At 71.9% G+C, this 53,504-nt stretch carries 59 protein-coding genes and 1 other RNA gene (1 of these 60 running past the window's edge); 29 read left to right on the forward strand and 31 right to left on the reverse strand.

Going from position 1 to position 53,504, the window contains the following annotated elements; translation table 11 throughout:
- Nucleotides 1-264: 264 nt before the first annotated feature.
- The 3 genes from D0Z08_RS23005 to D0Z08_RS23015 are packed head-to-tail and all read left to right on the forward strand — an operon-like array spanning nt 265 to nt 1,670.
- A complete protein-coding gene (locus D0Z08_RS23005; protein ID WP_118927625.1) occupies nt 265-876 on the forward strand; it encodes a hypothetical protein in 612 nt (203 codons plus the stop codon).
- A complete protein-coding gene (locus tag D0Z08_RS23010) occupies nt 873-1,334 on the forward strand; it encodes an SDR family NAD(P)-dependent oxidoreductase (protein WP_182481446.1) in 462 nt (153 codons plus the stop codon). Before D0Z08_RS23005 ends, D0Z08_RS23010 begins: the two co-directional genes overlap by 4 nt.
- A gap of 33 nt (nt 1,335-1,367) precedes the next feature.
- Nucleotides 1,368-1,670 (forward strand): hypothetical protein, encoded by a 303-nt coding sequence (locus D0Z08_RS23015; RefSeq protein WP_118927627.1) that lies wholly within the window; start codon nt 1,368-1,370, stop codon nt 1,668-1,670.
- A gap of 103 nt (nt 1,671-1,773) precedes the next feature.
- On the opposite strand, the gene D0Z08_RS23020 is transcribed toward D0Z08_RS23015, so the two are convergent.
- Genes D0Z08_RS23020 through D0Z08_RS23030 form a run of 3 tightly spaced genes read right to left on the reverse strand, consistent with a single transcriptional unit; the run spans nt 1,774 to nt 5,876 of the window.
- A complete protein-coding gene (locus tag D0Z08_RS23020; protein ID WP_220454311.1) occupies nt 1,774-3,390 on the reverse strand; it encodes a pyruvate, phosphate dikinase in 1,617 nt (538 codons plus the stop codon).
- Between the two features lie 31 nt (nt 3,391-3,421).
- The gene (locus D0Z08_RS23025) at nt 3,422-4,177 is read right to left on the reverse strand and encodes a glucose 1-dehydrogenase (protein ID WP_118927724.1); all 756 of its coding nucleotides are present in this window, start codon (nt 4,175-4,177) and stop codon (nt 3,422-3,424) included.
- Nucleotides 4,178-4,205: 28 nt separating this feature from the next.
- Complete coding sequence (locus D0Z08_RS23030) at nt 4,206-5,876, reverse strand: FAD-dependent oxidoreductase (RefSeq protein ID WP_118927628.1); 1,671 nt, start codon at nt 5,874-5,876, stop codon at nt 4,206-4,208.
- Between the two features lie 152 nt (nt 5,877-6,028).
- Between D0Z08_RS23030 and D0Z08_RS23035 the strand changes: the two genes are divergently transcribed.
- From D0Z08_RS23035 to D0Z08_RS23060, 6 genes are read left to right on the forward strand one after another with little or no spacing between them, the layout of a single operon-like run.
- Nucleotides 6,029-7,213: a hypothetical protein gene (locus tag D0Z08_RS23035; RefSeq protein ID WP_118927629.1), complete on the forward strand. Its 1,185-nt coding sequence runs from the start codon at nt 6,029-6,031 to the stop codon at nt 7,211-7,213.
- Nucleotides 7,210-8,013, forward strand: coding sequence for an SDR family oxidoreductase (locus D0Z08_RS23040; protein WP_220454312.1), 804 nt, complete (start codon nt 7,210-7,212; stop codon nt 8,011-8,013). Before D0Z08_RS23035 ends, D0Z08_RS23040 begins: the two co-directional genes overlap by 4 nt.
- A 21-nt stretch (nt 8,014-8,034) precedes the next feature.
- Complete coding sequence (locus D0Z08_RS23045; RefSeq protein ID WP_118927631.1) at nt 8,035-9,123, forward strand: sulfotransferase family protein; 1,089 nt, start codon at nt 8,035-8,037, stop codon at nt 9,121-9,123.
- Nucleotides 9,124-9,172: 49 nt separating this feature from the next.
- Entirely contained in the window at nt 9,173-10,441 is a 1,269-nt protein-coding gene (locus D0Z08_RS23050) for an ABC transporter substrate-binding protein (protein WP_182481447.1), read from the forward strand.
- Entirely contained in the window at nt 10,438-11,130 is a 693-nt protein-coding gene (locus D0Z08_RS23055; RefSeq protein WP_118927633.1) for an ABC transporter ATP-binding protein, read from the forward strand. The genes D0Z08_RS23050 and D0Z08_RS23055 overlap by 4 nt, the downstream gene beginning before the upstream one ends.
- Nucleotides 11,127-13,835: a branched-chain amino acid ABC transporter permease/ATP-binding protein gene (locus D0Z08_RS23060; RefSeq protein ID WP_118927634.1), complete on the forward strand. Its 2,709-nt coding sequence runs from the start codon at nt 11,127-11,129 to the stop codon at nt 13,833-13,835. Before D0Z08_RS23055 ends, D0Z08_RS23060 begins: the two co-directional genes overlap by 4 nt.
- 126 nt (nt 13,836-13,961) lie before the next feature.
- On the opposite strand, the gene D0Z08_RS23065 is transcribed toward D0Z08_RS23060, so the two are convergent.
- A complete protein-coding gene (locus D0Z08_RS23065; protein WP_118927635.1) occupies nt 13,962-14,822 on the reverse strand; it encodes an SDR family oxidoreductase in 861 nt (286 codons plus the stop codon).
- Between the two features lie 99 nt (nt 14,823-14,921).
- Here D0Z08_RS23065 and D0Z08_RS23070 point away from each other — a divergent pair, with 99 nt between their 5' ends.
- The gene (locus tag D0Z08_RS23070) at nt 14,922-15,287 is read left to right on the forward strand and encodes a winged helix-turn-helix transcriptional regulator (protein WP_245994329.1); all 366 of its coding nucleotides are present in this window, start codon (nt 14,922-14,924) and stop codon (nt 15,285-15,287) included.
- Nucleotides 15,288-15,296: 9 nt separating this feature from the next.
- On the opposite strand, the gene D0Z08_RS23075 is transcribed toward D0Z08_RS23070, so the two are convergent.
- The 3 genes from D0Z08_RS23075 to D0Z08_RS23085 are packed head-to-tail and all read right to left on the reverse strand — an operon-like array spanning nt 15,297 to nt 18,195.
- On the reverse strand, nt 15,297-16,169 hold the full coding sequence (locus D0Z08_RS23075) for a TIGR03619 family F420-dependent LLM class oxidoreductase (protein ID WP_118927636.1): 873 nt from the start codon (nt 16,167-16,169) through the stop codon (nt 15,297-15,299).
- The gene (locus D0Z08_RS23080; RefSeq protein ID WP_182481448.1) at nt 16,166-16,642 is read right to left on the reverse strand and encodes a nuclear transport factor 2 family protein; all 477 of its coding nucleotides are present in this window, start codon (nt 16,640-16,642) and stop codon (nt 16,166-16,168) included. The genes D0Z08_RS23075 and D0Z08_RS23080 overlap by 4 nt, the downstream gene beginning before the upstream one ends.
- A gap of 20 nt (nt 16,643-16,662) precedes the next feature.
- Nucleotides 16,663-18,195 (reverse strand): FAD-binding protein, encoded by a 1,533-nt coding sequence (locus D0Z08_RS23085; protein WP_118927638.1) that lies wholly within the window; start codon nt 18,193-18,195, stop codon nt 16,663-16,665.
- Nucleotides 18,196-18,330: 135 nt separating this feature from the next.
- Between D0Z08_RS23085 and D0Z08_RS33490 the strand changes: the two genes are divergently transcribed.
- Nucleotides 18,331-20,769, forward strand: coding sequence for a PEP-utilizing enzyme (locus D0Z08_RS33490; RefSeq protein WP_118927639.1), 2,439 nt, complete (start codon nt 18,331-18,333; stop codon nt 20,767-20,769).
- Between the two features lie 74 nt (nt 20,770-20,843).
- Here D0Z08_RS33490 and D0Z08_RS23095 read toward each other — a convergent pair whose 3' ends face one another.
- Both D0Z08_RS23095 and D0Z08_RS23100 read right to left on the reverse strand, forming a co-directional pair.
- Nucleotides 20,844-21,662 (reverse strand): SDR family NAD(P)-dependent oxidoreductase, encoded by an 819-nt coding sequence (locus D0Z08_RS23095; protein WP_118927640.1) that lies wholly within the window; start codon nt 21,660-21,662, stop codon nt 20,844-20,846.
- Nucleotides 21,663-21,676: 14 nt separating this feature from the next.
- The gene (locus tag D0Z08_RS23100; protein WP_118927641.1) at nt 21,677-22,426 is read right to left on the reverse strand and encodes a glucose 1-dehydrogenase; all 750 of its coding nucleotides are present in this window, start codon (nt 22,424-22,426) and stop codon (nt 21,677-21,679) included.
- 142 nt (nt 22,427-22,568) lie between these two features.
- On the opposite strand from D0Z08_RS23100, the gene D0Z08_RS23105 reads away from it, so the two are divergent.
- The 4 genes from D0Z08_RS23105 to D0Z08_RS23120 are packed head-to-tail and all read left to right on the forward strand — an operon-like array spanning nt 22,569 to nt 25,930.
- Nucleotides 22,569-23,768 (forward strand): 3-ketosteroid-9-alpha-monooxygenase, oxygenase component, encoded by a 1,200-nt coding sequence (locus tag D0Z08_RS23105; RefSeq protein WP_118927642.1) that lies wholly within the window; start codon nt 22,569-22,571, stop codon nt 23,766-23,768.
- A complete protein-coding gene (locus tag D0Z08_RS23110; protein ID WP_118927643.1) occupies nt 23,768-24,031 on the forward strand; it encodes a hypothetical protein in 264 nt (87 codons plus the stop codon). The genes D0Z08_RS23105 and D0Z08_RS23110 overlap by 1 nt, the downstream gene beginning before the upstream one ends.
- 31 nt (nt 24,032-24,062) lie before the next feature.
- Nucleotides 24,063-25,097 (forward strand): 5'/3'-nucleotidase SurE, encoded by a 1,035-nt coding sequence (surE, locus tag D0Z08_RS23115; RefSeq protein ID WP_118927644.1) that lies wholly within the window; start codon nt 24,063-24,065, stop codon nt 25,095-25,097.
- Entirely contained in the window at nt 25,094-25,930 is an 837-nt protein-coding gene (locus D0Z08_RS23120; RefSeq protein WP_245994331.1) for an enoyl-CoA hydratase, read from the forward strand. Before surE ends, D0Z08_RS23120 begins: the two co-directional genes overlap by 4 nt.
- A gap of 27 nt (nt 25,931-25,957) precedes the next feature.
- Here D0Z08_RS23120 and D0Z08_RS23125 read toward each other — a convergent pair whose 3' ends face one another.
- The 3 genes from D0Z08_RS23125 to D0Z08_RS23135 all read right to left on the reverse strand — a co-directional run bounded on the left by D0Z08_RS23125 (nt 25,958) and on the right by D0Z08_RS23135 (nt 27,383).
- Nucleotides 25,958-26,527, reverse strand: coding sequence for an HhH-GPD-type base excision DNA repair protein (locus D0Z08_RS23125; RefSeq protein ID WP_118927645.1), 570 nt, complete (start codon nt 26,525-26,527; stop codon nt 25,958-25,960).
- Between the two features lie 43 nt (nt 26,528-26,570).
- Nucleotides 26,571-27,008 (reverse strand): DUF309 domain-containing protein, encoded by a 438-nt coding sequence (locus D0Z08_RS23130; protein WP_118927727.1) that lies wholly within the window; start codon nt 27,006-27,008, stop codon nt 26,571-26,573.
- A 72-nt stretch (nt 27,009-27,080) separates the two neighbouring features.
- The gene (locus D0Z08_RS23135; protein ID WP_118927646.1) at nt 27,081-27,383 is read right to left on the reverse strand and encodes a hypothetical protein; all 303 of its coding nucleotides are present in this window, start codon (nt 27,381-27,383) and stop codon (nt 27,081-27,083) included.
- 188 nt (nt 27,384-27,571) lie between these two features.
- Here D0Z08_RS23135 and D0Z08_RS23140 point away from each other — a divergent pair, with 188 nt between their 5' ends.
- A complete protein-coding gene (locus tag D0Z08_RS23140; RefSeq protein WP_147381516.1) occupies nt 27,572-27,904 on the forward strand; it encodes a hypothetical protein in 333 nt (110 codons plus the stop codon).
- A 6-nt stretch (nt 27,905-27,910) separates the two neighbouring features.
- Here the strand turns inward: D0Z08_RS23140 and arfB are convergent, their stop codons facing one another.
- Nucleotides 27,911-28,312, reverse strand: coding sequence for an alternative ribosome rescue aminoacyl-tRNA hydrolase ArfB (gene arfB / locus D0Z08_RS23145; protein WP_425454071.1), 402 nt, complete (start codon nt 28,310-28,312; stop codon nt 27,911-27,913).
- Between the two features lie 87 nt (nt 28,313-28,399).
- Between arfB and D0Z08_RS23150 the strand changes: the two genes are divergently transcribed.
- From D0Z08_RS23150 to D0Z08_RS23160, 3 genes are all read left to right on the forward strand, one after another.
- Nucleotides 28,400-29,320 (forward strand): carbon-nitrogen hydrolase family protein, encoded by a 921-nt coding sequence (locus D0Z08_RS23150; protein WP_118927649.1) that lies wholly within the window; start codon nt 28,400-28,402, stop codon nt 29,318-29,320.
- A gap of 85 nt (nt 29,321-29,405) precedes the next feature.
- On the forward strand, nt 29,406-30,674 hold the full coding sequence (locus D0Z08_RS23155) for an NADH:flavin oxidoreductase/NADH oxidase family protein (RefSeq protein ID WP_118927650.1): 1,269 nt from the start codon (nt 29,406-29,408) through the stop codon (nt 30,672-30,674).
- 7 nt (nt 30,675-30,681) lie between these two features.
- Nucleotides 30,682-31,260, forward strand: coding sequence for a TetR/AcrR family transcriptional regulator (locus D0Z08_RS23160; protein WP_118927651.1), 579 nt, complete (start codon nt 30,682-30,684; stop codon nt 31,258-31,260).
- 15 nt (nt 31,261-31,275) lie between these two features.
- Here the strand turns inward: D0Z08_RS23160 and D0Z08_RS23165 are convergent, their stop codons facing one another.
- From D0Z08_RS23165 to D0Z08_RS23195, 7 genes are all read right to left on the reverse strand, one after another.
- A complete protein-coding gene (locus D0Z08_RS23165; RefSeq protein WP_118927652.1) occupies nt 31,276-32,298 on the reverse strand; it encodes a 1-aminocyclopropane-1-carboxylate deaminase in 1,023 nt (340 codons plus the stop codon).
- Nucleotides 32,299-32,333: 35 nt separating this feature from the next.
- A complete protein-coding gene (locus tag D0Z08_RS23170; RefSeq protein ID WP_118927653.1) occupies nt 32,334-33,008 on the reverse strand; it encodes a GntR family transcriptional regulator in 675 nt (224 codons plus the stop codon).
- 74 nt (nt 33,009-33,082) lie between these two features.
- A complete protein-coding gene (locus D0Z08_RS23175; RefSeq protein ID WP_118927654.1) occupies nt 33,083-34,594 on the reverse strand; it encodes a flavin-containing monooxygenase in 1,512 nt (503 codons plus the stop codon).
- Nucleotides 34,591-35,085, reverse strand: coding sequence for an NAD(P)/FAD-dependent oxidoreductase (locus tag D0Z08_RS23180; RefSeq protein WP_118927655.1), 495 nt, complete (start codon nt 35,083-35,085; stop codon nt 34,591-34,593). The genes D0Z08_RS23175 and D0Z08_RS23180 overlap by 4 nt, the downstream gene beginning before the upstream one ends.
- Entirely contained in the window at nt 35,082-36,011 is a 930-nt protein-coding gene (locus D0Z08_RS23185; protein WP_118927656.1) for a ferritin-like domain-containing protein, read from the reverse strand. The genes D0Z08_RS23180 and D0Z08_RS23185 overlap by 4 nt, the downstream gene beginning before the upstream one ends.
- Nucleotides 36,008-36,847, reverse strand: coding sequence for an SDR family NAD(P)-dependent oxidoreductase (locus D0Z08_RS23190; RefSeq protein WP_118927657.1), 840 nt, complete (start codon nt 36,845-36,847; stop codon nt 36,008-36,010). The genes D0Z08_RS23185 and D0Z08_RS23190 overlap by 4 nt, the downstream gene beginning before the upstream one ends.
- A complete protein-coding gene (locus D0Z08_RS23195; RefSeq protein ID WP_118927658.1) occupies nt 36,844-37,845 on the reverse strand; it encodes an alpha/beta hydrolase in 1,002 nt (333 codons plus the stop codon). The genes D0Z08_RS23190 and D0Z08_RS23195 overlap by 4 nt, the downstream gene beginning before the upstream one ends.
- 45 nt (nt 37,846-37,890) lie before the next feature.
- Here D0Z08_RS23195 and D0Z08_RS23200 point away from each other — a divergent pair, with 45 nt between their 5' ends.
- The gene (locus tag D0Z08_RS23200; protein WP_118927659.1) at nt 37,891-38,529 is read left to right on the forward strand and encodes a TetR/AcrR family transcriptional regulator; all 639 of its coding nucleotides are present in this window, start codon (nt 37,891-37,893) and stop codon (nt 38,527-38,529) included.
- Here D0Z08_RS23200 and D0Z08_RS23205 read toward each other — a convergent pair.
- From D0Z08_RS23205 to D0Z08_RS23215, 3 genes are all read right to left on the reverse strand, one after another.
- Nucleotides 38,519-39,145, reverse strand: a complete 627-nt coding sequence (locus D0Z08_RS23205; protein WP_118927660.1) for a TetR/AcrR family transcriptional regulator — start codon at nt 39,143-39,145, stop codon at nt 38,519-38,521. The genes D0Z08_RS23200 and D0Z08_RS23205 overlap by 11 nt on opposite strands.
- Before the next feature lie 245 nt (nt 39,146-39,390).
- Nucleotides 39,391-39,699 (reverse strand): hypothetical protein, encoded by a 309-nt coding sequence (locus D0Z08_RS23210; RefSeq protein ID WP_118927661.1) that lies wholly within the window; start codon nt 39,697-39,699, stop codon nt 39,391-39,393.
- A gap of 4 nt (nt 39,700-39,703) precedes the next feature.
- The gene (locus tag D0Z08_RS23215; RefSeq protein WP_182481449.1) at nt 39,704-39,886 is read right to left on the reverse strand and encodes a hypothetical protein; all 183 of its coding nucleotides are present in this window, start codon (nt 39,884-39,886) and stop codon (nt 39,704-39,706) included.
- 63 nt (nt 39,887-39,949) lie between these two features.
- On the opposite strand from D0Z08_RS23215, the gene D0Z08_RS23220 reads away from it, so the two are divergent.
- From D0Z08_RS23220 to D0Z08_RS23230, 3 genes are read left to right on the forward strand one after another with little or no spacing between them, the layout of a single operon-like run.
- Nucleotides 39,950-41,488 (forward strand): circularly permuted type 2 ATP-grasp protein, encoded by a 1,539-nt coding sequence (locus D0Z08_RS23220; RefSeq protein ID WP_220454313.1) that lies wholly within the window; start codon nt 39,950-39,952, stop codon nt 41,486-41,488.
- Nucleotides 41,485-42,447, forward strand: a complete 963-nt coding sequence (locus tag D0Z08_RS23225; protein WP_245994333.1) for an alpha-E domain-containing protein — start codon at nt 41,485-41,487, stop codon at nt 42,445-42,447. Before D0Z08_RS23220 ends, D0Z08_RS23225 begins: the two co-directional genes overlap by 4 nt.
- A gap of 2 nt (nt 42,448-42,449) precedes the next feature.
- Nucleotides 42,450-43,289 carry a transglutaminase family protein gene (locus D0Z08_RS23230; RefSeq protein ID WP_118927663.1) on the forward strand — a complete coding sequence of 280 codons (840 nt, stop codon included), beginning with the start codon at nt 42,450-42,452 and terminating at the stop codon, nt 43,287-43,289.
- A 5-nt stretch (nt 43,290-43,294) separates the two neighbouring features.
- Here D0Z08_RS23230 and D0Z08_RS23235 read toward each other — a convergent pair whose 3' ends face one another.
- Entirely contained in the window at nt 43,295-43,720 is a 426-nt protein-coding gene (locus tag D0Z08_RS23235; RefSeq protein ID WP_118927664.1) for a tetratricopeptide repeat protein, read from the reverse strand.
- Between the two features lie 73 nt (nt 43,721-43,793).
- Between D0Z08_RS23235 and rnpB the strand changes: the two genes are divergently transcribed.
- Both rnpB and D0Z08_RS23245 read left to right on the forward strand, forming a co-directional pair.
- An RNA gene (rnpB, locus tag D0Z08_RS23240) (RNase P RNA component class A) lies at nt 43,794-44,160 on the forward strand.
- Nucleotides 44,161-44,308: 148 nt separating this feature from the next.
- Nucleotides 44,309-44,773: a nucleotidyltransferase domain-containing protein gene (locus D0Z08_RS23245; protein WP_220454315.1), complete on the forward strand. Its 465-nt coding sequence runs from the start codon at nt 44,309-44,311 to the stop codon at nt 44,771-44,773.
- 119 nt (nt 44,774-44,892) lie between these two features.
- On the opposite strand, the gene D0Z08_RS23250 is transcribed toward D0Z08_RS23245, so the two are convergent.
- Entirely contained in the window at nt 44,893-45,207 is a 315-nt protein-coding gene (locus D0Z08_RS23250; RefSeq protein WP_118927666.1) for a type II toxin-antitoxin system PemK/MazF family toxin, read from the reverse strand.
- Entirely contained in the window at nt 45,197-45,430 is a 234-nt protein-coding gene (locus tag D0Z08_RS23255; protein WP_118927667.1) for a hypothetical protein, read from the reverse strand. The genes D0Z08_RS23250 and D0Z08_RS23255 overlap by 11 nt, the downstream gene beginning before the upstream one ends.
- A 133-nt stretch (nt 45,431-45,563) precedes the next feature.
- Between D0Z08_RS23255 and D0Z08_RS23260 the strand changes: the two genes are divergently transcribed.
- Nucleotides 45,564-46,610: a serine hydrolase domain-containing protein gene (locus D0Z08_RS23260; RefSeq protein WP_118927668.1), complete on the forward strand. Its 1,047-nt coding sequence runs from the start codon at nt 45,564-45,566 to the stop codon at nt 46,608-46,610.
- Here D0Z08_RS23260 and D0Z08_RS23265 read toward each other — a convergent pair.
- A complete protein-coding gene (locus D0Z08_RS23265; protein ID WP_118927669.1) occupies nt 46,607-47,128 on the reverse strand; it encodes a 2'-5' RNA ligase family protein in 522 nt (173 codons plus the stop codon). The two genes, D0Z08_RS23260 and D0Z08_RS23265, sit on opposite strands and share 4 nt — an antisense overlap.
- Nucleotides 47,129-47,224: 96 nt before the next feature.
- On the opposite strand from D0Z08_RS23265, the gene cobT reads away from it, so the two are divergent.
- Nucleotides 47,225-48,283, forward strand: coding sequence for a nicotinate-nucleotide--dimethylbenzimidazole phosphoribosyltransferase (gene cobT, locus D0Z08_RS23270; RefSeq protein ID WP_118927670.1), 1,059 nt, complete (start codon nt 47,225-47,227; stop codon nt 48,281-48,283).
- A 20-nt stretch (nt 48,284-48,303) separates the two neighbouring features.
- Nucleotides 48,304-49,050, forward strand: coding sequence for an adenosylcobinamide-GDP ribazoletransferase (locus D0Z08_RS23275; RefSeq protein WP_245994334.1), 747 nt, complete (start codon nt 48,304-48,306; stop codon nt 49,048-49,050).
- On the opposite strand, the gene D0Z08_RS23280 is transcribed toward D0Z08_RS23275, so the two are convergent.
- From D0Z08_RS23280 to D0Z08_RS23290, 3 genes are read right to left on the reverse strand one after another with little or no spacing between them, the layout of a single operon-like run.
- On the reverse strand, nt 49,047-49,406 hold the full coding sequence (locus tag D0Z08_RS23280; protein WP_118927731.1) for a VOC family protein: 360 nt from the start codon (nt 49,404-49,406) through the stop codon (nt 49,047-49,049). The two genes, D0Z08_RS23275 and D0Z08_RS23280, sit on opposite strands and share 4 nt — an antisense overlap.
- A gap of 36 nt (nt 49,407-49,442) precedes the next feature.
- Nucleotides 49,443-49,979: a bifunctional adenosylcobinamide kinase/adenosylcobinamide-phosphate guanylyltransferase gene (locus D0Z08_RS23285; protein ID WP_118927671.1), complete on the reverse strand. Its 537-nt coding sequence runs from the start codon at nt 49,977-49,979 to the stop codon at nt 49,443-49,445.
- A complete protein-coding gene (locus tag D0Z08_RS23290) occupies nt 49,972-51,408 on the reverse strand; it encodes an RNB domain-containing ribonuclease (RefSeq protein ID WP_118927672.1) in 1,437 nt (478 codons plus the stop codon). The genes D0Z08_RS23285 and D0Z08_RS23290 overlap by 8 nt, the downstream gene beginning before the upstream one ends.
- A gap of 115 nt (nt 51,409-51,523) precedes the next feature.
- Between D0Z08_RS23290 and yaaA the strand changes: the two genes are divergently transcribed.
- The gene (yaaA, locus tag D0Z08_RS23295; protein ID WP_118927673.1) at nt 51,524-52,303 is read left to right on the forward strand and encodes a peroxide stress protein YaaA; all 780 of its coding nucleotides are present in this window, start codon (nt 51,524-51,526) and stop codon (nt 52,301-52,303) included.
- Nucleotides 52,304-52,321: 18 nt separating this feature from the next.
- Here the strand turns inward: yaaA and D0Z08_RS23300 are convergent, their stop codons facing one another.
- Nucleotides 52,322-53,504, reverse strand: the 3' portion of a protein-coding gene (locus D0Z08_RS23300) for a bifunctional RNase H/acid phosphatase (RefSeq protein ID WP_118927674.1). Its footprint extends 35 nt past the window's final position; only the last 1,183 of its 1,218 coding nucleotides appear in the window; the start codon falls outside the window, past its right edge — the gene reads right to left on this strand; its stop codon occupies nt 52,322-52,324.

Genomic DNA, 53,504 nt, shown 5'->3' on the forward strand with positions numbered 1-53,504 from the left:
GGCCCGAGCCTGGCTCGGTGTGATCTGGCGCTGCTGGCAGAACGACACCGCCTACGACCCCGACCAACACGGCGCCCTCAGAGCACTCCTCGACGCCGCTGACGCGGCCTGACGTTGACACAGGGCTACTCATCGGACAACCCTGTCCCGCGCCCGACCCGAGCGCGTGCCGCCGTCCCGCTCAACGGGAGAGACCGCCATCACAGGACCTCGCCCGGTCCACTGTTGGGCCGACGACGTTTCGATTCGACGAGAGGTGCACCGATGTCGGACCTGGCCGTGCTGCGGACCGTGGAGCTGAAGGGACGGGTCCGCGACGAGGATCTCGCCCCGCCCTTGGGACTCGACCCGACGGAGGCCGGGCGCCGGCTCGCCGCTCTCGCTGCGCGCGGCCTCGTCACGCCGGTCGGCAAGGCACACCGCCTCTCCGAGGAGGGGCGCACCCAGCTCGCTGTCCTGCTCGAGGCGGACCGCGGCGGCGTCGACGGTGTCGCCCTCGAGCGTGCCTACGACGAGTTCTGCTCGTTCAACGCCGAGCTCAAGAGCGTGATCACCGGCTGGCAGGTGCGGGCCGACGGATCGCCGAACGACCACACCGACCCGGCGTACGACGCCGGCGTCCTGGCCCGTCTCGCCGACCTCCACCTCCGCGTGCTCCCCCTCCTCGATCGGCTCGGCGCGATCGCGGGCCGGCTGGCGCCGTACTCGGGACGCCTGCAGAACGCACAGGAGCGGATCGCCGCCGGTGACACCACCTGGGTGGCGCGCCCGATCATGGACAGCTATCACACGGTCTGGTTCGAGCTCCACGAGGACCTGATCCAGCTCTGCGGCCGCACCCGGCTCGCCGAGGCGGCCGAGGGACGGGCCCTGTGACGGCCGCGGCCGACCTCGCCGGCCGGCTCACCGTCGTCTCCGGCGCCGGTGGCGGGATCGGCGCCGGGCTGGCCCGCGAGGCAGTGAGCCGTGGGATGAAGGTGCTGGCGCTCGACGTCGACGCGGCGCGACTGGCCGCGCTGGCCGGGTCTCTCCCCCGCGACGCCGTCCGCACCGCCGTGGTCGACGTGGCCGATGCCGAGGCGGTGGCCGCCGCCGCGAGCGAGGCGACCGCCGCGTGGGGCCCCGCCGCGCTGATCTGCTGCAACGCCGGCATCGAGTTCGCCGGCCGGACCTGGGACATGACGCCCGACCAGTGGCGCCGGCTCCAGGGCATCAACGTCGACGGCGCCTTCCACCTGCTGCACGCCTTCCTGCCGGCCACCATCGCCGACGGCCGGCCCGGTCACGTGCTCGTCACGTCGTCGGTCGGCGGCCTCTCCAGCGGCGCCGGGTAGGCGGCCTACATCGTCAGCAAGTACGGCGTCCGCGTGCTCGCCGAGTGCCTCCGCGCCGACCTCGTCGAGGCCGGCCACGCTATCGGGGTCAGCGTGCTGCTGCCGGGCCCCGTGCGCACCAACATCTTCACCGACGCCGCCGCGACCGGCACCGCGGGCGAGGACCTGCGGAGCTCGCTGGCCGCCATGCTCGCTGAGCACGGAACTTCGCCCGACGAGGTGGCGGCGCTGGCCCTCGACGCCGTGGAGCGCGACCAGTTCTGGGTGCACCCGCACCCCGACCTGTCGTCGGCGTTCATCGAGGCCCAGCACCTGGAGCTCGTCGGCGGGCTGTGAGTCCGGCTGGTCGGCTCAGGCCGACCGCGCGGCCTCGACCGTCCTCGCGGTCGCGGTTCGACAGGCCCGCTACCCCGGTCGTGAGAGTGCTCCCTCGGCGTTGTTACTGGTCACGGCACCGTGGGAGCGCACCACGCTCCGTGGGAGAGCACCTGTCCGCCTCGACCCGGTCGGGCAGCCACTCGCCGAGCGGCTGCGCCAGGAGCCAGTCGCGCTCGGCCTCGGGGAGGTCCGCGGTGACCAGTGCCGCCAGCCGGACCAGGTGCCGGTCGGCGGTCGCGTCCTGCGCGACCAGCCGGCCCAGCCACACCCGGCCGGTGCTGCCGTCCACGGTGACCTCGTGGCCGGCGAGCCGGTCGAGGGTGCCGGCGCCGCAGCCGACCACGCAGGGTCGGCCGATCTCCCGGCTCACGACCGCGGCGTGGGAGGTCGCGCCGCCGTACTCGGTGACGATCCCGACGGCGGCGAGCATCCCGTGGAAGTCGTCGGGCGACGTCGTCGCCCGGACCAGGACCACGTCCTCACCGGCGTCGGCGCGCTCCTCGGCCTCGTCGGGGTCGGTCACGGCGATCCCGGTCGCGAACCCCGGACAGGCCGCCTCGCCGGCTGCGACCGGGTCACCCACGCCACTGCCGGCCGTCGCGCCCGCGACCGCACGGACCTGGTCCGCCGTCACCCGCAGCACAGCCTGGGCGGGAGCCAGCACGCCCTCGTCCACGAGGTCCACGGCGATCCGGACGGCTGCCCCGGCGGACCGCTTGGCGGCCCGCGACTGCAGGAGCCACAGCCGGCCGGCCTCGACGGTGAACTCGATGTCCTGGACGTCCCCACCGGCCACCTCGAGCGCCGCGGTCGCCCGCAGCAGCTCCGCGTGCACCTCGGGATGGGACCCGGCCAGTGCCGAGAGTGGCAACGGCGTGACTCGTCCGGACACCACGTCCTCGCCCTGTCCGCGGGGCAGCCACTCGCCGAACGGCACCGGCTCCCCGGTGCTCGGGTTGCGGGAGAACAGCACGCCCGTGCCCGACCGGTCGTCGAGGTTGCCGAACACCATTGCCTGCAGGGTGACCGACGTGCCGAGGTCGTCGGCGATCCCGAACGACTCCCGGTAGGCCCGCGCCCGGGCCGACTGCCACGACCCGAACACGGCGGTGACGGCCCCTGCGAGCTGCTCCCACGGATCGTCCGGCACCGCGCCGCTGATCTGGTCGAGCCCCTTGTCGAGCCCAGGGTCGAGCCTGTTGTCCAGGACCGTCTCGCGGTACTGCCGCCGGAACCGGTCCAGCGTGTCCGCGACGTACGCCTCGTCACCGGTCTCCGCGACCAGCGCCTCGGCGGCGGTCCGGCTCAGGCCGAGGTTGAGGACCGTGTCCATCATCCCCGGCATGCTGACCGGCGCACCGCTGCGGACCGAGATCAGCAGCGGTCGGTGTTCCCCGCCGAACCGGCGGCCGGTCTCGGTCTCGAGGAACTCGATCCCGCGCCGCACCTCGTCCCAGAGCTCGTCGGTGAGCTGGCCGCCAGCCGCGTAGAACGCCGCGCAGCTCCCCGTCGTCAGGGCGACGGCGGGTGGCACCGAGAGCCCGAGCGCCCGCATGGCATTGACGCTCCATGCCTTGCCCCCGATCGCGGTGCGACCGAGGGTGCAGGTGCCGTCGAGCCGCACCACGCCGACGGGGACGCCGGCCGCCATCGCGGGCCGGGCTGTGCTGGTGGTCATCGCATCTCCTTCTCGCATCCTTCTCGACGTCTCAGAACGGCACGCCGCTGAGGACGCCGCCGTCGACGACGAACTCGCTACCCGTGCAGTACGCCGACTGGTCCGAGAGCAGGAACGCCGCGAGCGGCGACACCTCCTCCGGCTGGCCCCACCGCGCGATCGGCACCCGCGCGAAGAAGCTCGACGAGTCGGTGTCGCTGCGGTCGCCGGGTCCCTGCGTCATCGGAGTCGCGATGCCACCCGGGTGGATGGAGTTCACCCGGACCCCGGCAGCCCCGAGCTCCTGCGCGGCGGCCTTGGTGAGCCCGCGTACGGCGAACTTGCTCGCGGTGTAGGCCGTCAGGCCGGCCGCGCCGGCCATCCCGTTGATCGAGGACACGTTGACGATCGAGCCTCCGCCGCCGGCGGACAGCACCGGCGCGACCGCGCGGATGCCCAGCCAGGACCCGGTCAGGTTGATGTCGAGGATCCGGCGGAAGCCGGCGAGGTCCATCTCGGCCATCGGCTGGAACACGAGCACGCCGGCGTTGTTGACCAGGCCGTCGAGCCGGCCGAACTGGGCCGTCGCCTCCCGGACGATCGTCTCCCACGCCGCCTCGTCGGTCACGTCGTGATGGACGTAGCTGGCGTTCTTCCCGAGCTCGTCGACCAGGGCCTCGCCGGCGTCGTCGAGGACGTCGCCGATCACGACCTGCGCCCCCTCGGCCACGAAGTGGCGGGCGTGTGCGGCGCCCATGCCGCGGGCGCCGCCCGTGATGATGACGACCCGGTCGTCGAGGATTCCCATGCTGTCCGACTCCTTCATTCGTGGCTCTTCACGTTCGGGGGCCAGCGGCGTGCCGTGCCGCGATGTAGCCGAAGACCATGGCGGGGCCGATGGTGGCGCCCGCGCCGGCGTAGTCGTTGCCCATGACGGACGCGGCGGCGTTGCCGGTGGCGTAGAGGCCGTCGATCGGCGCTCCCCCGTCGTCGACGACGCGGGCGTGCTCGTCGGTCAGCAGACCGCCCTTGGTGCCGAGGTCGCCGGCCTCGATCCGGACGGCGAGGTAGGGCGGCTCCGCCACCGGGCCGAGCACCGGGTTGGCCAGCGTCGGGTCGCCGTAGTAGCGGTCGTAGGCACTGTCCCCACGGCCGTGGTCGCTGTCGGTGCCCGACTCGGCGAGGCGGTTGAAGCGCGCGACCGACCGCTCGAGGGTCTCCGCGTCCATGCCGGTCCGCGCCGCGAGCCCCGCGAGCGTGTCGGCCCGGTGGGCGAGGCCGGCGTCGTACCAGCTCGGCGGCAGGTCCTTGCCCGGGACGACGGCACCGAACGGGTAGCGGCGGCGCGCGACCTGGTCCATCACGAACCACAGGTACGGATGCCCCGCCTCGATCTGCTCGTGGACGAAGGTGACGTACGGCGACGCCTCGTTCGTGAAGCGCTCGCCGTCCGGGGTGAGGATCAGCGAGTTCGGGATCGACCGCTCGGAGACGAGCGAGTGCACCCGCCCCTCCGGCTTGCGGATCGCCGGCATCCACCAGGCGTCGTCCATCAGGTCGAGGGCGGCGCCGACTGCACGGCCGGCCAGGATGCCGTCGCCGGTGTTGCTGTCCGCGCCGCCGGAGACGTCGGGGCGACCGATCTCGGGCAGGTGCTCCTTGCGCATGGTCTCGTTGTGGTCGAAGCCACCCGACGCGATCACCACGCCCCCGCGGGCGCGCACCGACACCGGCACGCCGTCCCGCTCGACGATGGCTCCGACGACCGCGCCGTCCGGGCCGCGCACCAGGTCGAGCAGCGGAGCGTCCAGCCACAGCGGCACGCCGAGGTCGGCGAGCGAGGCCCGCAGCCGGGCGACGAGGGACTGGCCGAGGGAGACCATCCGGCGACGCAGCACCCGGTTGACCAGCGCGCGGAACGCCAGGCGCACGGCGGTCAGCCGACCGCGCCAGGTCCGGGTCACCATCGCGAGCTTGACGTAGTCGGCGGCCGTGATGACCAGCCCTCCGGGCACGGTCATCGAGCTGCCGCGCTGGGTGTCGGCGAGGTCGCCGAGGTTCCGGAGGTCGTACGGCGGGCACTCGACCGTGCGCCCCTCGGGGCGGCCACCGGGCTCCTCCGGGTGGTAGTCGGGATACCCGGGGCACCAGGCGAAGTCGAGGTGGCGGGCGCTGTCGCGGAACAGCTCGAACATCTCCGGGCCGTGGTGGACGAGCGCCTCCAGCCGGGCCCGGGCGACGCGGCCGCCGGTCAGGTGCTCGAGGTGCTCGACCACCCGCTCCTCGGAGTCGACCACGCCGGCCGCGCGGAGGACATGGTTGTTCGGCACCCAGATCCCGCCTCCCGAGAGGGCGGTGGTGCCGCCGTACACCGGCGCCTTCTCGACGACCAGGGTCTCGAGACCGGCGAGCGCACCGGTGAGCGCAGCCGTCATGCCGCCGGCTCCGCTCCCGACGACGAGGAGGTCGACCTCGTGCGTCCAGTCGTCACCGTCGCCAGACGTCATGCTTCCTCCTCGTTTGTTCGGTAGGTGCCCAACCCACCGCACGGGTGCCGCTCCGCGGTGGACTTGTCCCATCCAGCGAAACCTGGACCCGGATGCCACTCAGCGGGACATCCGGCGCCGGTGCCGCGGCCGAGTCCCTAGCGTCGCCCGGCGTGACCGACCATTCGGGTGGCCTTGCTGGATTCGTCTCCGCTCTCCACGAGGCAGAGGCGATCGTCCGCTCTGCCCCCCACGCCCAGGAGGATCGCGACCTCGCCGAGGGACTCGACTACCTCGCGGGCCTGGTGCGCGTCGCCCTCGCGGGGGCGTGGACGGGAGACCCGACCGATCCGTGGTTCGCGCGCCCCTCGACACCGCGGTCGAAGATGGGCCTCGACAACCCGGACACGCTCTACTTCGCCGCCGAGATCTCCGGCGACGCGGAGTACGTCGTCACCGGCACCCGCGGCTCCAGCGCCGACCTGGTCTTCCAGGTCCTGGCCGGCAGCCATGCGGGCAGCACCTCACCGGCGAGCCACCTCGCCTTCGACGACCGCTCGTTCCCGATCGCCGAGGACGGCAGCTTCGAGCTCAGGTTCGGGCCGCCACGAGCCGCGGCCGGTCCGTCGTACTTCGCGCTGGCGCCCGACGCCCGCCGGCTGCTGGTGCGGCAGACCTTCAGCGACTGGAGCGTCGAGCGGCCCGGGCTGCTGCGGGTGCAGCGCGCCGACCGGATCGGCGCGCCCGGTCGCCCGCTCACGATGGAGGTCATCGAGGATCGCTTCCGCCGGGCCGGCGCGACGCTGACCGGCTACCTCCGGACGTTCCTCGACTTCGTCCAGCTCTTCTACCTCGACCAGCCGGTCAACACGATGTACGCGCCCAAGATCACGCCGGGCGGGCTCACCAACCAGTACAGCGCGGCAGGCCACTACGACCTCGCCGACGACCAGGTCCTGGTGGTGACGGTCCCCGCATCCGGGATGCCCTACCAGGGGTTCCAGCTCGGCACCCCGTGGTACGTCTCGCTCGACTACATCAACCACCAGACCAGCCTCACCGCCGACCAGGCCCGGATCGATCCGGACGGGATGATCCGGCTCGTCGTCGGCCGTCGCGACCCGGGCCTGACCAACTGGCTGGAGACCACCGGGCACCGGCGCGGCTACCTCCAGGTCCGATGGCAGCGGGTGACCCGGCCGCTCGGACCCGAGGACGGCCCGACCACCGAGGTGATGGCGTACGACGACCTCGCCGGGCGGCTCCCGTTCTACGCCGACCAGCGCATCGAGCCGGGCGCATGGGCCCGGCGGATCGCCGATCGACAGGCCGCGATCGGCGATCGGATGCTGACGTGACCACCACGACGAGCAACCCGGTCACGAGCGTCCTCGGCGGCAAGGTGGTGCTGGTGGCGGGTGTCGGTCCGGGACTCGGCCGCTCGCTCGCCGTACGGTCCGCGACCGCCGGTGCCGACGTCGTCCTCGCCTCGCGCGACCGGGACCGGCTGGCGCGCGTGGCCGCGGAGGTCGGCGCCCTCGGGCGCCGGGCCGTCGTGGTGCCGACCGACCTCACCGACCCCGCCGCGGTCGCCGCACTCGCGGACCGCATCGTCGACGACGTGGGCCGGCTGGATGCCGTGATCCACAACGCCTACCACCCGCCGAGCCGGGAGGCACTTCTCGACACCGAGCTCGCCTCCGTCGAGGCCGAGCTGGTCTCGTCGCTGCCTGCCCTCGACCTGGTCCGCCGCTGCACGCCGGCGCTCGTCGCCAGCGGCGGGTCCGTGGTGCTCGTGAACTCGATGATCCTGCGCAACCGGTTGCCCGGCTTCGGCGCCTACCGGATGGCCAAGGCCAGCCTGCTGGCGCTGGCCCGTGGACTGTCGGTCGAGCTCGGCCCCCAGGGAGTGCGGGTCAACTCGGTCGCGCCGGGCTACATCCGCGGCGACGCGGTCGAGGCGAGCTTCGCCAAGGCCGCACGGGCGCGCGGCACCACGGTCGAGGCGATCCACGCCGAGGTCGCGGCCGAGACCGACCTGCGGCGGCTACCGCTCCCCGACGAGGTCGCCGACGCCGCCGTGTTCCTCGCCTCCGACCTCGCGCGCTCCGTCACCGGGCAGTGCCTCGACATCAACTCCGGAGCGACCCACCACTGACCCACCACTGAGGAGCCCAAGATGCCGGACCACAGCGAAGCGCTCGACGTGCTGCTCGACAGCTACCGGCGGGACGCCGGCCTCACCGACGCCGGCTGGGCCAAGGTGCGCAAGCGGCTCACCGACGCGCTGGACGCACGCCTGCACACCGAGGCGGCGTGGGCCGCGCACCCGGTCGACGACCACGCGCCGATGCCGCGACCGGTGTTCGTGACCGGTCTCCCCCGCTCGGGGACGACGGCTCTGCACCGGCTGCTCTGCGCCGACCCCCGTCACCAGGGACTCGAGCTGTGGCTGGCTGCGGCTCCGCAGCCGAGGCCGCCCCGGGCGGAATGGCCGGACCACCCCGACCACCGGCGCGTGCAGGACGACGTCGACCGACGGATCGCGGCGACGCCCGGGCTCAGCGGGATGCACTTCCTGGCGCCCGACGTCGTCGAGGAGTGCTGGTGGCTCGACCGGCAGACCTTCCGCTCCTGGTCCTTCCCGAGCACCAGCCACCTGCCCTCGTACGCCACGTGGCTGGGGGCGCAGGACCTCACCGCGGACTACCAGCGGCACCGGCGGATCCTGGGGCTGATCGGAGCGAACGACCCCGACCGCCGCTGGGTGCTCAAGAACCCGAGCCACCTGTTCGCACTCGACGCCCTGCTCGCCGCCTACCCGGACGCGCTCGTCGTGCAGATCCACCGCGACCCGCTCGCCACCATCGCCTCGGTCAGCAGCCTCACCGCGAGCTCGGCCCGCGGCACGTCGACGGTGTTCACGCCCGCCAGGATCGGGCGCTGGAGCCTCGATCTCTGGGCTCGCGCCGCGGACGGCTTCCGCGCCGCGCGGGCGTCGTACTCCCCGACGACGTTCGTCGACGTCGCCTACCGCGACCTGGTCGCCGACCCGCTGGCGACCGTCTCCCAGGTGTACGACGCCCTCGGCGTGCCGTTCGACGAAGCCGCCCGGGCATCCGTGGTGGCCGCCGATGCCGCCAGCCGTCAGGGCGCCCAGCGGCCGGACCACCGGTACGCGCTCGCCGACTTCGGGTTGCGCGAGGCCGAGGTCGCGGAACGGTTCTCCGGCTACCTGGCGGCCCATCCCGAAGCCCGCGCCCACTGAGTGGGACAGGTCACACTCGCACCGAAACCCCGGTCCTACGTTCCGCCACATGACCGAGCAGAGCTCCCCGCAGCAGCGGGCAATGATGACCTTTCCGCCCCTGAGGCCCCGTGCGCGTGGCCTTGCCGTCGCCGGCGTCCTCCTCCTCGGCCTCACGGCCTGTGGTGGGGGCGACGACGAGCCCGAGACGACGCCGACCCAGGACCCCGACCTCACCTTCACCGGTGAGCCCGTGAAGGTCATGACCGTCACCCCCTACGACACGGACACCCTCAACATGCGGGCGGCGCTCGACGTCGCCGACGGTGCCCGGGTCGCGATCAACAACGCCGGCGGCATCAACGGCCACGAGCTGGTGGTCATCGCGTGCAACGAGGGCGCCGACCCCAACAAGGCCGCGGACTGCGCACGCCAGGCCGTCGAGGAGGACGTCTCCGCCATGGTCGGCGGCTTCACCGCGAACGGCGACACGATCATGCCGATCCTCGAGGAGGCGGGCATCCCCTGGATCGCGCCGACGGGGATCTCGGCCGCCGAGCTCACGAGCGAGCTCAGCTACCCCATCAGCTCGGGCGTCGTCGGACTCGCCAGCCTGGGCGCCAGAACTGCCGAGGACGGGTGCGACGACGTCGCCTTCGTGACCTACGACCTCCCCACGACCGACCAGGTGGCGGGTCTGGTCGACGTCGGCCGCGCCAGCCAGGGCAGCGAGCCGACCACGCAGATCAAGGTCCCACCGACGACCACGGACTACAGCAGCATCGCCCAGGAGATCGCCGACTACGACTGCGCCGTGATGGCGCTCCCGTCCAACGCGCTCGTCGGCATGTCCGCCGCCGGCGCCAGCCTCGGCAGCGGGACGACGTACTACGTCGTACCCGGCGGCCTCACCGACTCGGCGACCGACCAGGCCGCCGGCACCCTCGAGGGCGCGGTGACGCTGTCCTCCTTCCCGGCGGCCACCGACGGGGTGTGGGACGACGCCAAGGCAGCCGTCGGCGATCTCGAGGGCGAGGAGAACGGCGGCTGGTCGTTGATGTGGTACCAGAACACCTGGGCCGGCTACCAGACGTTCGCCTCCCTCCTCGAGGGCAAGGACGACCTCAGCGCGCGCGGCGTCGCGAAGGTGTTCGGTACGGCGGCCGGCGTGGAGACCGACTTCACCGCACCGATCGACTTCACCCAGGAGTTCCCCGCACCCGGGCTGAACCGGATGTTCAACCGCCAGATCCTGTTCATCTCGGTCGAGGACGGAGCGCTCGAGCCCGAGTCCGGCGACTTCGTCGACCTCGCAGCCGCGCTGGCACCGGCACCGTGACCAGGACGGCCCTCGAGGCCCGCGAGCTGACCGCGGGCTACGGCGGCACCCCGGCCGTGCACGGTCTCGACCTGACCGTGCACGCCGGGGAGGTCCTCGCCCTCCTCGGTGCCAACGGGGCCGGCAAGACGACCACCTTGCTCGCCCTGTCCGGTGAGCTGCCGCCCCTGGCGGGCTCGGTCGCCGTGCTCGGTGACGGGCGCAGGCGCCGCCTGCACCAACGCGCCCGCCAGGGGCTGGGCTTCCTCACCGAGGAGCGCTGTGTGTTCATGCAGCTCACCGGCTGGCAGAACCTCAAGATCGGCCGTGGCCGGCCGGAGCGGGCGCTCGACTACTTCCCCGAGCTCGAGCCCCACCTTGGCAAGAAGGTGGGGCTCCTGTCCGGCGGTCAGCAGCAGATGCTCGCCCTGGGACGGATCCTCGCAGCCCGGCCGCGGGTGCTCCTCGCCGACGAGCTCTCCCTCGGCCTGGCGCCGCTGGTGGTCGACCGACTGCTGGCCGCGATCCGTCAGGCCGCCGACGCAGGGGTCGCCGTCGTACTCGTGGAGCAGCACGTCCGTCAGGCCCTCGCGGTCGCCGACCACGTGCACGTCCTGCGGCGCGGCCGGGTGGTGCTCTCCGGCCCCGCCGCCGAGCTCCGCGACGACGCCGAGCGGATCGCCGCCACCTACCTGAGTGAGAACCCATGACCGACGTCCTTCGCTACGCACTGCTCGGCCTCGGCACGGGCGGGATCTACGCGCTCCTCGCGGTCGGTCTCGTCGTCATCTACCGCGGCTCGGGCGTCATCAACTTCGCGCACGCGGGCTTCGCCCTCGTCGGCGCGTACATGACGTACCACCTCCAGACGCTGGAGGGACACGGCCTCGCGTTCTCGCTGACGGCTGCCGTCCTGCTGACCGCGGTCCTCGGGGTGCTCACCCACCACCTGGTGATGCGCCCCCTCCGCGGCGCCAGTCCGCTCGCACGGGTGATCGCCACGCTCGGCCTCCTGACCGTGCTCACCCAGGCGGTGCAGCTCAAGTACGGCACCCAGCAGCTCCTGACCCGGTCCCCGCTGCCCAACGACGCCGTGACCGTCGCGACCGACGTGGTGGTCGGCCGGTACGCGTTCTGGCTGGTCGGCATCGCGGTGGTGACCACGCTGGTGCTCACCGTCGTCAGCGCCCGCACCCGGATGGGCCACGCCATCTCCGCGGCGGCCGAGAACCCACGCGGCGCCGCGGCGCTCGGCTGGGCGCCGGACCTGCTCGCCAGCGTCACCTGGGCGATCGGCGGCGGGCTGGCCGCGCTGGCCGGTGGCCTGTTCCCGGCGACGACCTTCGGCTTCCTGTCGCCGGTGCCGTTCGGCGTGCTGATCATCGGCGCGCTCGCGACCGCTCTCCTCGGCGGCTTCCGGTCCTACCCGCTCGCGCTCGTCGGCGGCCTCCTCATCGGTGCCGCACAGTCGGCCACCCGGCACTGGACCAACCAGACCGGCGTACCGGACGCGGTGCCGTTCCTCGTGATCATCGTGGTGCTGGTACTGCGTGGGCGCGGTCTGCCGCTGCGCGGCAGCGTCACCGACCGTCTCCCCCGCGTCGGCACCGGGCGGATCCGGCCCGCGCTCGTGCTGGTGCTCGCGGGCGTGGCCATGCTCTGGGTCGGACTCGGCGCACCCGCCGACTGGTACGCACCCACCATCATCAGCGCGACCTTCGCCCTCATCGGGCTGTCGATCGTGGTCCTGACCGGCTACGCCGGTCAGCTGTCGATCGCGCAGTTCGCGCTCGCAGGCATCGGTGCGTTCGCCGCGGGCCGACTCGCCGCGTTCCACGGCTGGCGGTTCGAACCCGCGCTGGTGGCCGGTGTCGTCGTCGCGATGGCGGTGGGCCTGCTCTTCGCCCTGCCCGCGCTGCGGACCCGCGGCGTCAACCTGGCGGTGGTGACGTTCGGCCTGGGCTTCGCCGTGCACCAGATCGTGTTCAGCAACAGCGACTACACCGCGAAGGTCGCCCCCGGCGAGATCAGCCTGTTCGGGCTCGACATCGAGCCGATCGGGCACGCCCGCAACTACGCGCTGGTCTGTCTCCTCCTGCTGACCCTGACGGCACTGGTCGTCGCCAACGTCCGCCGCGGGCGCAGCGGCAGGCGGCTGCTCGCCGTCCGCACGAACGAGCGCGCCGCCGCCGCCATCGGCGTCAACGTGTTCGAGGCCAAGCTCTACGCGTTCACGCTCTCGGCCGGCATCGCCGGTCTCGGCGGCGTGCTGCTCGGCTTCAGCTATCCGACCATCCTCTATCCGCAGGTCTTCGAGCCGGGTGCCTCGATCACCGTGCTCGTGCTCACCGTGATCGGCAGCATCGGCTACCTGGTCGGCCCGTTCATCGGGGCGCTCTCCGCTCCCGGCGGCCTGATCACCCTGCTGGGGTCAGACACCCCGGCCGTCGCGGCCCAGGCCGACCCCGGGTGGCAGCAGTACCTGCCCCTGGCGGCTGCCCTCGCGCTGGTGCTCACGCTGATCCTCAGCCAGCACGGCGCGGCCGAGTCGCTCGACGCCGCGACCCGGCGACTGCGGGCGCGGATCCCCGGCTTGCGACCGGGACGGCCGGCGCCCCTGCCTGCGACGGTCAAGGCGACCGTCCCGGCCGGACGGCTGACGGTCCACGGCCTCACCCAGCGGTTCGGCGGGTTCACGGCGCTCGACGCCGTCGACCTGACCGTCGGCCCCGGCGAGGTGGTCGGGCTGCTCGGTCCCAACGGGGCCGGCAAGACCACCCTGATCGACTGCGTCGCCGGCAACAACCGGGTCACGGCGGGCTCGATCCGGTGGGGAGACCGCGACATCACGCGCTGGGCACCGTACCGCCGGGCCCGGGCCGGGCTCTCGCGCTCGTTCCAGTCACTCGAGCTGTTCGACGACCTCACCGTCCGCGAGAACCTTCTCGCCGCCGCCGACCGGCGGGACCGGCTCGCCTACCTGCTCGACCTGGTGCGGCCCGGGCGGCCCACGCTGCCCGGCACCGTCGTCGCCGCTGTCGACGAGCTCGGGCTCGCTCCGTTGCTCGACACCCGCGCCCAGGACCTCTCCTACGGCCAGCGCCGACTGGTCGCGATCGCCCGAGCGGTCGCGAGCAGCCCGTCGGTGCTCCTGCTCGACGAGCCGGCCGCGGGACTCGACGAGACCGAGAGCACGGAGCTCGGACGGCTGATCCGGCGGCTCGCCGACGAGTGGGGCATGGGGATCCTGCTCATCGAGCACGACGTGGCGCTGGTCCTCGCGAACGCCGACCGGGTCGTCGTCCTCGACTTCGGCCACAAGATCGCCGAGGGCACGCCGAGCGAGATCCGCAACGACACCGCCGTACGCCGTGCCTACCTCGGCGAGGAGGAGCAGCCGGTCAGCGTCGGATGACCTCGGCCGCCCCACGAGGGCGCCGGCCGAGGCGCCGGCCTGGGAGGCTTGCGGAGGCGGGCAGGGCTACGAACGGGTTACGGGGCCCGCGCGACGACGACCCGCCTCCGCGCCCGGACGGTGAGCTCAGGCCAGTGCGGCGCGGATCGCTTCACGCGGCGTCGTCGTGGGCCGACCGATCAGCCTGGCCAGGTCGCCCGAGTCGGTCAGCAGCTCGCCGCGAGCGATGCCCAGGTCGGAGTCGGCCAGGAGCGCGGCGTACGGCTCAGGCAGCCCGACACCCACCAGCGACGAGGTCAGCTCGTCTGCCGAAAGGTCGCGGTAGGCGACCTCGGTGCCGGACTCGGCGCTCAGCGTGGCTGCGTACTCCGCGAGGGTGAACGCGGTGTCGCCACCCAGTTCGTACACCCGACCCGCCTGGTCCTCGGCCACGAGGGCGGCCGCGGCAGCAGCGGCGAAGTCGGTACGCGTCGCCGCACTGACCCGGCCCTCGCCGGCGGCACCCAGGACGACGCCGTGCTCCAGCGCAGTGGCGACCTGACCGGTGTAGTTCTCGATGTACCACGAGTTCCGCAGCAGCACCGTCGCCAGCCCGGACGCGGCCAGCAGTTCCTCGGTCTGCCGGTGTTCCTGAGCGAGGACCATCTCGGAGGTATCGGCGTGTGTGACGCTGGTGTAGCCGAGCAGCTCGACGCCGGCCTCCTTGGCCGCCTCGATGACGTTGGCGTGCTGGGCGACGCGTTCGCCCACGGCACTGGAGGAGACGAGCAGGGCGCGATCGACTCCGGTGAACGCCTCCTTGAGGGAGGTTGGGTCGGTGTAGTCGGCACGGCGGACGACGACGCCGAGCTCCGCGAGGTCAGCGACAGTGTCGGTGTCCCGGGCTGTTGCCACGACGTCGGACGGCGTGATGCCACGTTCGAGGAGAGCATGCACAGTGAGACGGCCGAGCTGTCCGCTGGCGCCTGTGACGAGGTAGGTGGTCATGGGGGTCCTGTTCGTTAGCGGGTAGGTCGACCTGTCCAACGACCGAGCGGCCGGCTAACTTCCCTGTTGATAGTACGCACTAAAAGGTAAGGTACCTACATGTCAGTAAGCATGCCGATGCGTGAGCTCTATCCTGACGGGGTCTTTCCGGAGGCATGCCCCAGCCGCACCCTGCTCGACCACGTGATGAGCAAGTGGGGCGTCCTTGTGCTCCTCGCGCTGTCCGAGGGCGAGCCGCTGCGCTGGAGTGAGGTGCGACGCCGGGCGCAGGGGGTGAGCGAGAAGATGCTCGCGCAGACCCTGCGCACCCTCGCCTCCGACGGGCTCGTCGAGCGCCACGCCCGCCCGGTCGTCCCGCCGCACGTCGAGTACTTCCTCACGCCCGCCGGCGAGCAGCTCGCCGGCCATCTGGTCCCGCTGATGCAGTGGATCGCCGGGCACGCCGGCGAAGTTGATACCTCGTGAGGGTGGGGCTCAGCGTCGGATGACCTCGGCCGCGAAGCGGCGTACGGCGTCCAAGCGACTCGCCTGGTCCGCGCGTCCGCGGCCGTAGAACCGCCATGGCGACAGCCACACGTCGGTCGCCCCGGCTGCGTCGAGCGCGTCGAAACCCGACGCCTCGGTGACACCGACCGGTGCCACGCAGACGTCGAAGGGTGCGTCCGCGCGACCGGCCTCCGCGCGCAGCCCCGTGAGCCGGGCGATCATCGGCGCCAGCTCGGCGGGAGGCAGATTCGCGGAGATCCAGCCGTCGCCCATCCGTGCGGCGCGGCGCAGGGCAGCGTCGGCGTGCCCGCCGACCAGGATCGGTACGGCGACCTCGGGTGCCGGCGAGATCATCAGCTTGTCGAAGTCGTGGTGGATGCCGTGGTGCTCGACCCACCGCGGACCTCCGCCGCCGCAGACCTTCCGGAGGATCTCGATCGTCTCGTCGAGCCGGGCGCCGCGGGTCCGCATCTCGGTCCCGGTGAACGTGAACTCCTCCGGTATCCAGGACAGCCCGACGCCGAGCTCGAGCCGGTCTCGGGTCAGGACGGCGAGTGTCGCGACCTGCTTGGCCAGGAGCAGCGGCTCGCGCAATGGCGCCTTGAGGACCGACGTACGGAACCGAATCGTGGTCGTGGTCGCGGCCAGCGCCGCGATCGTCAGCAGCGGGTCGGGCATCTCCGTCTCGGGCTCCCACGTCCGGCGACCGTCGGCCGTGTAGGGATAGCGCGCCGACACCTCGGCGGGGAAGAAGACCGAGTCCGGGAGACTGATCGCGTCCCAGCCCTCCGCCTCGGCCACCCTGACGAGCTCGGGCAGCTCGTGCGGCGGGACCATCCCGACGGACAGGCTCCACCTCATGCCGGCGCGACCAGGTCGTACGGCGTCGCCCGCACGACGAAGCTCGGAACGTCGGTGAGCGCCATGGTCGCCTCGTACGCGCGCTGGTAGCCGATCGAGGTGATCAGCCAGCCCCGCTCGGGATCCCGGCGGTAGCGGTCGTGCGAGACGGACATGCCCTCGACCACCACGCCGATGTCGGTGCAGATGGTGCGGTCGGTCATCGTCCAGGTGCCGGTCGCGCGGTGGCCGTCGATCTCGATGCTCGGGTGCGCGAGCTGGTGGATGGTGATCCGGTGCTCGGTGAGACGGCCCCGCAGCTCGGCGACGAGCGCATCGGCGCCCTCGGTCACCAGGTCCGGGCGGTACTGCGCCGCCATCTCCGGGGCGAGCGTCGCGGCGAGCGCCTCCCAGTCTCGGAGGTCGACGCTGCGGACGTAACGGTGCTTGAGGTCCTGGATCGCCCAGCGATCGGCGGAGAACGGGTCGGGCACGGTGGTTCCTCTCGTGGACATCAGCTGCTCAGGTGTCGCGCGGCGAGGTGGCCGAACACCATGCTCGCGGCGATCGGGTTCCCTCCGGCGGGATAGGTCGTGCCGGACACGGCGGCCATCGTGTTGCCGGTCGCGTACAGGCCGGGGATCGGCTGCCCGGCGCGGTCGAGGACCCGTGCGTCCGGGTCGGTGCGCAGGCCGCCCTTGGTGCCGAGGTCGGAGAGGCCGAACGCCGCGGCGTGGAAGGGCCCCTTCTCGATCGGGACCAACGGCGAGTCCCCGCCGCTGAACGCGCGGTCGTACATCTCGTCGCCCCGTCCGAGGTCCGGGTCGTGGCCTCCGGCGGCGTGCTCGTTGAACCGGCCCACGGTCTCCTCAAGGTTCGCCGGCGGCACGCCGATCAGGTCGGCCAGCCCGGCCAGGGTGTCGGCGCTGCGCCAGAGGCCGGCGGCGACGTACTCCTCGTGCGGCGCGAGCGGGAGCGTGGTCGACCGGACCGGCGGAACGGCGCCCTCCCTGTCGTCGTACACCATCCAGTACGTCGCGCCGACGGATCCGTCGCGCTGCGCGTCGATGACCGCGCGTCCGATCCGGTCGTAGGGCAGGGACTCGTTGACGAACCGCCGGCCGGCGGCGTCGACGAAGATCCCGCCGGTGAACCAGAGCGAGAACGAGGTGGTGCCGTCGGGATGGGCGATGCCCGGTGCCCACCAGGCCTGGTCCATCAGGTCGGTGGCCGCGCCCCGTGCGATCGCGGCGCGGATCGGCACGCCGGTGTTGGTGGACGGGCCCATCGCGCCGGACACGCTGCCCGGGACGCCGTGCTCCTGGCGCATGTCGGCGTTCTGCTCGAAGCCGCCGGAGGCCAGGATCACGCCCCGGCGTGCCCGGATCCGACCGCCGTCCGTGACGACACCGACGACTCCACCGTCGGCAACGAGGTCGAGGCACGGGGCTTCGGTGCGCAGGGTGACGTTGGGTCGCCGGCTCAACGACAGCAGCAGCCGCCCGATCAGCGCCTGGCCACCGGCCAGCGGTACCGGTCGTGGCTGTCCGGCGCGATCGGTCTTCAGCGGCGGCCGGACGGCGTCCGCGAGTGGGCCGAGCTCCGCGGGGTCCAGCGGCAGGGCGCGGACCTGGCCGACGGTCTGGGCGCCCGGGACCGTGCCGTAGTAGTCCGGCCACGGGAACGGCTCCAGCTCGATGTCGTCGTCGGTGAGCAGGTCGTCGACCAGGGCCGCGCCGCCCTCGAGGAACGCGGTCTGCACGTCGTACGGCGTCCGGTCCCCGACGACCGCGCGGAAGTACGCGCCGGTCTCGGCGGCGGTCCCGCCGACGCCTGCATCCCGCAGCACCCGGTTGCCCGGGAACCACATGCCGCCGCCCGAGTAGGAGGTCGTGCCGCCGAACAGCGGCGCGGCCTCCAGCAGCAGGACGTCCAGCCCGGCCCGCGCCGCCGTCCACGCGGCGGTGAGGCCGCCGCCGCCGGAGCCGACCACGACGACGTCGTGCTCCTCGTCCCATCGTCGGCCATCAGCAAGGTCATCGGTCACCCGGCGAGCCTGGCCGCCGGCGCGTCGGCCGGGGACGTGCGCTCCCGCTCACCGGGACGAACCGTCGTGACCGCCCTCACACGCACGAAGGTCGGGAGCGTGGGTCGCCGTGTGCCCACGCAGATCCGAGGAGGAATGATGCGCGTCCTGATCAGTGACGTGGCCGGCTCGACCGGCCGCGACGTCGCCCGGCAGCTGCTGGCGGCCGGCCACGAAGTGGCCGGGCTGGCGCCCGCACCGCACCGCTACGTCGACCCGGGCGTGGACCTCGTCGTCGAGCCGAACCCCGGCCAGGACACCTGGAACCGGATGGTCGCGGGCTGCGACACGGTCGTGCACCTCGCCCAGGACGGGGCCGGCCTGCTGGCCCGGGCCGCTGCGACGCACGGGGCTCGCGTGGTGCTGGTGCGCGAGGACGGGGCAGCCGCCGTTGACGCCGCGGTGCTGCGGGACGCGGGAGTGCCGACGCTCGTCGCCCACACCGCCCCGCTGCTGGGCCGCCGCGTCGACGCCGCGACGCTGCGCGTCCTCCACGGCATCCTCCGCTCGGACGGCGCCATCCGGTGGACGGTCCTCCACCACGACGACCTCACCCGATGGCTCGCCCGGTCCGCGGTCGCCGACACCACCGGCGACGTCGCTCTCCGGGCCCCCGGCACGATCACCCGCGACGACCTCACCCCGCTCCTCCACCGGGAGGGCGTGAAGCTCTCGCGTCGCGGTCGCGGCCGCCCCGTGCCGACCACGGCAACGCTCCCGGTCGCCCGCGACTTCGGCGCCGGCTGGACCGCACTCGAGTGCGCGGCCGACGCCGTACGCGGGCTCGGCGGTCGCCGGATCGCGGGCGGCACGGCCTCCGAGGAGCGCGGCCGGTTCGCGCTCCCGACCGAGGTGATCCCCAACAACCTCCCCGCCAGCGACGGCGGCACGCTGGAGCCGGCGGGCCCGGACGGGCTGCACGGTGAGTTCGACACGCTGGTCGACCCGCGGTTCCCGGTGCTGACCGCGACCAACACCTCCGAGGCGCTGCCCGGACCGATGACACCGATGACCCTCGACCTGCACCTCGGCGCGCTGCGCATCGCGAACCACGGCATGGGCACGATGCTCGCGCTGGAGGGCGCCGCGCTCGAGCAGCAGGCCAGCCTGGTGCTCGGCGTCCTCGGCCACTCGGTCTTCATCAACGCCTCGGTCGGCGTGAACGTCGTCGAGAACATGCCCGGGTGGGACGAGGAGAGCGTCCGCAGGGACGCCTACGGCAACATCCCCGAGGACGTCGTCTTCCGGCCGTACGGCGGACCACCGATGCCTCAGGGCCTCGCGGCTCGGAGAGCGACACTCACCGCGACCGCTCGGGTGATCGCCCGCGCCCGCAGGTTCAAGGAGGAGGCCGAACGCGTCAACGCCGCCGCGAAGTCCGAGACCCTGACCGCCGACCAGATCGCAGCGCTCGACGACTCCCAGCTGCACGCCCGCGCCGCCCTTTGGCGGGACCGCCTCGCCCACGGCTGGTCGGTCGCCGCCATCGGCGTGATGATGACCGGCGCGGCGGCCGCGATCCATGCCCGCGGCAAGGACCCCGAGCCCCTGGGCATCGACGTCCGCCACCTCGAGTCCGCGCGGACCATGCTGGCGGTCGAGCACCTCGCCACCCACCTCCGCGACGACCCCCGTCTGGTCGCCCTCGCGCGGCAGGGTGACGTCGGCGCGCTCCGCGCCGCTTCACCAGCGTTCGGGGCAGCCCTCGACGCGGAGCTGGCGCTGATGGGGCACCGCGGCCCGGGCGAGTGCGAGCTGGAGAGCTCCTCGTTCTCCGACCGGCCGGCCCAGCTCGTCACCGCCGCTGCCGGCGCCGCCCACCGGACGCCCGAGCCGCGACCCGCGCCACGGCCGGCCCGGACCCGGACCGGGAAGATGGCCGCCGGCGCCGTGCTCGCGCGCGAGCGGGCCCGTGACGGCGTGGTCCGCTACACCCATGCGCTCCGGCAGGCGCTGCGTGAGCAGGCCCGTCGCCTCGTCGAGCGCGGCCAGCTGGACCGCGTCGACGACGTCTTCTACCTGACCCTGGACCAGGCGTTCACCAGCGCCGAGGACCTCCGCGAGACCGTCGCCCGGCGACGGGCCGAGCGGGACCGGCTGCGGGCCGTGACCATGCCGGACGTCGTCGTCGGGCACTGGCAGCCCGCCGCGGACGAGCAGGCGCTCACCCCGGGCGGCTCCGTGACCGGGCTCGGCGTCTACCCGGGCGTCGTCGAGGGCCGGGTCAGGGTGCTACGCGGACCCGACGACGACATCGAGCCCGGCGACATCCTGGTCGCCGCGGTCACCGACGTCGGCCACACCGCGATGTTCGCGTACGCCGCCGCGGTCGTCACCGACATCGGTGGCGCCGCCTCCCACGCGGCGATCGTCGCGCGCGAGTTCTGTGTCCCCTGCGTCGTCGACACCAAGCACGCCACCAGCAGCTTCTCCGACGGACAGCTGGTCCGCGTCGACGGCGCCGCCGGCACCGTCACCCTCCTCGCGGAGGCGGAGGCGGCAACTCACGACGAGGCGACCACCGTCGCCAGCTGAGACCGGGCTGCAAGCGAACCGGCCGGCCACCCCACCGGGTGGCCGGCCGTTCGCCGTACCGGATCGTCCTCAGGTCAGGTGAGGTCCTTGCGGAACATCGCGGTCAGCACCTTCTGGTAGCCCGAGCCGAGACCGCGCTGCAGCAGGTTGAGGAACTTGGCGTCGCTGCCGATGAAGATCATCGCCTTGTCCTTGCGGATGCCGGCGAGGGTGACCTCGGCGGCGGTCTCCGGCGAGGTCTTGGCCATCCGCTCGAAGTTCGAGGCCAGCTCGTCCACGTCGCGGCCGTCCGCGGCGCGTGCCTTGCGCGCGATCTCGGTGAGGATGGTGCCGGGGTGGATGCTGCTGACACCGACCGGGTGGCCGTAGAGCTTCATCTCCTGGCGCAGCGAGTCGGTGAAGGCACGCATCGCGAACTTCGACGACGAGTAGCCGCTCTGGGTCGGGCAGGCGACGAGGCCGAACATGCTCGACATGTTCGCGATGTGCCCGTCGCCGGACGCGATGACGTACGGCAGGAAGGCCTTGGTGCCGTGGACGGTGCCCCAGAAGTTGATGTTGAAGATCCACTCGAGGTCGTCCCAGCTCACCTCCTCCACGGACGCGGTGAGTGAGACACCGGCGTTGTTGACGACGAGGTTGACGCCGCCGAAGTCGGCGACCACCTCGTCGGCGTGCTTGAGCACTGCGTCCCTGTCCGTGACGTCGAGCTCGTAGGCGCGGACGTCGGCGCCCTCGATCCGGCACAGGTCCGCGGTCTCCTCGACCGTGTCGATGCGCCGGCCCGAGACCGCCAGCCGCGCGCCCTCCTTGGCCAGCTGTACGGCGAGCGCGCGGCCGATGCCGGATCCGGCGCCGGTGATGACGGCGACCTTCCCTCGGAAGTCCAACATGTAAGTGCTCCTGTTCAGTGGGTGGTGTAGCCGCCGTCGGCGACGAACTCGGATCCGGTGGAGAAGCTGGACTCGTCGGAGAGCAGGAACAGCGTCAGCCGCGCGATCTCGTCGGTGGTGCCCTCCCGCGCGAGCGGCTGCTTCCCGGCCATCCCGTGCGACCGGTCGGACTCCTGGGTCATCTCGGTGGCGATCACCCCGGGATGCACGGAGTTGACCCGGATGCCGTGCGGGCCGAGCTCCTGGGCCGCGGTCTTGGTCATGCCGCGGACCGCCCACTTCGAGGCGGTGTAGCCGAGGATCCCCGAGAACGCGATGATCCCGCCGATCGAGGAGATGTTGACGATCGATCCGGTCCCGGCGCTCTTCATGGACGCGATGACGGACTTCATGCCGAGGAAGACCCCGACCTGGTTGACGTCGATCACCCGTCGGTAGTCGGCCTCGCTCAGCTGCTCGATCGGGTCGACGTGCACCACGCCGGCGTTGTTGACCAGCCCGGTGACCGGCCCGAACCGCTCCTCGGCCTCGCGCACCACCTGCTGCCAGCCGGTCTCGCTGGTCACGTCGAGCTCGCTGAAGAGGGCGGTGTCGCCGAGCTCGTCGGCGAGCCGTTTGCCCTCGTCGGCCAGCAGGTCCGCGATCACCACGCGCGCTCCCTCGGCCACCAGCAGCCGCGCGCACGCGGCTCCGATGCCACGGGCCGCACCCGTGACGATCACCTTCCTGCCGCCCATCCGTCCGGTCGTGTCGTCAGTCGTCATGAGGCTTGGGTACTCCGGTCGCGACGCCGTACCACCGCGGAGTCCTGATGAGCGGGACGGAGCGCAGCACGGTCCCGTGGGTGCGACCTAGCGTCGCCACCACATTGGACCGAGGGCCAGACCGAGAGGCTTGGGGAGCGACATGACGAACGGGCAGACCGACACCGAGGTGCGGCACATCGAGCAGGAGGCGGCGCCGAGCCGGTTCGCTCGCGGCTGGCACTGCATCGGCCTGGAACGCGAGTTCCTCGACGGCAAGCCGCACACGGTCACCGGGTTCGGCAGGAAGCTCGTGGTGTGGGCCGACAGCTCCGGTGCGATCAAGGTGCTCGACGGGTACTGCCGCCACATGGGCGGCGACCTGTCGCAGGGCACGATCAAGGGAGACGAGGTCGCGTGCCCGTTCCACGACTGGCGCTGGGGCGGCGACGGCCGGTGCAAGCAGATCCCCTACTCGCGCCGGGTGCCCCTGCGGGCTCGCACGCAGGCCTGGCCGACGCTCGTGCAGGACGGCATGGTCTTCGTCTGGAACGACCCCGAGGGCAAGGCGCCGATCCCCGAGCAGGCGATCCCGCGGGTCGACGGCGGGCCGGGCACCCCGGGTTGGACCGACTGGGCCTGGTACCAGACCCGGGTCGACACGAACTGCCGGGAAATCATCGACAACATGGTCGACATGGCGCACTTCTTCTACGTGCACCACGCCTTCCCGACGTACTTCAAGAACACCTTCGAGGGGCACACCGCCACCCAGCTGCAGAAGGGCGTCAACCGCGACGACATGCGGCCGGCCGAGGTCGCGATCGGTGCGCCGAAGCGGCTCGGCAACACGTCCGTCGCGACGTACCACGGACCGTCGTTCATGATCGACGACCTGATCTACCACTACGAGCACGGCGACGTCCGGACCGTGCTGATCAACTGCCACTACCCCGTCGACGAGAACTCGTTCGTCCTTCAGTACGGCATCAGCGTGGAGAGGCCGGAGAGCCCGGAGGACGCCGCGGCGGCGGAGCGGCTGGCCGACAAGATGGTCCAGACGGTGCGGATCGGGTTCGAGCAGGACGTCGACATCTGGAAGAACAAGACCCGGATCGACAACCCGCTGCTGTGCGAGGAGGACGGGCCCGTCTACCAGCTCCGCCGCTGGTACGAGCAGTTCTACGTCGACGTCGCCGACATCAGGCCGGAGATGACCGACCGCTTCGAGTTCGAGCTCGACACCACCAGGCCCAACGAGGCCTGGCAGCGCGAGGTCGACGAGAACGTCGCCCGCCGCGCGGCCGAGGCCGCTGAGGCGGCCACGTCCGACGAGCTGGTCAGCCAGACCCAGGGCGCGTGATGACCGTCCGGACCGACAACCGGCTCGGCGACGCACCCATGCGCCCGGTCGCGTGCCGGTCCTGTGGCACGACCGTGCTCGCCCGCAAGAGCAGCTGGGCGCAGACGACCGTGCAGTGGTCGGCGGAGGCCGTGGCGGCCTGCACCTCCTGGGACCCCGGCTGCAGCATCCGCGGCGAGCTCCCGGTCTGCCACCCCCTGCGCGACAGCATCGCGCGCGCCGTCGTCGACGGTGACCTCCCGGTCATCGACGACGGCCGCTGATCCAACCGAACCCACCTCTGAGGAGACATCGATGAAGCGCACCACCGTGGGCGGCCTGACCGCCGCCCTCACCGCCAGCGTGCTGTTCCTGCCCGGTACGGCGACCGGCGGGCCCGCCCTCGCGGCGCCGGCTGCCGAGCCCCCGAGCCTCGACGGGCTCCGGGTGCTGCTGACCAACGACGACTCGGCGCAGGCCCAGGACACCGCGCGCGGGACCGACGGCCGCGGCCTCTACGAGCTGCGTCAGGAGCTCTGTGCCGCTGGTGCCGACGTGGTCGTGGTGGCGCCGTGGTCCCAGCAGTCCGGCGCGGGTGGCCGGGTCACCACACCGGGCGGTCGCCCGGTCCCGATCACCGTCCAGGCGGTGGCGTCCCCGGCCGAGTACGCCGGCGACTGCGGCGACGCACCGAGCGGCGGACCCGTCTACGGCGTGTGCGTCGCGGCGTCGCCGTGCACGGCGACGTCGCCGTCCGCCTCGCCGTCCGACGCCGTCCTGGTCGGCCTCAGCCGCGTCGTGCCGGACCACTACTGGTCCGACGGCCCCGACGTGGTCCTGTCCGGGATCAACTTCGGGCAGAACGTCGGCGAGCTCGTCAACCACTCGGGCACCGTCGGCGCCGCGGTCACCGCGCAGGAGCAGCACGTGCCCTCGGTCGCGTTCAGCGCCGAGGTCTCCTTCGCCGACCTGACCGCCACCCCGTTCGCGCAGACGGCCGAGTTCGCCGTCGGGCTGATCGAGCGCCTCGTCGAGGTCGACGCGCTGTCCCGCGCCGACGCACTCAACGTCAACTTCCCCTTCGTCGGCGCCGACGAGCAGCTCGGCCGGCCGGTCCTGACCGTGACCGGAGCCGCGACCGACATCGCCTTCGACTACAGCGGTGACGTCGGTGTCGAGGGGGGCACCTACCAGCTCGTCGTCGGTGCTCCCACCGACGAGCCCCGCCGCCGTGCCGACACGACCGCGCTGCGCAACAACGACATCGCGATCACGCCGCTGGACGGCGACTGGACGGCGCACACCGACGGCGACCGCTACCGACGCATCCTTCAGGGCTGGCGTCCGTGAGGGACGGCGCACCGGTGGTGGGCTACCGGGCCCACGGACCGGTCGCCGTCGTCACCATGAACCGCCCCGAGTACCGCAACGCGCAGAACTCGGCGATGACCTACGCCCTGGACGACGCCTTCGCCCGCGCGGTGGACGACGACGCGGTGAAGGTGATCGTGCTCGCGGGAGCGGGCGACCACTTCTCCGCGGGCCACGACATCGGTACGCCGGAGCGCGATGCCGACCGCAGCTTCGACCGGCGCGCGGTCATCTGGTGGGACCACGTGGGCAGGGCGGGCGTCGACGCCCGCCTTGCCCGCGAGTCCGAGGTGTACGTCGGGATGTGCCGCCGCTGGCGGGAGATCCCCAAGCCGATGGTGGCGATGGTCCAGGGCGCCTGCATCGCCGGTGGCCTGATGCTGGCGTGGGTCTGCGACTTCGTGGTGGCCGGCGACGACGCGTTCTTCGCCGACCCGGTGGTCCGCATGGGGATCCCGGGCGTGGAGTACTTCGCCCACCCGTGGGCCCTCAACCCGCGCGCCGCGAAGGAGCTCCTCTTCACCGGCGACCGCTGGTCCGCCGACCGCGCGCAGCAGCTCGGGATGGTCAACCATGTCGTCCCCCGTGCCGAGCTCGAGGAGTTCACGCTGGGCCTGGCCGAGCGGATCAGCGCGATGCCGGCGCTCGGTCTCGCCCTCGCGAAGAAGGCCGTCAACCAGGCCGAGGACCTCCAGGGACTGCGGCCCGGGATCGACTCGGTGTTCGGCCTGCACCACGCGGCCCACGCGCACAACGCCGAGGTGGCCGGCGACTCGCTGGCCGGGCTGGACGTGCGCGCCCTGCGCCGCTGACGTGAACGACTCGGCTCGGGCTCAGGCTCAGGCCTGGGCGGCCTTCGCCGCGGCCTTCATCTCCTTCTTGTGGTCACGGACCTTCTGCAGCGAGTCGCCGTCGACCACGTCGGCCACCGAGCGGTAGCCCTCGAGCGCGTAGTCGCCCGACACCTTCTCCCACCCGTCAGCGCGGACCCCGAGCTGCTTGGCGAGCAGCGCGACGAAGATCTTCACCTTCTGGGCGCCGAACCCGGGCAGCGCCTGCAGGCGCTTGGCCAGGTCCTTGCCGTCGGCGGCCTCGGTCCAGATCCGGGAGGCGTCACCGTCGTACTGCTCGACCACGATCCGCGCCAGCTCCTGGAGCCGTGCGGACATCGAGCCGGGGTACCGGTGGATGGCCGGCGGGGTCGAGCACAGCGCCGCGAACTCCTCCGGGTCGGCCGCCGCGATCGCGGCCGGGTCGAAGCTGCCGAACCGGCTGACCACCTTCTGCGGACCGGCGAAGGCGTGCTCCATCGGGTACTGCTGGTCGAGCATCATCCCGACGAGGAGCGCGAACGGGTTGTTCGTCAGCAGGTCGTCGGCGGCAGGGTCCTGGGCGATCTGGATGGCCATGGGGACATCCTGCCTGACGGCCATCGCTGGCCGAGAGCGACGGTCAGGTGCCCTGCACCCGCCCCCGGGCGCACCCGACGATCGCGGCGAGGTCGAGACCGTACGTCGGACCGGTCGTCTGCCCGTAGGCCTCCAGCCGGCCCGCTGCGCGCTCGACGAGCCTCGAGGCCCCCACGGCGTTCCCGCGCTCGTGGTGGGTCAGCCCCACGCACAGCTGGGCCAGTCCCTGCCACAGCTCCCGCTCCTCGGCCGGGCACGACTTCCACCTGACCTCGAGGGCCTCGTGCGCCGCGAAGGGACGCCCGTCGTCCAGCAGACGACGGGCGTAGGCCAGCGTCTCGTCCGGCGGAAGCGGTTCCTCGGAGATGGGCTCGACGCCCGTTGCGCCGTACGGCAAGGGACGGCCGAGCGCGTCGCGTGGCCGCGCCTGCTGTGCTCGCCCCTGCTCGTTGCGATCGCGATCGGCGGGCGCCTGGTCCATGCCGCCCACCCTACGGATCCCGAGGAGGAGCGCTGCGACGCCTCGGTCAGCCCTGCCTCGTGAACACGTCGGTCATGTACAGCGCGCGCTGATTCCTCGGTCAACTTGATCCACCGGCCTGAGTTGGCGGCGGATGGTGGCCTCGGTCTCCTTGAGTGAGATGGGCCTGGTCTTCCAGGTGCCTTCCAACGGGGAGGCGGCCGGTGCCTCCGACGTCGCGGTGGTGGTGCTTGCCCGGTCGTCGGGCGTCTCCGAGGTCGCAGTGGTGCTGGCCGGGTCGTCGCTCGCCCTGTCGTCGGGCTCCTCCGAGCAGCCGACGAGCAGCAGCGAGGTGGTCGCGACGATGACGGCCCACTCCCTGATCACGGTGTTCATGACGATCTCTTTCTCTTGGGGTGTTGCACGGTGGAGGTCGCGTCCCGGACTTCGCGCCTGCCGGGGTTCGTGAGCCACCGGTCGCCGATGCGGACGGTCGGCGAGACCTCGTTGCCGCCGTTCACGTCGCGGACCCGGGCGGCACCGTCCTCGTCGTCCCGAAACCGAACGGAACGGTGGGGCACCCGGTGCAGGGTCAAGTCGATCCGCAGCCTGATGCCGAACGGACATCCGGCTACGACGTCGTCTCGATCTATCAGGAAGCGGCGGCATCTGACGAGCAGATGGCAGAGACCCTGCGCTACGTCCTGGCCGCCCGCGAGCGCGAGATCCGCAAGCTCATCGACGTCCTCGCCCCGCGGCTCCGCCCGGACCTCACGGTCGACTCGGCCCTCGACCTCACGCTGGCGCTCACGCTGCCCGAGATCTACCACCTGCTCGTCGTCGAGCGGGGCTGGGACCACCTTCTGTACGAGACGTGGCTGGGCGACACACTGGTCAGCCAGCTCCTCCGGGACTAGGCGCGGTCAGTCCTCGGGCCGGCCACGCAGCCGCTTGGTCTCTCCTCGCCGCTTCTTCTGGTGGATCCGTCGCTGCTGGGAACCCTTCGACGGCTTGGTGGGAACCCGCGGCCGGGGCGGCGGCCTCATCGCTCCTTCGAGCAACTGAACGAGGCGGTCCTCCGCCGCACGGCGGTTGCGGAGCTGGGACCGGTGCTCGGCCGCGACGACCACGACCTGAGCGTCGAGACGGGTGAGCATCCGCTGCTTGAGCCGGTCGGGAAAGGCGTCCGAACCGGCGAGGTCGAAGGTCAGCTGCACCCGGGTGTCGGTGGTGTTGACGTTCTGGCCGCCGGGGCCAGAGGAGCGGGAGAAGCGCCAGGTCAGGTCGGCGTCCGAGATGACGTGGTCGCGGACGATGATCGTCACGGACCTCATCATGCCTGCGACATCCCTTCTCGACGGGACCCGGCGCGGAGATCACACTGTGGAGAAACGCCGAGACTGGAGCAGGTCATGGTCACCGTCGCCGCCGTACAGGCAACTCCCGTGTTCCTCGATCGAGAGGCGACCGCGGACAAGGTGTGCGCCCTGGTCAAGGAGGCCGCGGGCGCGGGCGCCGAGCTGATCGTCTTCGGGGAGTCCTTCATCCCCGCCTATCCGGACTGGGTGTGGCGCACCCCGGCGTGGAGCGACTCCGAGTTCGTCAAGCGCCTCTACGCCAACGCCGTGAATGTCCCCGGCCCCACCCTGCAACGCATCGCGGAGGCGGCAGCAGACGCGTCCGCGTACGTCGTGATCGGTGTGACCGAGATCGACGGCGGCACGCTCTACAACACGCTCGTCTACATCGGCCCGGACGGAAAGGTCCTGCAGCGGCATCGCAAGCTCATGCCCACCGGCGGGGAACGGACGGTGTGGGGCATGGGCGACGGCTCCGAGCTCGGCGTGGTGAGCACGCCGTTCGGCGTTGTCGGAGGGCTGTTGTGCTGGGAGAACTACATGCCGCTGGCGCGGGCGGCGATCTACGCCCAGCACTGCGACATCTACCTCGCTCCGACCTGGGACACCAGCGACTCGTGGGTGGGCACGTTGCGCCACATCGCCAAGGAGGGCAGGCAGTTCGTCATCGGGGTCGCACCACTGCTGCGCGGGTCCGACGTCCCCGAAGACCTGCGCGGAACGCTCTACGGACTGGAGGACGACTGGATGTCGCGTGGTCTCACGACCATCGTGGCGCCCGGGGGCAAGGTCATCGGCGGACCGGTCGAGGAGGTGGAGGAGATCCTCTATGCCGACCTCGACCCGGCCGCCGTGCAGGAGCAGCGGAGGATGTTCGACCCTGTGGGTCACTACGCGCGGCCGGACGTCTTCACCCTTCACGTCGACACACGTGCGAAGAACCCGGTCGTCTTCGGCGGTGACGGGGGGACGTGACCCGCGTCTCGCGGACGAGCCTGGCCAATTCCTATGCACTCGTGCATAGTTATCACGTTCGTGCGACCCGACCGGAAGGCCCGTGATGGCCCACTCGCTCACCCCCACCGCCGACGCCCTGGCCGTCGACGCCCTCCACCAGCCGTTCACGCTGCCCAACGGCGCCGTCCTGCCGAACCGGCTGGCGAAGGCCGCGCTCAGCGAGAGCCTGGCGCGGCGGGACCACACGCCCGGCACCCGGATCAAGACGCTCTACCGTCGCTGGTCCGGGAACGGCGCCGGCCTGGTCGTCACCGGCAACGTGATGGTCGACCGCCGCGCCATCGGCGAGCCCGGCAACGTCGTGGTCGAGGACGACCGCGCTTTCGACGACCTGGTCGAGTGGGCCGACATCATCAAGTCCGACGGCGCCGTGGCCTGGGCCCAGATCAACCACCCCGGCCGGCAGGCGCCGCGGACCCTGACGCCGCGTCCGGTCGCTCCCTCACCGATCGCGCTCGACGGGAGCGCGGGGATGTTCGCCCAGCCGCGCGAGCTGACCCACGACGAGATCGAGGACATCATCCGGCGGTTCGCGACCACGGCCGGGATCCTCGTGCGGGCCGGGTTCGACGGCGTCCAGATCCACGGCGCACACGGCTACCTGGTGAGCCAGTTCCTCTCGCCACTGGCCAACCAGCGCACAGACCACTGGGGCGGTACGCCGGAGAAGCGGCGCCGCTTCGTGATCGAGGTCGCTCGTGCGATCCGCGCGGAGATCGGCCCCGACGCCACGTTGGCGATCAAGCTCAACTCCGCCGACTTCCAGCGCGGCGGCTTCAGCGAGGACGAGTCGATCGAGGTCGTCCACGCGCTGGCGGCCGAGGGGATCGACCTGCTCGAGATCTCGGGCGGGACCTATTCCTCCGCGGCGATGCTCGGCGTCGACCCGTCGCTCAAGGAGAGCACGCGGCAGCGCGAGGCGTACTTCCTCGACTACGCACAGCGGGTCCGCGCCGAGCTGCCGACACTCCCCCTCATGCTCACCGGCGGCTTCCGCACGGCTGAGGCGATGAACGACGCCGTCACGAGCGGCGCGATCGACATCGTCGGCCTCGGGCGACCGCTGACGGTCGAGCCCGACGTACCCGGCCAGCTCCTCGACGGCACCGCCACCGGCAGCGCCGTACGCCCGCGCCGCAGCGGCATCCGGGTCGTCGACAGCCTGACCGAGCTGACGGCGTACACCGTCCAGATGTGGCGGATGGCCGAGGGCAAGGCGCCGGCACCGCGCCGCCACCCGGCGTTCAACGTCGCCGCCTACCTGGTCCGCAACGGACGCGACAGCGTGCGCGTCGGCCGACGGGGGCTCTGAGGACCTCGTGGCCCGGCGTCCCGACCCCGAGAAGCGCGACCGGATCGTCCGCACGACGCGCGACCTGCTGCGCCGTCGTGGGGTAGCCGGCACCACGATGCTCGAGGTGGTCGCCGAGGCCGGGGCCTCAAGAGGATCGCTGTACCACTACTTTCCCGGCGGCCGGTCCGAGATGGTCGAGGACGCAGTCCGCGGTGCCGTCGAGGAGTACACAGCCGGCATCGAGCTCCTGGCGGCGATGGACCCGGTCGAGGCGATCCCGTTGATCGTCGAGGTCTGGCGGGCCGAGGCCGAGGCGAGCGGCTACACCGCCGGCTGCCCGGTGGTCGCGGCCGCGCTCGGCGGCGAGAGCGAGCCGGCGGCCCGCGAGATCGCCGGTCGGGCCTTCGCAGACTGGACCGATGCCGTCTCGCGGATGCTGACCGGCGCAGGAGTCCCGGCCAGCCGGGCGGAGCCCCTCGCGACGCTCGCCTTGTCCGCCATCGAGGGTGCCGTCGTCATCGCCCTCGCGCAGCGGTCCAGCGAGCCGCTCGAGCGCGTCGCTCGTGAGCTGGTCACCCTCGTCGAAGCAGAGGTTCAACGCTGACCTCGTCGACCGACCTCAGTCAAAGATCCCGCTGTAGGCATTGAGAGCCGGTTGCCCGCCAAGGTGCGCGTAGAGGACTGTCGAGTCCCGACCGATCTCGCCCGACGTGATCAGATCGATGAGTCCGGCCATCGACTTCCCCTCGTAGACAGGGTCGATGATCATGGCCTCGAGGCGGCCGGACAGCCGGATCGCCTCGATCGTCGACTCGACGGGAATCCCGTAGCGGTCCCCGGCCCAGCCCTCGAGCACGGTGATCTCCTCATCACGCAGATCCCGCCTGAGGCCGATGAGTTCTGCGGTGTGGCGGGCGATCCGGGCAACCTGGTCGCGGGTCTTCTCAAGGGTCGCGGAAGCGTCGATGCCGATCACCCGCCTGCGCCGACCTCCGGCGCTCTCTTCCAGCGCGGCGCAGCCGGCGATCATGCCGGCGTGCGTCGAGCCGGTGACGGTGCAGACGATGATCGTGTCGAAGAAGACACCGAGGTCCTTCTCCTGTGCGGCAACCTCGAAGGCCCAGTTCGCGAACCCGAGGCCACCGAGACGGTGTTCTGACGCACCGGCCGGGATGCCGTACGGCTTGCCTCCGGCCTTCTCCACCTCGGCGATGGCGTCCTCCCACGACGAGCGGATGGCGATGTCGAACCCGGCCGGGTCGAGGCGTACGTCGGCACCCATGATCCGGGACAGGAGGATGTTGCCGACCTTGTCGTTGACGGGGTCGTCCCAGTCGACCCACTTCTCCTGGACCAGACGGCAGTTGAGGCCGAGCTTCGCGGCAACGGCAGCCACCTGACGCGTGTGGTTGGACTGGAACCCGCCGATCGACACCAGCGTGTCGGCTCCCTGCGCGAGCACGTCGGGGACGATGTACTCCAGCTTGCGGACCTTGTTGCCACCGAAGGCGAGGCCGCTGTTGCAGTCCTCTCGCTTGGCCCAGACCCGAGCGCCCCCGAGGTGCCGGCTGAGGCGGTCGAGAGGATGGACAGGGCTGGGTCCGAAGGTGAGCGGGTAGCGCTCGAAATCGTGAATGGACATCTGGATCTCCTTGGGGAGGCGAGCAACCCGAAGGGCTACTCGCTGGGCTCGCCGAGATCGGCGAGCAGGGGCTTCAACGTTTCCCAGGTCGCGTGAGAGACGGCGGCTGCTCCCTCGACGTCGCCGGCCTCGCAGAGGTCGACCAAGGTGTTGTGCAGACCGACCGAGTCCCGCCCGGACAGGGACGAGAAGCGAAGACGCTCGAGCCGCCGGAGCACCGGTGTGTACTGCTCCAGAACGGCCGCCAGCGCCGTGTTCCCGGCCGCGCGGACCGGGATGCCGTGGAATTCGTCGTCCGCGGCGATCGCCGCCTCGGCGTCTCCCTTCCGCACGGCCGCCGCGAACCGCTTGTTGGCCACGCGCATCGCGGCCAGATCAGCGGCCCGCAGCTGGGGCACGGCCTGCTCGACCGCGAGGCGGTGCATCATCGCCACCACCGACTGCGCGTCATGGATGGCGCGGGCATCCAGGCTCGCGACCATGGTCGAGCGACCGGGCGAGGCCTGCACCAGGCCCGCCTGCGCGAGTCGGAGCAGCGCTTCCCGCACCGGTGTCCGACTCACGCCCAGCCAGGTGGCCAGCTCCTGGTCCCGCAGCCGCTCCCCCGGCGTGAGCGTCCCGTCGACGATCGCATCGCGGAGGCGGGTGTAGACGTCGTCTCGGAGGAGGGTTCGCGGGGGCGCTGGCTCACTGATCGCCGGAATCGGCATGCAATATATTGCACACAGTACGCCGACTGGTGTCAAGGGCTGTTCGCGTTCGACCGCTGGGCGCCAGGTTCGAGCTACGACGCGGCCGCCGCCCCCTCGAACCGGTAGTCGTCGAGGTCGAACCGGCTGCTCGTCCACATCGTCTCCAGCGTGGGCGAGGGCCGGAACGGCACGTCGCCGTTGGCGTCGAAGTAGTAGCTGTTGGCGGTCTGGCACGAGGGCTGGAAGAAGACCTGGTGCCGCCTCCGGCCGAGGACCTGCTCGAAGTAGCGGGCGTTGGCCTCGGGCGTGACCTCGACCCGGGTCGCACCGGTACGGCGGGCGCGGCGCAGGCAGCGCACGATGTGGGTCATCTGGGTCTCGATCAGGTTGAAGTACGACGAGCCGTTGTAGCCGTAGGGACCGAGGATCGCGAAGAAGTTCGGGAAGCCCGGGACGCTGACGCCCTGGTAGGCCTGGAACCGGTGCTCCTCCCACCACTTCTCGAGGTCCACGCCGCCGACGCCGGTCACCGAGAAGGCCGGCATGTTGCCCTTCTCGAACACCTTGAAGCCGGTGGCCAGCACGAGTACGTCGACCTCGTGCTCGGTCCCGTCCGCGGTGCGGATGCCGGTCGGCGTGATCTCGTCGATCGGAGCTGTCTCCAGGAAGACGTTCTCGCGGTTGAACGCCTGGAGGTAGGCGTTGGAGAAGCTCGGCCGCTTGCAGCCGAGGGCGTACCTCGGCGTGAGCTTCTCGCGCACCTCAGGATCCTTGACGGCGCGGCGCAGGTGGTTGAGCCCGACCCGCTCCCCCACGCCCGCCACCGGCAGCACGTCGTGGAAGTGGGCGGCCAGCGGGAAGGTCAGCTCGACGAACGTCTGGCTGACCAGCCGGCTCACGCGCTTGGTGCCGGGGACCCGCATCGCCAGCCGCACCGGCAGCGGCAGCGCGGAGTCGAGCTTCGGCAGGCACCAGATCGGGGTGCGCTGGAAGACGGTCAGGTGCTCGACCTCGTGTGCGATCGACGGGATCGTCTGCACCGCGGACGCGCCGGTGCCGATCACGGCCACCCGCTTGCCGGCGAGGTCGACGTCGTGGTCCCAGCGCGCGGTGTGCATGACGGTGCCGGCGTAGGTCTCGATGCCGGCGATCTCCGGCAGCTTCGGCTGGGTGAGGACGCCGGTGGCGCCCACGACGTGACGGGCGGTGATGGTGTCGCCGTCCGCGGTCCCGAGCCGCCAGAAGTCGCCCTCCTCGTCGAAGGCCGCCGAGACGATCCGCGTGTTGAGCCGGGTGCGCCGGCGGACGTCGTACTTGTCGACGCAGTGCTCGGCGTACGCCTTCAGCTCGCGGCCCGGCGCGTAGACCCGCGACCAGCCGGCCATCTGCTCGAAGGAGAACTGGTAGCTGAACGACGGGATGTCGACCGCCACCCCCGGGTAGGTGTTCCAGTGCCAGGCGCCGCCGACGCCGTCGCCGTCCTCGATCATCAGGTAGTCGCCGAACCCCGCCTTCTCGAGCAGGATCGCGGCGCCGATGCCGGAGAAGCCGCCGCCGATGATGGCGACCTCGTGGTCGAGGGCGCACTCGGGTGTCACGGTCATGCGATGTGTTCCTCTCGGGTGGCGCAGCTGGCGATGTCGACGTCGGCTCCGAGAACGATGACGTCGACGCGGTGCTCGACGCCCTCCGCGCTCCGCAGGCCCTGTTCCACGATGGCGTAGACCGGCCACGTGTAGAGCTTGCAGTTCGGCTGTTGCAGGGCGGCGTAGAAGCCACGGCGTACGACGACGCGGGGCCGGTCGTCGTGCGGCGTGAGCTGGCGGCGGAGCCACGGGTCGTCGACCGACAGCCGCAGGTTCAGACGCGCCAGGCTCCGGCGGAGCGGGCCTCCGGGAACCGGAAGGCGGGCCGGGAGGAGCAACGCCGGCGAGCGCTGGAAGACCTTCACGCTCGACGCGGACCGGGCGACGTACGGCACGATCCGGGCGGCCTCGTCGGCGGACGCGACGACGGCGACGCGGAGCCCGCGGAAGTCACGGGACCGCCAGTCCTCACCGACGAGCAGGTCACCGCGGAACGCGGTCGGGCTCACGAGGCCACCGGCTCGTGGGTGATCTCGTCGACCCACGCCTGCGGCCTGCCCAGGAGCCGCGCGGGCACGAACGACGTCACCTTGACCAGCGGGTCTGCCAGCAGCCGGTGATAGGGGTGGGCCCGGTTGATCACCATGCCGGCCTGCGAGCGCAGCACGTGATAGGCCGGGATCCGCGAGGTGTACTCGCCGCGGGACCCGATCGTGTTGAACCGCTTCACCGCGTTGTAGAGCTTCTGCTCGGGCAGGCCCATCGCGATGATGTTGTCGCGCATCTTGTTGATCAGCGGCACGAAGACCACGATCAGGCCGAGCACGACCTGGGGCTTCAGGTTGCTCGCCGACTCGATGAGCAGCTTGTGCAGCGGCCCCGCCCCGATCAGCTCGAGCACCTGGAAGTCGACGGTGATGTGCCGGGCCTCGTCGGAATTGATGTGCCGGAAGACCTCGTGGCAGACCGGGTCCGAGACCTCGTCGAGGAGGAACTTCACCAGCGCACCGTCGAGCGCGCACTCCAGCAGCGGGATCAGCGTCGCGAGGCCGGTGAGCGGCAGCGAGTCGCCGAACGTGTCGAGGGTCTTGATCGCCATCTTCACGTTGATGTTGGGCTCCGGGATGGTGCCGCTGTCGTCGAGCATCCCCCACCGCTTCATCAGGGCCAGCTCGGCGTTGGCGTGCTTCTGCTCCTCGGCGTGGAAGTACTCGTAGATCTCCTTGATCGCCGGGGTCGGCGCCATCGTGGCGAGCGAGGCGAACCCGCGGGCGCCGACGTGCTCGATCCACACCAGGTCGGCCATGAACGGCTGCATCTTGGCCCGCAGCTCGTCGGTCATCGTCTCCGCACCGGGTGCGTCCCAGTCGATGTCGGCGAGCGACCACTGCTTGTCCTTGATGGTCTGCAGCATCGCGTCGAAGTCGTAGGTCATCGTTCCTCCTGGGTCGGTTCGGGCTCGGGCGCGAAGCGCCCCATCAGGCCGGCGACGCGGGCGTACGGCGCCGGCGCCAGCCGCTTGAGCCGCCACAGCGCCTTCGCGTCCAGCTGGGGCATCACGTAGAGCCGGCCGCGGTCGTGGGCGTCGAGGGTCATCCGCGCGACGCGCTCGGGCGAGAAGCCGGCCAGCCTGGCGATCCGGCGGGCGACCTCGGCCGCCGCCGGGTCGATCAGCTCGCCGCCGAAGATGTTGGTGCGCACGAAGGTCGGGCAGAGCACGGTCACGGCCACGCCGGTGCCGGCCAGCTCGGCAGCGAGGGTCTCGGAGAGGCTGACCACGCCCGCCTTGCTGACGTTGTAGGCCGCCATCCGCGGCGCCGCCGTGAACCCGGCGGCCGACGCGACGTTGATGATCCCTCCCCTGCCGTGCTCGCGGAGCTGCGGCACGAACACGTGGCAGCCGTGGATGACGCCCCAGAGGTTCACCCCGAGCGTGCGCTGCCAGTCGTCGAGGGGCGCCTCACCGACGGGCAGGCCGCCGGCACCGATGCCGGCGTTGTTGATCACCAGGTCCGGCGTACGACCGAGCCACGTTGTCGCCGCCTCCGAGAGCTGGCGCACCTGCTGCTCGATCGCGACGTCACAGGCCACCGCGATCGCCTCGCCGCCCGCCTGCTCGATCAGGACCACGGTCTCCTTGGCCGTGGCCTCGTCGAGGTCGGCGCAGACCACCTTGCCTCCACGCTTCGCCAGCTCCAGCGCGAACGCGCGGCCGATCCCGCTGCCCGCGCCCGTGACGACGGCGTGGGCCCGGGAGGTACGGCGGTTCATGCGCCCTCGAGAAGCTCGAAGGAGCCGCGACGGTTGGCGGCATCGAGCTCGGTGACCACGAACTCCGCTGCCCGCGCGATCGCCGCCGGGGCTTCGGGCACGACCCGCGACAGCGCCTGGAAGACGTGCATCTGGCCGGGCCAGATCTCCAGCTCGCACCGGCCGCCGGCCGCGACGAGCGCGGCGGCGAGCGCCTCGGCGTCGGCGGCCATCATCTCGCGGCCGCCGGCCTGGACCAGGGTCGCCGGGAACGACCCGGCGCCGTCGAAGGACAGCGTCAGCCGGGGCGCCGCGCGGTCCTCGTCGGCGAAGTAGAGATCGAGCAGCTGCTGGGCGCGGGCCGCCGAGATCATCGGGTCGCGACGCAGCCGCTCCCGCCCCGCCGCGAGCTCGAAGGTCGGGTCGAACAGCGGTGAGAACAGCGCCAGGGCGGCCGGCGGCCGCGCCCCCTCGTTGATGAGCTGGAGGGCGAGGTCCACCGCCAGTTGCCCACCCGCGGAGTCGCCGGCGATGACGATCCGGTCGGGGTCGTGGCCCTCCGCGAGCAGCCATTCGTACGCCGCACGGACGTCGTCGGCCGCAGATGGGAACCGGTGGTTCGGGGCCAGCCGGTAGTCACAGGCGAAGACCGGCAGGCCGCTCGCCTGGGACAGCCGGGTGGTGATGCCGCGGTGGGTGCGCGCCGAGCAGATCGTGTAGGCGCTCCCGTGCACGTAGAGGATCACGGCGTCGTCGCGACGGGCGCGCGGGCCGCGGACCCACTCACCCCGCACCGACGGCCCGCGGCTGGCCGACCGGTCGACCGGCACGATCCGGCTGCCGGCGAGGCCGGGCCCGATCACGGCCAGGCCGGTGGCCACCACCCGGCGGGCGACGAGCACCCCGCGGCGGCTGGGCGGGATGACGACGGTGAGGGGCCGGAGGGTCAGGGAGGTAACCCCGGCTGCCGCGTGGCTCCGCAACGAAGCGCGGACCGGCGGCCATTTCTGCTGGCGCATGCCATCAGATTGCATTCTGAGGGCACCTGCCGTCAAGATGTTCTCGTGGAAGCGGCGAAGGTCTCCCCCCGGAGGTACGGCGGCAAGAGCGCGGAGCAGCGCCGCGCCGAGCGCCGTGCCCAGCTGGTCGAGGCGGCTCTCGAGATCTGGCAGGAGCAGGGCTGGGCGGCGGTCACGATGCGGGGCGTCTGTGCCCAGGCGGGCCTCACCGACCGCTACTTCTACGAGAGCTTCACCGACCGCGACGCCCTGCTCGGCACCGTGTGGGACCAGATGCGCGACGAGACGCTCGACATGCTCACCTCGGTGATCGCCTCCGCCAGCGACGAGGGCGCGCTCGACCAGCTGCGCGCCGTGCTGGACGCCGTGGTGCACCACATCGCCGACGAGCCGGCTCGCGCGCAGATCATCTTCGGCGACCACGCCGGCAGCGCAGTCCTCGAGCAGCGCCGGCGCGACACCGTGCAGATGGCGACCGACCTGATGATCGGGCTGGCCCGGCCGTTCCTCCGCGAGGGCGTCGACGAGCAGGCGCTGCGCATCAACACGCTGCTCGGCATCGGCGGCTTCATCGAGCTGATGCTGGCCTGGCGATCGGGCCTGGTCGAATCCACCACCGACGAGGTCGTCGCCCACCTGGCCGACGTCGGAGCCGCACTCGGCAGCCGGTTCCTCAGGTCGTGAGCGACGGCCGGATCATCGTCGGCAACAGCTGGTGCACCAGCTCGCGCAGCTCGTCGAGCGCGCCGTCGTGGCCGCGGGTGACGGCGATCAAGGCCTGCTGGAACAGGCCGTCGAGGATCCCGTAGAGCACGGACGGCGGCAGCGCCGGCTCGGCACCGGCCAGCTCGGCGTACCGGGACACGATCCGCCAGATCATCTGCTCCAGCCAGCCGTCGATCTCGGTCGCGACGTCCCGCAGCCGCTCCTCGAACATGCTCTGGCTGCGCACGTCGTACCAGAGGCGGTGCATGGACGCCTCTTCCTTCAGCGTGTCGGCCAGCTCGTCGGCGAACCCGGTCACCAACTCGTCCGGGGTCCGCGAGTCGGCGACGACGCCGTCGTAGCGTCGGACGCAGACCGTCTTCAGCTCGCGGACGCAGTAGACGATGAGGTCGTGCTTGTCCTTGAAGTAGTAGTGGACGACACCGTGGCTGAAGTCGGAGTTGTTCGCGATCTCGCGGAGGCTGGCGCGGGCGTAGCCCAGCTCGCCCAGGGTTCGGGTCGCCGACTCGGCGATCGCCCGGCGGCGTTCGTCGTACTTATCAGCCGGCGGTCTACGACCCGAGGCGCTCGCCATGCCGTTGAGCGTAGTCCCAAATCTGACAATTTGGTCAAGTGTCCTGATAAGTTTGACCACTTGGCCAGTCGGAACTTGACACCTGTCAAGGCGCACGATGAAATGAGCCCGTCACCAACTGGTCCCCCAACCACGTGACGCAAGAGGGCTGCGGGGGAGGACGTTCAAGAGCTGGTTGAGGTGTTGGAGCCGCCTCGATCAACCTCCGTCTTTCCCCGCAGTCTTCGTTTTTCGCCGACGCGGGCTCAGGCTTTCCAGCCGAACACGAGCGCGCCGCCGACGATCAGGCAGAACCACAGCGGGTACGACAGCACCCCGATCCAGACCAGCCGCTTCGGGTACGGCGTCCACCAGACGCAGCACAGCACGAAGAGCACGAGCCAGATCGCGACCATCACGACGATCCCCCACCACGGGGCGATCAGGCCGCTGGCGGCGTAGAGGAAGAACGACGAGACGGTCAGGATCATCCCGAGCCACGGGGTGAACGAGATCGCGCCGCGGGGACCGTCGGCGACCGGCTTGATCTTGCGCCGGCGTCGGAAGGGAGGCAACGACCTACTTGTCCTCGACGTCGTCGTTCCAGACCGGGTCCTCGTCCCAGGCCTCGGTGCGCTCGGCCGCCTTCTCGAGCGCGCGGGCCGCCTCGGCCGCGGTCGGGTAGGGACCCAGCCGGTCCTTGTTGGGGCAGCCCTCTTCGGGCTCCACGACGTGGTGCGTCAGACAGAACCAGTACTGCATGGGCCTCAAACTACAGCCGGTTCCTGCAACATCCGCGTTACCCGACATGAGTAGTGTCCGGCCATGGGCACGGATCGGGTCGACGTGAACACGATGTTCGAGGGCTACGGCTCCAACGGGCCTGCCTACGACGAGATGTTCGACGGCGACCAGCTGCGGTCGCCGTACCTCCGGCTGCGCGACTCGCTCGACACCATGACCACGCCCGAGCTGGTCAGCCGGGTGGAGACCCTCCAGGCGGGCTACCTCAACCAGGGCGTGACGTTCGACATCGGCGGTGAGGAGCGGGCGATGCCGCTCGACATCCTGCCGCGGGTCATCGAGATGGACACCTGGTCGGTCATCGAGCGCGGCGTCCAGCAGCGGGTGCGGGCGCTGGAGGCGTTCCTTGCCGACGTGTACGACGCCGGCCGGGTCTTCGACGACGGGGTGATCCCGCGCCGGGTGATCACGACCTCGTCCCACTTCCACCGCGAGGCTGCCAACGTCCGGCCGGCCAACGGCGTGCGAGTGCACGTGTCCGGCATCGACCTGATCCGCGACAACACCGGCGAGTTCCGGGTGCTCGAGGACAACGTGCGGGTCCCGTCGGGTGTGTCGTACGTGATGACGAACCGCCGGGCCATCTCGGCCGCGCTGCCCGAGACCACAGCCCAGCACCGGATCCGGCCGGTCGCCGGCTACCCGCAGCGGCTGCTCACCGCCCTGCGCGCTGCCGCGCCCGCCGGCGTCACCGACCCGACCGTCGTCGTCCTCACCCCGGGCGTCTACAACGGCGCCTACTTCGAGCACGCGCTCCTCGCCCGGACGATGGGCGTGGAGCTGGTCGAGGGGCGCGACCTGGTGTGCCGGCGCGGCGAGGTGATGATGCGGACCACCAAGGGCCTGGCGCCGGTGCACGTCATCTACCGCCGGATCGACGACGAGTACCTCGATCCCGTCCACTTCCGGGCCGACTCGATGCTCGGCTGTCCCGGGATGATCGACGCCGCCCGCGCGGGCAACGTGACGCTGGCGAACGCGGTCGGCAACGGCGTCGCCGACGACAAGCTGGTCTACACCTACCTGCCGGACATCATCCGCTACTACCTCGCGGAGGAGCCGGTCATCCGCAACGTCGACACCTGGCGCGTGGGTGAGCCCGAGGCCCGCGAGGAGGTGCTCGACCGCCTGGACGAGCTGGTGCTCAAGCCGGTCGACGGGTCCGGCGGCAAGGGCATCGTGATCGGTCCGCACGCCTCGGCGGCCGAGCTCGACACGCTGCGCGCGAAGGTGCTGGCGGACCCGCGGTCGTGGATCGCGCAACCGGTCGTCCAGCTCTCGACGGTGCCAACGTTCGTCGACGGCGAGCTCGGTCCACGCCACGTCGACCTGCGGCCGTTCGCGGTCAACGACGGTGACCGGGTGTGGGTGCTGCCCGGCGGCCTGACCCGGGTCGCGCTCGGCAAGGGCGAGCTGATCGTGAACTCCTCCCGCGGGGGCGGCACCAAGGACACCTGGGTGCTCGCCGGGCCGGTCGGGCAGGTCGCCCCAGCCCAGGCCCAGGCACAGGCCCAGGGACCGGGACAGGCCCAGGGACAGGAACAGGGGGGCTCCGCATGATGCTCAGCCGGATCGCGGAGTCGATGTTCTGGATCGGCCGGTACGTCGAACGGGCCGAGGACACCGCCCGGATCCTCGACGTGCAGACCCAGCTCCTGCTCGAGGACGCCGGAGTCGACGAGTCGCAGACCTGCCGCGACCTGCTGCTGATCATGGGCCTCGAGCCCGACGACGCGGCCGTCCAGCTCGGGGTCGCCCTGTCGGCCAAGGTCGACATCGACCAGGTGCTGCGGCTGCTCGCCTACGACATGAGCTCGCCCACGTCGATCGCGGCCGCCATCGCGGCCGCACGGGAGAGCGCCCGGCGGGCGCGCGAGATCCTTTCGGTGCCGCTCTGGGAGGTCATCAACACCACCTACCTGTCGATCCCCTCCGGGCGCTTCGACGGGCTGCGGCCGCCGTACGTCTTCCAGTGGGTGCGCGAGCGCGCGGCCCTCATCAACGGCACGGCGGACGCGACGATGACCCGCGACGAGGGCTGGCACTTCCTGATGCTCGGTCGCTGCCTCGAGCGCGCCGACATGACGTCGCGGCTGATCGCGGCGACGTCGCTGTCGAGCGGGAGCGTCGCGCAGTGGGCGAGCACGCTCCGGGCCTGCGGCGCGTACGAGGCGTTCCTCCGCACCTATCGCGGGATGGAGACGGAGCGGGCGGCGGCGGAGTTCCTGCTGCTCGACCGGCTGTTCCCGCGGTCGGTTGTGTTCGCCCTCAACCGCGCGGAGCAGTGCCTCGACGAGATGGAGCCGGGCAGCGCGCGCGCCGGCTTCCAGGACGAGGCGCACCGGCTGATCGGCCGCACCCGCGCCGAGCTGGAGTACCGCTCGCTCGCCGACGTGGTCGCCGACCTCCCCGAGGAGATGGAGATGCTCCAGCGCACCTGCGCGGCCGCGACCGCCGCGATCAGCCGCAAGTACTTCGCCGGCGCCGAAGCCGTGTCCTGGAAGGGGGTCCGGCAGTGAGCATGCAGCTGCGGGTCGTGCACACCACCGAGTTCGAGTACGACGGGCTGGCCGCTGCGTCGTACAACCAGGCCCGGATGACGCCGGTGACCACGCCCGGCCAGATCGTGGTCCACACCCGCCTCGCCGTGCACCCCAAGCCATGGACGTCGGAGTACCGCGACTACTTCGGCAGCCACGTCATCACCTTCGAGGTCCTCGACCCGCACGACGCGATGTCCGTGGTGGCGACGTCGACCGTGCAGGTCGACCGGGCGGCTGCCGCGCCGCCCACCACGCCGTGGGAGGAGTACGGCGACCGCGCCGTGGCCGACCGGTGGACGGAGTACCTCACGCTCCCCGCCATGGTCGCCCCTCCCCCGGACTTCGCCGACGCCGTCCGCGCGATCGCCGACGCCAGCACGCTGCCGGGCGAGGCCGCCCGGGAGGTGTGCCGACTGGTCAACGAGTCGATCGACTTCCTCCCCGGGTCGACGGACGTGCGCAGCCCCGCGGCCGACGCCTGGCGGCAGCGCGCCGGGGTCGTTCAGGACATGGTGCACCTGGCGATCGGCGGGCTGCGATCGATCGGGATCCCCGCCCGGTACGTCTCCGGCTACGTGCACCCGGTCGCCGAGCCGGTCGTCGGCGAGACCGTCGCCGGCGACTCGAAGGCCTGGCTGGAGTGGTGGGACGCCGGCTGGCAGGCCTTCGACCCGACCGCCGACACGGCGCCGGACGACCGCTACATCGCGATCGCGACCGGGCGCGACTACCACGACGTCTCGCCGCTCAGCGGCATCTACTCCGGGGCGAAGACGTCACGGATGACCGTGGACGTGAGCATCACCCGCACCGCCTGACCCGGCTACTTGTCGAGATCCCCCGCCAGCCGCTCCACGCGGAGCACCGCGAGCTCGTGCTCGACGTCGCCGCTCATCGCCGCCGCGAGGCGGAGGTGGGGCAGTGCCTCACGGTGACGGGACTGCCGCTCGAGCGCGCGTCCGAGGGCGTGCTGCGCCCACGCGTCGGACGGGTCGTCCTCGACCAGCTGGGCGAGCTCGTCGGACGCCTTCACCAGCTGCGCGCGCATCAGGTAGGCCCAGGCGCGCAGCAGCCGGAGGCCGCGGTTGGCCGGCTCCTGGTCGAGCGCCGGCTCGAGGATCTTGAGCGCCTCGCTCGGCGCCCTCCGCTCCAGCAGGTCGTGGGCCGTGCGGTAGGCGCTCTCCGGACGCGCGACCGCACCCGGGAACGCGATGCCCGGGGCCTGCAGCGGGATGTCCTGCTCGCTCATGGGGGTTCCAACGATGGCACGGGAGCGGTGATTCCGTCGCACTCCTCCCGGAAGCACTACCCTGTGACGAGGACGGGCCGACCGGGTGACCGCGTGACTCACTCCTGGTGACAGGAGCGGGTTCCGAGGAAAGTCCGGGCTCCACAGAGCGGGGTGGTGGGTAACACCCACCCGGAGCAATCCGCGGGAAAGTGCCACAGAAAATAGACCGCCTCACCCTCTCGAGGGCGAGGTAAGGGTGAAACGGTGGAGTAAGGGCCCACCAGCGCCCCGGGTGACCGGGGCGGCTCGGCAAACCCCACCCGGAGCAAGGCCAGACAGTGTGCGTTCGAGGGCTGCTCGCCCGAGTACACGGGTAGGCCGCTGGAGGCCGTCGGCAACGGCGGTCGTAGATGGATGGTCACCGATCACAGAACCCGGCTTACAGGTCGGCCCGTCCCCCAAATGGCCCCTGACCTGCGGAAACGCTGAAATCAGCCGTCGTTAGTCCCCACCAGACTCGAAGGCGAACACCAGCGGCGGACGGCCGACCGCGGGCACTGAGCCAGAGCGCGACAGGTTCAGTGATAAGATTGCCTTATGGCACTGGTGGGCGAGTACCGCGACGCCCGGCGCGACGAGGACGTTGCGCGGCTGCGGCGCGCGCTTGCCCTCCGCGCGATGGTCGCGACCGGGATGAGCCAACGGCAGATCGCAGAAGTGCTCGACATCTCGCAGCCAGCGGTCAGCCAGCAACTCAAGTTCGCGCCCGATCTCGGCGCCGTGCATCCCGAGGTCCTCCTTGCCGCGGCCGCGCCAGTCCTGAAGGCGCTGGCGGCCGAGCACGGCTACTCCCGACTCGCGGTCTTCGGCTCCGTGGCACGCCACCAAGCGCGTAGGGACTCCGACATCGATCTCTTGGTGGAACCGCCTGAAGGCACCTCGTCGTTCGGGTTCATCCGTTTCACGCAACTCATCGAGCAAGTTCTTGGCCGTGAGGTCGACCTCACCTCGTACGGCGGTCTGAAGGAACGACTCGATGACGACATCCGCCGCGAGGCGGTACTCCTCTGATGGACCGGAAGGCAGCCAAGGAACTACTCCACATCAAGACCTGGCTCGCACGAGTCGACGAGATCGTCCAGCGCGGCAAGGATGTGGCGCTCGTCGCTGGAACCGCTCTTCTCAGCGCCTCAGACACTGAGGACGAGACGAAGGGCCGCATCGACGGCCCTCAGCTCGTCGAATCCGAGGTGGCCGACGCGCTCACCGAGTCGGCTCGTGTCGACCGCGCTCGTCTGTTCGGCGAGCACCAGAGTCTGCTCGCCGTTGACCTCGACAACTGGTCGGAAGGTCGCTGCCCTCGCGGAGGTCGAGGTGGGGGCAACCAGCCAAGTGGACAATGCCTCGAAGTCGTCGGACTGCACGACAACTGCGTAGCGGCTCCCCTGCTGTTCATGGCCGCGGGCTCCCCGCGGCGAGCGGACCCGATAGACGTCACCACGCACGCAGGTGCTCCATGTCGCGGAGGACGCGAGCGGCTTCAGCCCGGTCTTCCGGGTCGGTCGCCAACGCCTCCACCTCCGACCGGAGCCGGGCTTTCGCATGGCGCGCAGCGGCTTCGACCAGAGCGTTCCGCACGGCTGCCGAGACGGGGGTGCCGTCAGCAGTGAGTTCCTCGAGCGCAAGGCGCGCCTCGTCGTCAGGGCGGAAGGTGATCGTGGCTGCCATGCGGCAAGTGTGTCACGAAATGTAAGACGGTGGGCGTGTGGCTACACGAGGCTCAGACCCCGACGAACGTCGACGAGCCCTCCGACCCCGGCGAAGTCCCGGGCATTCCGCCGAGTGACGCAAGAATCAGGGCATGCACCCGGTGGTCAGCATCCTCGACTCCTTCGCCGCCGACGGCTCCGAGCCGGGGGCGGCGGTGTGCGTCATCCGCGACGGCGAGGTCGAGGTCGAGCACCAGGTCGGCACCCGCGACGGCGCCGTGCCCTGGGACCCGGCGACCCTGGTGATGACGTACTCGGTCGCCAAGCCGTTCGCCGCCCTCACGGTCCTCACCGCGGTCGCCGAGGGAGCTCTCGGGCTCGACCAGCGGGTGGCCGAGGTCTGGCCCGAGTACGCCTCCGCCGGCAAGGCCGCGACCACCGTGCGCCAGGTCCTCGCCCACTCGGCGGGCCTCGCGTGCTTCCCCGAGGCCGCGGCCGACGTCCCGTACGACGACCGCGCGGCCCTGGTCGCGATGCTCGCCGCTGCCCCACCGGAGCACGAGCCCGGTGCCGCGGTCGCCGAGCACGCCCTCACCTACGGCCACCTGTGCGACGAGATCCTCCGTCGCGCCACGGGGGACGACCTGGCCGACCGGTTCGCCGCGATCGCGGCCGCGCACGGCTGGGACGTCCACCTGCGCGTCTCCCCCGCCGACCTGGGCCGGGTCGCCGACGTGGTGGCCGTCGACGCGGGCTGGCCGGCGTCGTACCTCGACGATCCCCGATGGGGCCCGGCGCTGGGCCGGCCGCCCGGGCTGCTCGACATCGACGTCCTCAACTCCGAGCGGTTCCGCACCTGCAGCTTCCCGGCCGTCGCCTTGCACGCCTCGGCCCGTGGGCTGGCGAGGTTCTACGCCGACCTGATGTCCCCCGACGGCGCCGTCGCGACACTGCTCGGACCGGCACTGCACGCGGCGTACGTCGGAACGGCCGCAACCGGCCGCGACCGCGTCCTCGACCGGGAGGTCACCTGGACGCTCGGCTTCCAGGTCGACGACGAGGAGATCAGCATGGGCGGGGCGGGCGGCAGCAGCGCCTGGTGGTCCTTCGGCGGTTCGTACGCCGCCGCGTACGTCACCCGCGGTCTCGGCACGCACGACCGCGGCACGGCCGTGTGGGAGGCACTCGAGCAGCGCTAGCCGAGCTTCCAGTCGACGACCACGTGGCAGTTGCCCTCCTCGTACCAGTGCAGCTCCAACCGGTCCGCCCGGCACCGGGCGGGCAGCAGGTCCCCGAGGAGCGCGCGGGTGCTCCTGGCCGATACCAGATCGGACCGCTGGTCGAGAGTGACGTGCGGGGCGACGTCGTACTCCCCCGCGTAGGGCGGGCACTGCGGGAAGGCCTCCCACAGAGCATGGGTCAGCGCGACGAACGGCTCCACGGGCTCGGGCGGCGCGTGGAGGAACCCGTCCGGGAGCTCCGCGACCTCGCGGAGCACGTAGTCGAAGGGAGTCGTCGCCGCGGCGACGCCGGCAACACGCGCCAGGTCGGCGGCCGTCGGCCGTGGGAGGTACGGCGCCAGCGCGGTGATGTGGGCGTGGGTGAACGTCGGGTCGTGGGAGAGCCAGCTCGGCAGGTAGTGCACCCACCGGCCGCGGACGAACGGCTCGAGCTCGGGCACGGGGACCACCAGGACGGAGTGTCCACCGCTCGTCACCGCGCCAGGATCTCAGATCGAGACGTGCCCACGCCTCCACGGTCCAGGCCCCTGGTGTTCGTCTGACCCCGGTCGGAGGGGCGGTAGGTTCCCACCATGGTCGATCGCCCCTCTACGACCGGGTCTCCGGTCCCGCCGCCGGACCCGAGCCTCGCCGCAGCCGCGGCTGACCGGCTCGCCGGGCTCGCGACCCCAGCGGGTGCGCTGGGCCGGCTCGGCGACCTCGCCGTCTGGCTCGCAGCAGCCCAGGGCCAGGTGCCACCGGCGCCCCTCGTGAACGTGCGCTTGGTGATCTTCGCCGGGGACCACGGCGTCGCCCAGCACGGCGTGTCGGCGTACCCGGCCGAGATCACCGCCGCGATGGTGCGCACCTTCGTCGCCGGGAAGGCCGGGGTGTCGGCCCTCGCGGCCGCGCACGACGTCCACGTCCGGGTGCTCGACCTCGGCGTCGACGACGACCTCGACGGCGTGCCTGCGGACGTGCAGGCCAGCAAGGTACGGCGCAGCAGCGGGGCCATCCACCTCGAGGACGCCCTCACGCCCGACGAGACCCGGCGCGCCCTCGATGCCGGCCGGGCGGCGGCCGACGAGGAGATCGATGCCGGGGCGCAGCTGCTGCTGAGCGGCGACATGGGCATCGGCAACTCCACGCCGGCAGCTGCGCTCGTCGCCGCCGCGCTCGGACTGCCCGCCAGCGAGGTCACCGGTCGCGGCACGGGCGTCGACGACGCCACCTGGAGCCACAAGGTCCAGGTCGTGCAGCAGGCCCTCGACCGCGCCGGCGACCGCGTGCTCGATCCCGTCGACACCCTGACCGCGCTCAGCAGCGCCGACCTCGCCGCGGCCACCGGCTACCTCGCACGCGCCGCCGAGCGCGGCGTCCCCGTCCTGCTGGACGGCCTGATGTCGGTCGCCTGCGCCCTGACCGCCGACCGGCTGGCGCCGGGCGCAGCGGCCTGGTTCGCCGCAGGCCACCGCTCGACCGAGCCCGCCCAGACGCTCGCGCTCGCGAAGCTCGGCCTCGAGCCGGTCCTCGACCTCGGGCTGCGGCTCGGCGAGGGCTCGGGCGCCGTCGCCGCGGTGCCGGTGCTGCGGTCGGCCGTCGCCGTGCTCCGCGACGTCGCGCTGCTCGCGGACCTGCTGCCGCCGCAGTGACCGGACGCAGTCCGGCGGTCGTGGGGCGCAGCCTGCGGCTCGCGCTCGGGATGCTCACGGCGATCCCCGTACCGGCGGTGCTGCGGGTGACCCCCGGCGTCGCCACCGGGGCGCTGGTGCTCGCACCCGTCGCCGTGCTCCCCCTCGGCGCCCTCGTCGGGGCGATCCTGTGGGCCGGCGGCGAGACGACAATCCCGCCGCTCGCGGTCGCGTTCGTCGCGCTCGGCGCCCTCGCGCTGGGGAGCCGCGCGCTGCACCTGGACGGGCTGTCCGACGTCGCCGACGGGCTCACGGCCTCCTACGACCGGGAGCGCTCGCTCGCCGTGATGAAGGGCGGTACGGCGGGCCCGGCCGGCGTGGTGGCCGTCGTCCTCGTGCTCGGCGCGCAGGCGGCCGCGCTCGCCACGTTCGTGGGCGACACGCGGTCCGCGGTGGTCGCCGGCACCGCGGTCTGCGCATCGCGGGCCGCACTGTGGATCACCTGCGCCAGTCCGGTCCCGCCGGCTCGGCGCGACGGCCTGGGCTCGACGTTCACCCGGCGGGTGCCGGGCTGGTGGACCCTCGTCGGGTGGGCCGGGCTCGCCGGCGCCGCCGCGCTCGTCGACCCGTGGCGGGGCCCCCTGGCGGTCGGCGTGGCCGCGCTCGCCGTACTCCTGCTCGTCGGGCGCGCCGTCCGCCGCTTCGGCGGGGTCACCGGCGACGTGTTCGGCGCCGCGATCGAGGTCGCGCTCGCCGCGCTCCTGATCGGGCTCGCCGGAGCGCCCTAAACCTTGCAGAGACAGAAGGGGTGGCCGGCCGGGTCGAGGAAGACCCGGAACGACTCCCCCGGCTGGTGCGGGTGCTTGGTCGCCCCGATCGCGAGCGTCGCCGCCTCGGCCTCGTCGAGGTCGTCGACGTCGACGTCGATGTGCATCTGCTGGGGGACGTCCTGCCCCGGCCAGTCCGGGGCGCGGAAGCTCTCGACCCGCTGGAAGAAGATCGCCCCGTTGTCCGACTTGATGCGGGCCCAGCCGCCGTCGTCGTCGACCGAGGGCGTCCAGCCGAGCAGCTCGCCGTAGAAGCGGGCCAGCTCGCCGGGGTCGGGGCAGTCCAGGACGAAGTAGGGATCACGTGCGATAGCCATGTCCGGCACGCTAGGCGCGAGCACCGACAACGGCTCTCAGATCCGCAGCACCCGTCCCGCTACCACCAGGTGCACCTCGTCGCACACGCTGCCGATCCGCTGGTTGATGGTGCCGAGCAGGTCACGGAAGATCCGGCCCGAGCGGTGCTCGGGGACGACGCCGAGGCCAACCTCGTTGGTGACGACGACGACCGGGCTCGTCGCCGCGCGCAGGGCGGCAGTGACACCGGTCGTGCGGGTGGCGACGTACCCCTCCACCTCGTCGACCGGCGCCTCCCACAGCCCCGCGCCGCCGATGGTCGCGTCGAGCCAGGTGCCGAGGCAGTCGACCAGCACCGGACCGGTCGCCTCGGCGAGGGCGACAGCGAGGTCGGTGGTCTCGATGGTGGCCCAGGTCGCGGGTCGGCGCTCACGGTGACGGGCGATCCGGGCGCGCCAGTCGGCGTCGTCGTAGGTCGGGCCGGCGGCGATGTAGGTCGTGGTCGGCTCGGACGCGAGCAGCGACTCGGCGTGGGCCGACTTGCCGGACCGGACGCCGCCGGTGACCAGGACGAGACCTGGACGCTCAGCCAAGGCGGAACCCCACCTCGCGCGTCGCCAGGTCGGCGGACTCGAGCGTGACCCGGACCTCGGTCCCGAGGGGCAGGTCGCTCTCGCCGGTCACCGGCGCCTCGACGCCGATCTCGGAGAGGACGACGACGCCCTTGCGCGGGTCGTCCTCGTGGACGCTGGTGATCACGCCGGCGAACTCCTCGCACAGCCGATGGGCGAGCAGGCCCGACTCGATCACGTCGAGCACGGCCCGCTGGTAGGAGCCGGCCCGCCGCCCGGACTCCTCCAGGGTCTTCGGCAGGTCGGGCAACGCGGTCAACACCCAGTCGGGCACCGGCTTGCCGGCGCACAGCGCGAGGCAGACCTCGCCGGCGTAGCGGTCGCCGAGGCGGCGCAGGGGTGCGGTGACATGGGCGTACGGCGCGGCGATCGCGGAGTGCTCGTGCTTCGCCGGCACCTCGCCGTCGAACGCGGCGTAGCCGCTGCCGCGCAGCAGCCGGGTGCAGGCGACGACCATCGCCTGGTGCGCCGCCCTGCTGGTGTCGAGGGACCGGATGAACGCGTCGTAGGCCGTGCCCTCGGGCCACTCGATCCCGAGCCCCTTCGCCACGCGGTGCAGGCGCTCGACGTCCCGCGGGTCAGGCGGGGGCAGCGTACGCAAGAGCCCGATCTTGCCGTCGATCATCAGCTTCGCGGCGGACATCCCGGTGAGCAGCGAGATCTGGGCGTTCCAGAGCTCGACGGGCAGCTGGCGGCGGAACTCCAGCCGGAACTCCCCCTCGTCGGTGACGTCGATCTCCTGCTCGGGCAGCGGGAGAGAGACGCCGCCACGGGCCTGCTCCTGCTGCTCGCGGAGCATGCCGACCTCACGCAACAGCTGCAGTACGTCGCCGGCGGTCCCGTCGTCGAGCGCAGCCTGCGCGGCGTCGTACGACGTCCGCTCACGGGACCGCACCAGCGCGCGCTCGACCTGGACGTCGGTCGGAGCGCCGGCCTCGTCGAGCGTGATCGACCACAGCAGCGCGGGTCGGGTCTGGTCCGGCAGGAGGGAGGCGGCGCCCTCGGACAGGGCGGGCGGGTGGAGCGGGATCCGGCTGCCGGCGCCGTACAACGTCTCGCCGCGGGCGTGGGACTCGACGTCCACGGGGTCGCCGGGACGGACGAAGGCAGCGACGTCGGCGATCGCGTAGTGGACGACGAAGCCCGTGCCGTCCCGCTCGATGTGGACGGCCTGGTCGAGGTCCATCGATCCCTCGGGGTCGATGGTGAGGAACGCGACGTCGGTGCGGTCGAGGTCGGGAAGGGTCGGCTCGGCAGCGGCCTTCTCGGCCGCCTGCTGCACCTCGGCGGGGAACTCGCCGGGCAGGTCGAGCTCCTGCTCGACCTCCTTGAGCGCCGCCCGCAAGGCGTCGGAGCTCTCCTTGACCCGGACCACCAGATTGCTCGGCATGCGACGACCCTAACCGGGTCAGGAGGGGCCGCAGCCGGGCGGCGCGCGGACGTCCTGCGTTCACGGAGAGGTCACTCTCTGGACTGCTGCCGTCCGCGCACTACGCTGGGCGCTGATGTTGATCCTGCTGCCGCCGAGCGAGGGCAAGGCGGCCCCTGGGCGGGGCAGGCCCCTCGAGCTCAAGTCCCTGTCGCTGCCGTCATTGACCCCCGCCAGGGAGCGGGTCCTCGACGCCTTGGTCGCGATGTGTCGCGACCAACCGGACTACGCGGCCACGGTGCTCGGGCTCTCGCGCACCCAGTTCGACCTGGTCACGCGCAACGCGACGCTGGCCGACGCGCCGACCGCCCGGGCGGACCGGGTCTACGACGGGGTTCTCTACGAGGCCCTCGGACTCGACACGCTCTCCACGACGGCGAAGCGACGAGCCGCGTCCCGGCTGGCCATCACCTCCAGCCTGTTCGGGCTGGTCCGGGTGGGCGACCGGATCCCGGCCTACCGCCTCTCCGGCGATGCCTGCATGCCCGGCCTCGGACCGGTCGCGGGCTGGTGGCGCGAGTCGCTCGGCCCGGCTGTCGTCGACGCGCTCGGCAAGGGGCTGCTGGTGGACCTCCGGTCCAGCATGTACGCGGGCTTCTGGCGCCCGCCCGCCGAGCTCGCACCCCGGGTCGCGACCGTGCGGGTGCTGCACGAGGTCGCCGGCCGGCGGCAGGTGGTGAGCCACTTCAACAAGGCCACCAAGGGCCGCCTCGTGCGCGCCCTGCTCGAGGACGGCGGGGACCCGCGGACGCCGGCCGGTCTCGCTGAGCTGCTGTCCGACCTGGGCTGGACGGTCGAGATGGAGGAGCCCACCAAGAAGGGCACCCAGCTCGACGTGGTGGTCAGCGAGGTCTGACGGCGACGACGCGGCTGCTCACCAGCGGCCGGTCTCGAGCATGGACCGGACGCCCGCCGGCAGCGCGTTGTAGAGCCGCAGTGATCCGTGGCGGCCGGCGCCCTCGGCGGCCGAGTGGTCGGGGTAGTACGAGATGACGCTGACCGACGCCGGGCTCAGCTCCATCCGGAACACCGCGTCCAGGGGCGCCTTCAGCGCGTGCGCGACCAGGGTCTTGATCGGCGTCACGTGGCTCACGACGACGACGGTGCGACCCTCGTGGTGGTCCAGGATCCGCTCGAGACCGGCCACCACCCGCGTCTCGACGACGCGGAACGACTCGCCTCCCGGTGGCGCGGAGTCGAGGTCACCGAGCCAGGACTCGAAGCTCTCCTTGTGCTGCTCGGCGACCTCCATGAAGGTCAGCCCGTCCCAGACCCCGAACTCCATCTCGGCGAAGCCGGGCTCCTCCTCCAGCGGCAGGCCGAGCTCGGCGGCGATGATCTCGGCGGACTCGCGGGTCCGCCGTACCGGGGAGCAGACGACTGCGTCGATGCGGTCCTTCAGGTCGACCAGCCAGCCCGCCGCCGCGCGGATCTGGTCGCGGCCCTCGTCACTGAGGCCGGGGTTGTCGCCGCCCAGGCCACCGGAGAAGCGCCGCCCCGAGGTGTGCGGGGTGACGCCGTGGCGCACCAGGATCAGGGTGGTCGGCTCGGCGGGCTGGGGTGGCGCACCGGCCTGGTCGACCCCGGTCACCGCGGCCGGACTCTCGATCTCCTCGATCAGCGACTCGTCCGTGGGCACCAGGACGGTGACCCCGTGCCGCTTGCCGTCGAGGGCCTCGTTGGCGAGCCGGTCGGCGTGCTTGTTCTGCTCGCGGGGCATCCACGTGTACGTCGTACCGAAGGGCGCGAGGCGGTTGGCCTCCATCGCCAGCGGCTTCATGTCCGGGTGCTTGATCTTCCACCGGCCGCTCATCTGCTCGACGACCAGCTTCGAGTCCATCCGGACCTCGATGTCGGCGCCCGGCGCGTAGAGCTCGGCGAGCTCGAGGCCGGCGATCAGGCCGGAGTACTCCGCGACGTTGTTGGTCGCGACGCCGATCGTGCGGCCGTCCTCGGCGATGACCTCACCGGTCTCAGCGTCCTTGAGCACGGCGCCGTACGCCGCCGGGCCGGGGTTGCCCCGCGAGCCTCCGTCGGCCTCGACGATCACCGACCGG

The sequence above is a fragment of the Nocardioides immobilis genome, assembly GCF_003515065.1.
Taxonomy (GTDB): Bacteria; Actinomycetota; Actinomycetes; order Propionibacteriales; family Nocardioidaceae; genus Nocardioides; species Nocardioides immobilis.

What these genes read in the sequence shown, in the direction of transcription:
- D0Z08_RS23005 (WP_118927625.1), top strand. Translation starts at nt 265, where the DNA reads ATGTCGGACCTGGCCGTGCTGCGGACCGTGGAGCTGAAGGGACGGGTC.
- D0Z08_RS23020 (WP_220454311.1), bottom strand. Translation starts at nt 3,390, where the DNA reads ATGACCACCAGCACAGCCCGGCCCGCGATGGCGGCCGGCGTCCCCGTC.
- D0Z08_RS23025 (WP_118927724.1), bottom strand. Translation starts at nt 4,177, where the DNA reads ATGGGAATCCTCGACGACCGGGTCGTCATCATCACGGGCGGCGCCCGC.
- D0Z08_RS23030 (WP_118927628.1), bottom strand. Translation starts at nt 5,876, where the DNA reads ATGACGTCTGGCGACGGTGACGACTGGACGCACGAGGTCGACCTCCTC.
- D0Z08_RS23045 (WP_118927631.1), top strand. Translation starts at nt 8,035, where the DNA reads ATGCCGGACCACAGCGAAGCGCTCGACGTGCTGCTCGACAGCTACCGG.
- D0Z08_RS23050 (WP_182481447.1), top strand. Translation starts at nt 9,173, where the DNA reads ATGACCGAGCAGAGCTCCCCGCAGCAGCGGGCAATGATGACCTTTCCG.
- D0Z08_RS23060 (WP_118927634.1), top strand. Translation starts at nt 11,127, where the DNA reads ATGACCGACGTCCTTCGCTACGCACTGCTCGGCCTCGGCACGGGCGGG.
- D0Z08_RS23065 (WP_118927635.1), bottom strand. Translation starts at nt 14,822, where the DNA reads ATGACCACCTACCTCGTCACAGGCGCCAGCGGACAGCTCGGCCGTCTC.
- D0Z08_RS23070 (WP_245994329.1), top strand. Translation starts at nt 14,922, where the DNA reads ATGTCAGTAAGCATGCCGATGCGTGAGCTCTATCCTGACGGGGTCTTT.
- D0Z08_RS23075 (WP_118927636.1), bottom strand. Translation starts at nt 16,169, where the DNA reads ATGAGGTGGAGCCTGTCCGTCGGGATGGTCCCGCCGCACGAGCTGCCC.
- D0Z08_RS33490 (WP_118927639.1), top strand. Translation starts at nt 18,331, where the DNA reads ATGATGCGCGTCCTGATCAGTGACGTGGCCGGCTCGACCGGCCGCGAC.
- D0Z08_RS23095 (WP_118927640.1), bottom strand. Translation starts at nt 21,662, where the DNA reads ATGTTGGACTTCCGAGGGAAGGTCGCCGTCATCACCGGCGCCGGATCC.
- D0Z08_RS23100 (WP_118927641.1), bottom strand. Translation starts at nt 22,426, where the DNA reads ATGACGACTGACGACACGACCGGACGGATGGGCGGCAGGAAGGTGATC.
- D0Z08_RS23105 (WP_118927642.1), top strand. Translation starts at nt 22,569, where the DNA reads ATGACGAACGGGCAGACCGACACCGAGGTGCGGCACATCGAGCAGGAG.
- D0Z08_RS23110 (WP_118927643.1), top strand. Translation starts at nt 23,768, where the DNA reads ATGACCGTCCGGACCGACAACCGGCTCGGCGACGCACCCATGCGCCCG.
- surE (WP_118927644.1), top strand. Translation starts at nt 24,063, where the DNA reads ATGAAGCGCACCACCGTGGGCGGCCTGACCGCCGCCCTCACCGCCAGC.
- D0Z08_RS23125 (WP_118927645.1), bottom strand. Translation starts at nt 26,527, where the DNA reads ATGGCCATCCAGATCGCCCAGGACCCTGCCGCCGACGACCTGCTGACG.
- D0Z08_RS23130 (WP_118927727.1), bottom strand. Translation starts at nt 27,008, where the DNA reads ATGGACCAGGCGCCCGCCGATCGCGATCGCAACGAGCAGGGGCGAGCA.
- D0Z08_RS23135 (WP_118927646.1), bottom strand. Translation starts at nt 27,383, where the DNA reads ATGAACACCGTGATCAGGGAGTGGGCCGTCATCGTCGCGACCACCTCG.
- D0Z08_RS23150 (WP_118927649.1), top strand. Translation starts at nt 28,400, where the DNA reads ATGGTCACCGTCGCCGCCGTACAGGCAACTCCCGTGTTCCTCGATCGA.
- D0Z08_RS23155 (WP_118927650.1), top strand. Translation starts at nt 29,406, where the DNA reads ATGGCCCACTCGCTCACCCCCACCGCCGACGCCCTGGCCGTCGACGCC.
- D0Z08_RS23165 (WP_118927652.1), bottom strand. Translation starts at nt 32,298, where the DNA reads ATGTCCATTCACGATTTCGAGCGCTACCCGCTCACCTTCGGACCCAGC.
- D0Z08_RS23170 (WP_118927653.1), bottom strand. Translation starts at nt 33,008, where the DNA reads ATGCCGATTCCGGCGATCAGTGAGCCAGCGCCCCCGCGAACCCTCCTC.
- D0Z08_RS23175 (WP_118927654.1), bottom strand. Translation starts at nt 34,594, where the DNA reads ATGACCGTGACACCCGAGTGCGCCCTCGACCACGAGGTCGCCATCATC.
- D0Z08_RS23185 (WP_118927656.1), bottom strand. Translation starts at nt 36,011, where the DNA reads ATGACCTACGACTTCGACGCGATGCTGCAGACCATCAAGGACAAGCAG.
- D0Z08_RS23190 (WP_118927657.1), bottom strand. Translation starts at nt 36,847, where the DNA reads ATGAACCGCCGTACCTCCCGGGCCCACGCCGTCGTCACGGGCGCGGGC.
- D0Z08_RS23195 (WP_118927658.1), bottom strand. Translation starts at nt 37,845, where the DNA reads ATGCGCCAGCAGAAATGGCCGCCGGTCCGCGCTTCGTTGCGGAGCCAC.
- D0Z08_RS23205 (WP_118927660.1), bottom strand. Translation starts at nt 39,145, where the DNA reads ATGGCGAGCGCCTCGGGTCGTAGACCGCCGGCTGATAAGTACGACGAA.
- D0Z08_RS23215 (WP_182481449.1), bottom strand. Translation starts at nt 39,886, where the DNA reads ATGCAGTACTGGTTCTGTCTGACGCACCACGTCGTGGAGCCCGAAGAG.
- D0Z08_RS23220 (WP_220454313.1), top strand. Translation starts at nt 39,950, where the DNA reads ATGGGCACGGATCGGGTCGACGTGAACACGATGTTCGAGGGCTACGGC.
- D0Z08_RS23225 (WP_245994333.1), top strand. Translation starts at nt 41,485, where the DNA reads ATGATGCTCAGCCGGATCGCGGAGTCGATGTTCTGGATCGGCCGGTAC.
- D0Z08_RS23230 (WP_118927663.1), top strand. Translation starts at nt 42,450, where the DNA reads ATGCAGCTGCGGGTCGTGCACACCACCGAGTTCGAGTACGACGGGCTG.
- D0Z08_RS23235 (WP_118927664.1), bottom strand. Translation starts at nt 43,720, where the DNA reads ATGAGCGAGCAGGACATCCCGCTGCAGGCCCCGGGCATCGCGTTCCCG.
- D0Z08_RS23255 (WP_118927667.1), bottom strand. Translation starts at nt 45,430, where the DNA reads ATGGCAGCCACGATCACCTTCCGCCCTGACGACGAGGCGCGCCTTGCG.
- D0Z08_RS23260 (WP_118927668.1), top strand. Translation starts at nt 45,564, where the DNA reads ATGCACCCGGTGGTCAGCATCCTCGACTCCTTCGCCGCCGACGGCTCC.
- cobT (WP_118927670.1), top strand. Translation starts at nt 47,225, where the DNA reads ATGGTCGATCGCCCCTCTACGACCGGGTCTCCGGTCCCGCCGCCGGAC.
- D0Z08_RS23280 (WP_118927731.1), bottom strand. Translation starts at nt 49,406, where the DNA reads ATGGCTATCGCACGTGATCCCTACTTCGTCCTGGACTGCCCCGACCCC.
- D0Z08_RS23290 (WP_118927672.1), bottom strand. Translation starts at nt 51,408, where the DNA reads ATGCCGAGCAATCTGGTGGTCCGGGTCAAGGAGAGCTCCGACGCCTTG.
- yaaA (WP_118927673.1), top strand. Translation starts at nt 51,524, where the DNA reads ATGTTGATCCTGCTGCCGCCGAGCGAGGGCAAGGCGGCCCCTGGGCGG.